The sequence below is a fragment of the Myroides sp. LJL116 genome (genome assembly GCF_054871685.1).
In genome coordinates, this window is sequence record NZ_JBTXLR010000008.1 from 57,672 (window position 1) to 115,342 (window position 57,671).

The window sequence follows — 57,671 nt, forward strand, 5'->3', positions numbered from 1 at the left end:
TTTTCATTAAAATAGCGGTAACCTAATGTTACTTCTTTTGTACCACCTTTTCCATCAGTAACGTTCCCCTTCACAGGTAACATAAAGGTTTCTGTCTCCGTTCCTTTGATAATATCTTCTAAAGTAATTTCCTTTAAGGTATAAGTGATTTTCTTATCTGTACCTACTGTAGGAACCAAGTAGCTAAACTTTCCTTTACTTGGATCATCTGTAGAAGGAGTAAAGGCAACTAAATAGCTAAGGTCAGTTCCTGATCCAGGAATTTTTGTGATTTTCTCAATCTCTTCGTAGATTTCTTTTCTTAAATTCTCTATAATGGTATTTAATCTACTTTCTGAAGTAATCAATTCCCATTGTGCAGTAGTAGCACCAGACCAATAGTAAAATCCACTTGGAATTTCTTTAGTATCTAAGTTATTATAGATTAACATAGACTCCGTGTTACTACCCCCAGCTAAGCCAAAAGTTTTTAAATCTTTTAAAGCCATACGTGGAATCAACACCCCTTTATCATCTGATTTTATCTCTAAAACAGCAGAGTCGTTCACTTTCTTTGCTCCTATCCCCACTCCTGGTTTACTTTGAGCATATGTTGTATGCAATACTCCAAAACTAAGTGCAAGAGTCATTGCGGCAATAATATTTTTCTTCATGATTTTCTTGGTTTTTGAATACTAATTAGACTTTTCTTGTTTTAAGGAGTTGTTGCTGCAAACTCAACAATAATCTCATAATTTCCAGGTTTTAATGGAAGTATGGTTTGACCATTTCCAAAAACAAAACTTAGTTTCCCTGCATTTAACTCTATATCTCTAGCTGTATTTAATACAACGGAACCATTTTGATTCAAAAGCTGTATACTTAGTACTTTGGTTGCATTACTACCTAAATCTACAGGAGCACTTAATACATTATTATAAGGAGTGTTAGCATTAGCTGCCGTTACAGCAACTGTTTTTAGAAGACGGTACACCTCTACATTGTTTAGACTTGTATTAATAGAAACTACTTTGGACTCCTCTAATTCTATCCTAGTTACTTTCTTAATTGTATTTTTAACCTCTGTATTATTGGTGATCTCATTGATGATATTCTGTGAAATATCTATTGGAGTACGCTTTCCTGCTTTATCTACACTAAAAAGAATATCTTTTGCAGTAGTATCTTTAGGATCTATTTTTCCATAGTAAACATTGGCCCCTCCTTCTAAAAAGTTATTCACGATATTGGTAATTTCTTCTTTAAGTTGTTCGTTATTATTGATAGTAGTGATTAAATCTTGGGTTAGATTGATATAATTTAACTCTTCCCCATTTTTACCTTCTGTTACATATTCATAGAAAATCTCCCCTTTTTTAATCTTTGTTGGGTCTGGAGCTGTAGTGTTGGCAGCAAAACTAGGTGCTATACCATCTGCAGTAACTTCTCCTGTTTTTAACTTTGTCTTAAACTCCATTTCGTTAAAATAGGTAGTAGTAGTGGTTTTATCTGGGTTTTTCGATACAAAATAATACTTCCCATCTACATCCTTATGTAAAGTAACATTTCCTTCTATATTAATAAAAGTATTTTCTATAAACTCTTTATTCTGAGTAAGGTGCTCTATAAAAGTATCTCCAGCAATACTTGCAACATCAATAAAGAAACCTAATGCTGGATCAATAGTTTCTATCGCAGCTGTTGGATTTTGAACTCTCCAATCTTTAATTACTTTTTCATTAAAATAACGGTAACCTAATGTTACTTCTTTTGTACCGCCTTTCCCATCATTAACGTTACCCTTCACTGGCAACATAAAAGTTTCTGTTTCGGTTCCTTTGATAATATCTTCTAAAGTAATTTCCTTTAAGGTATAAGTGATTTTATTGTCGGTACCTACAGTTGGAACCAAATAACTAAACTTACCTTTACTTGGATCATCTACAGAAGGAGTAAAAGCAACTAGGTAGCTTAGATCGGTACCTTGACCAAATTTGGTTATCTTCTCAATTTCCTCGTAGATTTCCTTTCTTAAATTTTCGATAATAGTATTCAAGCGACTTTCTGAAGTAATCAATTCCCATTTTCCAGCTGTATTAGTACCAGTCCAATAGTAAAACCCTTTTGGAATATCTGTACCTGCTAAAGTGTTATAAATTAAAACGGATTCTGTGCCACTTTTTCCAGCTAATTCAAAAGTGTCTAGTTTCTTTAATTCCATACGTGGAATCAATACCCCTTTATCAGAGGCATTCACATCTAAAATAGCACTCGCATCAGGAAGACCCTTCCCAATACCAAGACCTGGGTCCTGTGCATAGGTAGTTGCTGCAGCAGCCACTAAAAACAACATAGTAATTTTTTTCTTCATATTAAAAGCTTATTGATTTTACAATTTTTAATTTTCCTAACATTTTATTTAAAAAGCTTTAAACTATAAGGATCACATAAAACATAATATACATGCTTTACTTTCCCAAAAGCTTAAAACAAATCTACGACTTTAATTAATAAAAATGTTAATATTGTTAATTTAAAGAGGTATACCTTATAAATTATATAAATAGTAAAGTAATCTCTTTATTTTTAGCACAAATTAACGTTATTTTCAATATATATGATGATTTATTGTAATTTAGTTAAAGAAAAAAATAATTAAGCTTGAGTTGACTAAAAAAAATCAAAGTACTATTTAATTTATTTATTGTCTTTTTTACAAATTGCAATTTTATTTGTGTTAAAAAAACTAAAATCATAAGATTTTTAAGTTAAAATAATCAAATAGACTATGTTAAAATCAAATAAATTTCTAAACTGAAAATAAAAAAAACGAGCTTAAAATATTTTGTTAATAACACCATATCTTAAGGCCGTTTTTCTAAATTAAAAAAGGGGATATAAAAAGGGGGAGGTTGCTAGTGCTAAAAAATATCAATTCACACTATAAACAACCAGTTGTTTTTCACCAACACAGTGAAAAAACAAGGTGATTAAGTATCACCTTATAATAAGGTCGTTTTAAAGCCAGGTTGTCTTAGGCAAAAACTAAAGTCTTTTTCATTATCACACACACAATACAAACGTAGAGTATGTCCGTCAATTTTTTTAAATATTGCTTTAATACCCTTAGGAAGGATAGAGCAGCATTGATTAGAACTCTCTCCTGCATACTTGGGATCAATATCTACGGTGATTAGCACCACGAATTCATTGGATTTTAATTCTATAGGCAACTTCATAATTATCTTGTTTTTATTGGTTATTGTCCTAATTTAGAAAAAAAAACACACTTTGCAATCTTTTTTTGAAAAAAAATCTACATCTGATTGCATATATTTCACTACTTAGATTTACTTTTTCACAAACTACTAACCTTAATTCAAGGTGAATATTCATATTAAATAATTCTACCCCAATATTTTTTTTGAAAAAACATTTTACCCCCACAAATCTTGCTAATGTTTTAATATTTATTTAGCAATTATTTTTTATACCTTTGTCCTTTAAATATTCAAAGTAAGCATAAATAACAATTAGAAAATGCAAAACATTCCTAGTGTTGACTTACGTGATTTCCTATCGGATGACCCGGTACGTAAACAAAAGTTTGTAAATGAAATCGGAAAAGCCTACGAAGAAATTGGATTCGTAGCATTAAAAGGACACTTTTTAGACGACCAACTTGTTGAGAGTCTTTATAAAGAGGTTCAAAACTTCTTTCAACTTCCATTGGAAGTAAAAGAAAAATACGAAATCCCTGGTATTGGAGGACAAAGAGGTTATGTTTCTTTTGGAAAAGAACATGCTAAAGGTCGTCAAGAAGGAGATTTAAAAGAATTCTGGCATTTTGGACAATACGTACAAGATGATCCTGCCTTAGAGGCATCTTACCCAAAAAACGTTACTGTTAATGAATTAGCGAATTTCAATCCAGTAGGAGAGCAAACATATAAAATGCTTGAAAAAACAGGTGTTTATGTATTAAGAGCTCTAGCTATATATTTGGATTTAGATGAGTTTTACTTTGACGCCTATTTAAAAAATGGTAATAGTATCTTACGACCAATTCACTACCCTCCTATTACAAGCGAACCTAAAAATGCAGTACGTGCAGCAGCTCACGGAGACATTAACTTAATTACCTTATTAATGGGGGCTCAAGGAAAAGGTTTACAAGTGCAAAACCACCAAGGACAATGGATTGATGCTATTGCTAAGGAGGATGAATTAGTAATTAACGTTGGAGACATGTTATCAAGACACTCTAACAACAGATTAAAATCAACTATTCACCAAGTGGTTAATCCACCAAGAGAATTATGGGGCACTTCTCGTTACTCTATTCCTTTTTTCATGCATCCAATAAGCTCAATGCCTTTGGACTGTTTGCCAAATTGTGTAGATCAAGATAACCCTAAGAAATACGATGATATTACTGCTGGAGAGTTTTTACACCAACGACTAGTAGAACTAGGATTAATTAAAGAATAGATATTCTTTTTATTATACATACAATCAAAGGGACTCAAATTAACATTGAGTCCCTTTTTTATTAGGATAAATCACTAGGAAAAAGCCCCACTATACCCAACAATTTTGTATATTTGAGTCTAGTGGACTCCACTATAGTAAAGCGAATTTTCACACAATAACTATGAGTAAGAAAAAACTTAGTTTGGAAGATTTAGGAGGATTTGTGTTTTCAACCAATGAAGATTTTGAATTTTCTACCCCTGAACCAATCGAAACTTTAGCCCCTAAAGACCAAAGATTAGAGGCGCATTTAGACAAAAAAAATAGAGCAGGTAAAATAGCTACCATCATTAAAGGATTCCAAGGGGACCCAGAGGATTTAAAAATCCTTGCAAAACAACTAAAAACCTTATGTGGTGTTGGAGGTAGTACAAAAGACCAGGAGATTATCATCCAGGGTAACTTCCGAGACAAAATCATGGAATTTTTAACCAAACAAGGCTACAAGGTAAAACGAGTAGGCGCATAAAAATAAATCATTATGGAAATAAAGTCTTCAGAACTAATCTTAAATCCGGATGGAAGTATCTATCACCTTAATTTAAGACCGGAGAATATTGCACCAGATATCCTATTTGTTGGTGATCAAGATCGCGTAGATAGAATATCTTCTCATTTTGACTCCATTGAATTTAAAACCCAAAAAAGGGAGTTTAAAACCCATACAGGAACCTACAAAGGAAAACGTTTATCAGTGATATCCACTGGAATAGGTCCGGATAATATTGACATTGTTGTCAATGAAATCGATGCCTTATTTAATATAGATTTCCAAACAAGGACTGTAAAAGAGCAATTAACTAGCGTAAATATAGTAAGAGTTGGAACATCTGGCTCTTTACAAAAAGACATTGAGGTAGATAGTTTTGTTTTATCACAAAGCGGATTGGGATTGGATAATTTAATGCGCTCCTATATTATTAGAGACATTAGCCAAGATCAAATGGAAGATGCTTTTATAGAGCATACAAATTGGGATCTAGCAAAAGGAAGACCTTATATTATTAAAAACAGTAGCGCTTTACAACAGCGCCTGCAAAGTGAACAAACCCATTTAGGAGTAACCGCTACAGCAGGAGGTTTTTATGGACCTCAAGGAAGAGTGTTGCGTTTACCTATAGCTGACCCTTTATTAAATAGTAAAATCGATAGCTTTTTTTACCATGGCCAGCGTATTACTAATTTTGAAATGGAGACTGCAGCTATTTATGGTCTTTGTAAACTATTAGGTCACCATGCTGTATCATTAAATACTATAATCGCTAATAGAGCTGATGGTACATTCTCAAAAGATCCATATAAAGCAGTTGATCGCTTAATAAAATATACCTTAGATCAGTTAACTAAATAACTTTTCTTCTTTCGAAGTACACTCTACCCTAAAAATGACAAAACACCAATCATTTTTAGGGTATTTTTTTATATATATATAAGGAGTACTGCTACCGCTACTCTTTTATATATAGTTTTTCAAAAATATCTTCCCACTATTACAGGTGAAAACTCAAGCATTTTGGGACTTGTATTTAGCCTAGATTAAAATAGCTATTTTACCTATTTAAAAGGCTCAGTTCACTTGAAAATATAAAATTTCACCCAGAATTAGTATAATATTTAACATAAATAAACACTACATACCCCTTTAGTATTACCATATTGAAAATATTTACTATGCTTACATAGTAGTTTACACAATTAATTGTAAAAAAACTGACATAGCAATAGGCTTTTATCTTAAAGAGTGCGTTTTATCACATAAATAACCACATATGGCTTTTTATTAATGATATATTAATATATATACCTACATTTAGGTGCTTAAAATTTTTATTTGAAATGATACAAGAACTTACAAATGTGCAAAGAATAAAATATGCCCCATATTTAGAGCGTATTATTACAGCGGAGCAAGCAGCTCAAATGATCCATGACAAAGCAGTAGTTGGAGCCAGTGGTTTTACAAAAGCTGGAGATAGTAAATCAGTATTACCTGCTTTTGCAGAACGTGCAGCCAATGAAAATGTAGCCATTACTTTGTTAACTGGTGCTTCTTTGGGACAAACTACCGATGCAGACTTAGCTGCAAATAATGCCGTAATTAGAAGAATGCCTTTCCAGGCAGACTCTATTATGAGACACTCCATCAATGATGGCCAAATTAAATATGTGGATCAACATTTAAGTGAGACCATAGAACACCTACAAGAAGGGCATATTCCACAAGTGGAAATTGCTATTATTGAAGCAGCTTATATCGATGAGCAAGGATTTATTATTCCTACAACTTCTATTGGAAACTCTGCATATTTTGCAAGTGTAGCACAAAAAATAATTATTGAGATAAATTCTGCTATGCCTTTAAGTATTGAAGGTATACATGATAATAGTGTTCCAGGTAAATACCCTAATAGAAAGTCTATTGACATTTTAGATGTGAAAGACCGCGTTGGAGAAACCTTTATTCGCATTGATCCCTCTAAAGTAGTAGGGGTTGTTTTTACAGATATTTTAGACTCTCCAGCAGTACTTCCTGAACCAGATACTAAAACAATTGCTATTTCTAAGCACTTATTAAAATTCTTCGAGCAAGAAGTGAAAAAAGGAAATATGGATTATTCCCTACTTCCACTACAAGCAGGTATTGGAAAAGTTGCCAATGCTGTACTTACAGGATTTATCGATGGTCCATTTAGCAATCTTACTATGTATTCTGAAGTACTTCAAGACAGTACATTTGATTTAATTGACGCTGGTAAAATGACCTTTGCATCGGGTTCATCCATCACAGTGACCCAACAATGGTATGATAAGCTAATCAATAACTTAGATAAATACAAAGAACATCTTGTTTTACGTCCACAGAACGTTTCTAACGCTCCTGAGGTAATCCGAAGACTTGGTATTATCGCCATTAATACTGCCATAGAATTTGACATTTATGGAAACGTAAACTCTACGCATATTGGCGGAAATAAAATGATGAATGGAATTGGTGGTTCTGGAGACTTTGCTCGAAATGCCTACTTGAGTATTTTTGTTACCCAATCTGCATCTAAAGACAATAAAATATCTCATGTTTTACCAATGGTATCCCATGTGGACCATACAGAACATGATGTAGATATCTTAGTTACTGACCAAGGTCTAGCTGATTTAAGAGGTCTTTCTCCTAGAGAGCGTGCTGAGGTGATTATTGAGAATTGTGTACACCCAGAATATAAAGAAGAAATAAGAGATTACTACAATAGAGCTAAAGAATTAGGTGGGCATACTCCTCATATTTTAGAGGAAGCTTTTTCTATGCATACTAGATTTAAAAATACAGGCTCAATGAAAGCTTAATTCATGGATAATAAAGGATAAACTAGCATTTAATTTTACTCCCTTTATTTATACCAAACCTATAACGCTTACCAAGGACTATTAAGTGCTTTGTAGGCGTTATTTGCTTTATAACCTCCCCAAAAAGCATCTATTACTCTCCCATTTATGTTAAATACGCATTAATATCTAGGGTAATTAGTGCAATTATTACACTGTTCCCTTGGAGGTTTCACTAAAAAACACACCAAGAGAAATACTTTTAAAGTGATACTTCAAAAATCGTGGTAATTATTTCACAAATTCCAATAATAAAAGCTCTGAAATCAGGTGAAAAAACCAAAAACACTTCCATTGATTTCTCTTATTTAATCAATCCTTTTAGTATATTAGCAAAGCAATGTTAATGAATAAAAAATGACAAAAGTTGAAATTATAGGAGTGCCAGAGCATTTTAATTTGCCTTGGCTAATGTGTATTGAGAATGAAGATTTTACAGACAAAAACATCGATTTAAGATGGAAAGATATCCCTCAAGGAACAGGTAAAATGTGCCAAATGCTTAGGGATAAGCAAGCTGACCTTGCCATTATTCTTTCCGAAGGAATTATAAAGGATATCAGCCAAGGTAACCCATGTGTTATTATCCAAGAATATATTAGTAGTGCACTAATTTGGGGAATCCACGTTGCCCATAATTCTAATTACCAAACTATAGAGGATCTAAAAGGCAAAACCATTGCTATTAGTAGATATGGATCTGGTTCCCATTTAATGGCTATTGTGCACGCTAAACAAATGGGTTGGAATACAGAGGATCTAAAGTTTTTAGTAGTAGATACTCTTGAGGGTGCAATTAGCGCTTTACAAGCTGGAATGGCAGATTACTTTATGTGGGAAAGGTTTATGACACAACCCATTGTTGACCAGGGAATATTTAGAAGAATTGATCAATGTCCTACACCCTGGCCTTCCTTCTTATTAGTTGGTAATAAAGATTTTGTAGAACAAAATCCAACTGTAATTCATGATATTTTACAGGTCATTAACACCACTACAGAGGAATTTAAACACATTCCTAGTATTGATAAAACATTAGCATTAAAATACGATCAAAAAATAGAAGACATACAACAATGGTTAAGCCTAACTACATGGTCTCAAAATCAATTAAGTCAAAAACACTTTGATTTAATCCAAAATCAATTGAAAGATTTAGACCTTATTGAAAAAACCATTTCCTACAAAACCACCGTATTATAAGGTATTTAAACCCTAGTAAAATAAGCTATGCCAAAAGTGCAATCAAATCAATGGTACAAAGGCCTAAGGATTCCAAATCCTTGGGCCAATAGCATTATTTTACTTTTGAATATTTTACTTACCATTCCTTTATTTATCCTAGTACACCAAAATATTACCGATCCACAATGGCCTTGGCACTTAGATAGGGTTTTGCTGTTTTTGGCTATTATAGGTATTTTACAATTTATACTACACAAACTTAAAACTCTACTTTTTTTGGTAGTACTTTTTTATTTGTTAGTGTTTTCTTGGGCTAGCATTTTTGGGGGATATGGTTTTTCGGCAGTTTATGAAGACTATCGAATAATGATCTACAACATGATGCAAACAAGCACTCCCCAAGACATTATCATCAATAAACTATTGCCTTTCCCTAATAAATCAAAAATCACTAAAGCAGTAGAATTTGATAAACCACAAGTCAGAAACTTTGCCTTATTAGCCACTACAAAGCACTTTACTAAAACACCATCTTTTCATCAAAACAGACAATTAATCCAAAGTTTCGCGGTGTTTAAAGAGATAAGAAGTAGATGGAATTATGTCAATGATCCAAGAGGAAGGGAGTATATTGCCACAGCCTCAGAATCACTTATTCACTTTTCAGGAGACTGTGAAGATTACTCGGTGTTAATGGCTGCTAGTCTAAAATCTATTGGAGCAAGTGTACGATTAATACATACCAAGGGCCATATGTATCCAGAATTACTCATTAAAAACACCCAAGAATTAGAACAAGCAATTTATCTGATTAAGGAAGAGTTATTCCCTGATCAAAGTAAGAATAAAGAACTTTTTTATCATCTTGATGACAGAGGCCAAATTTGGCTTAATTTAGACTATACCGCTTCTTATCCAGGAGGACCTTTTATGTCAGAGGAGATTTTAGGCCAACTTACCCTATATTAAGACTTGACTATATTTTTAAAATTCTACTTATCGTTCACCATAAATCCCTTAGCAATTCATTTCATAGGACTAAGGAATAAAGTACTTTTTACTTCTATTCATCTAACAATAAGCACTTTTTAAGGATAATAGTTGGTAGTATCTGTTATTTTTTACTTATATTTGTAGTTAACTATCAAAGACCGCCGAAATTTTATTTAAATAATAAGAAAAAAATTTTTCATGAGAAAAAGCTTAATTTTATTTGGCACAATGGTCCTAATAATGGCATGTAATGCAAAACACAACTTCCAAATCAGCGGAAGTATCCAAGGAATTGAACCTAATACTACGGTTTACTTAGAAAAACTCGATCCCTTTACTAAAAAGATTGTAAAAGTAGATTCTACAAAAGTCAACAATAAAGGATATTTTGAATTCAAATCAAATGTTGACAATGTAGATATGGCATTTATTGCGGTAAAACACTTGGTTCACAAAGCTCCATTTTTCATAGAGCCTGGTAATATCCACCTTACTTATGATTTAAATTCCAATGAAGTTCCACAAGCAACAGGAGCCAAATACAATGATCAATTTATTGCCTATAATGAGAAAATAACCTATTTAACAACTAAGGCAAGTGATTATCACCTTTCTACTCAAGAGGCATACAAAGAAGCGATGGCTCAAAATCAGGTCGACAAAGCAAATGACATTGTTGCTGTTTACGAATCTATAACCAAGGAATTAGCAGATTTTAAAGAGCAGTATCCCCAAGAAAACCCTGGATCAATTGTAAATCTAATTAATTTATACAATGGGCTAAAAACCCCTACACAAGATAAAGAAGTCTATCAAGACCAATGGGAGAAAATAGATATAGAGTTACAAAACACCCCGATTGGTCAAAAAATAATAGGTGATATACAAGCAATGCCAACTATCTTAAATAAAGTTGGACAAAAAGCACCCAATTTTGAAGCTTTAACACCAAAAGGTGAAAAACTATCTTTACAACAAGCCCTTGGAAAGGTAACAATTGTAGATTTCTGGGCAGCTTGGTGTGGACCTTGTCGAGAAGAAAACCCTAATTTAGTGGGTATTTATAACGACTATCACCAAAAAGGTCTAAATATCTTAGGTGTATCCTTAGACAAGGAAGAAGATAAATGGTTAAAGGCTATAAAAGACGATAAACTACCTTGGTTACAAATATCTAACTTAATGTATTTTAAAGATCCTATAGCTAAATTATATGGATTAAAGTCCATACCAGCGACTTTCATCCTAGATAAAGATGGAGTAATCATCGCAAAAGATCTTAGAGGAAAAGAATTACGAGAAAAAATAGCAGAATTATTAGATTAAACACTTTTGTCTAAACGTCCTTAAGGTACTACTAAAATTTTTAGTAGTACCTTTTTTTATAACTAACCTTTTGCTTTTTAGCACTCTACCTTCTTTATTTGTCAAAACTTTTGGATAGCTGCATTTTAAAACCACACTGCTATTCCACTTTAATTATAAAAATACTATGTTTAGTTAATTTGTATCTTTACTCTTGACACGCAATAATTTAAAATCGTATCATGGAGAACTTCAAAAGATTAGCACAAGAATATTTCGGACAACTTACCGATAAAGAACTCGAATTAATTCATGGCTATTTTACCATAGAAAAGCTGAAGAAAAACGACTTTTTCACCTCCGAAAATAAAATTTGCGATAGACTTAGCATCATAAACAAAGGAATATTACGAGTCTACACTTATTGTGAAAATAAAGAAATTACGCAGTGGATTTCTACTGAAAACTCCATAATCACAGAAGTATTAGGCTTCTTTTTCAATCAAGCTAATCGATGGAACATACAAGCATGTTGTGATACAGAGCTATTTACTATAACAAAGACAGATTATCAAAGACTTTGTAAAGAGTTTGATAAATGGAATCAAATAGAAAAAAACTTGCTTGTAAAATGTTTCGCAATGATGGAAAATAGGATTTTCTCCCATTTATGCCTAACAGCCCAAGAGCGATACCAACTGTATTTCGAACAAAATAAAGCATTATTTAACCAGGTGCCTTTACAATATATTGCCTCTATTCTAGGAATGACACCTGAAACCTTCAGTCGAATAAGAAAACAACAAAGTATAAATCCTTGATTTTTGTCAAGAATTTTACTTTTAAAGATGCTGAACTTTGCCTTTTAAAACGTAAGTACCATGAATAAACTTCTGAAGCTCGAACAATTAGGCAACTTTCTTCTTTCCATTGTATTATTTAGCAACTTAGACTACTCTTGGTGGGTATTCCCTGCATGTATCCTATTGCCTGATCTATCGATGATAGGTTATTGTTTCAATGCCAAAACAGGCGCATACCTTTATAATATTTTCCACCATAAATTACTTGCTGTTATTATCTTTAGTGCAGGATTTTACTTCGAAGATTCTGTATTGATGCTAATTGGTATTATATTATTTGGACACTGCGCTATGGATAGGGTGCTTGGCTATGGGTTAAAATACAAGGACAATTTTAAACATACCCATTTAGGTTGGATCCCTACAAAACAGTGAATACTCTCTGTTAAAAATTAAAAGTTTATATGTTATCCTTGACCCCACAAAGAGTGTGAACTTGCAGGGTCCACTCCCGCTTTACCTTGGTAAGGAAGTAGACTTGGTAGCTTTGGGTTGTAAAAAAGCTTAACAATTTAAAAGGGAATCCCTTGAGTAGGTATTTAATTGAGGCAATTACCTAGCAGGTAAAATACCTCTATCTGTTTCTTTACAGCTATATATCTGATTTCTAAAGGGAGTTAGTCATTTATTTTAGATTTATATAAAATTATAGAACATTAATACTGCACTTAGCTTAGTAAATAATTTTAAGTAAATTAGTACTTCAATTTAAACATAAAGCATGTTCGTAAAAACACTTTTTTTTACCCTATTAGGTTGCTCTTTGGGTATGAGTACCTTAGGTCAGTCCATTAACATTCGCGTTAAAACAGCAGCACCTTCTAAGAATGCATCGACTGCCTATTTGCAAATTTTAGATCCTCTTACCAATACCTATAGCATCGTTGATTCGGCTGATCCTAAACAAGGAACCTACCATTTTAAGCTCGATGACGTGCAAAAAAGCATTGCTAGCTTTACCCTAGAAGACCAAAAAAACGTTTTTGTCTTAGATAAAGAAGATGTAGAAGGTTTTGTCAACCTAGACAAACCTTGGGAAAATAACTTTTCCTCGGATAAAGAGAATAGATTACTAAGCCAATTACTTTCTAATTTGGCCAAGCAAACCAATGCTATTCAAGAGTATAGAGCTCGTAATGGGAAGCTCTTTGAAGATGCAGTACAGGAGTCAAATTATGCAAAAATAGATTCTTTGCAAAATGACTTTACCTCTACTTGGAATACATATGTTTCTAACTTAGAATCCACTATAGACCAGCAAATCACAAAATATCCCAATAGTATGGCTTCTTTATTTATTATCTACCAACAACTAGAGGCAGAAAATTTAGACCCCCAAAAAGCCAAGAATTATTACAATTCTTTATCTAAACAAGCCAAAGCAAGTCGTATGGGTATAGCCATAAATAGAATAATTGAGCAAAAAAGTGCTCCTTCCTCTAACGTAGAAACGCAAAATATTGAGCACTTGTCTGTAGAACTAACTAATAACCAACTTTGGAGTGCCAAGAATAATACTAGTGAATTAACGCTTTTCCATTTTTGGGCCTCTTGGTGTGATGCTTGTCAACAGCGCATAGAAACCTTAAAAGAGTTTCACAAAAAAAACAAGGCTAAATCCTTAAACATAATCTCTATTAGTGTTGACTTAAAAGATAGTGAACTACAAGATTACGTAGAAAAAGAAAACTATAACTGGCTACACGCTAAAGAAATAGAGAAATTAATCAATACATTTTACCCCACTGCCATACCTACTATATATGCTGTAGATAAAAATAATAACATCATAGAAATAAACCACTTGGAGCCAGAAGACATGCAGGTTTTACAAGATTATTTAGATCATAAACACTAGTAATATGCACTTTGTTTTATATAGAAGTGGAAATTACTTTTAATTATAGTGTAACATTTCCCCCCTTTATTCGTCTTATAGAATATGAATCCAGATCTAGAAAAAGAATTTGTTAACCAGTTGGATAAAAATCAAAATCTTATCCATAAAATTTGTCGTTTATATGCAAGCGATGATGCTGCGCATAAAGATTTATTCCAGGAAATTTCAATCCAGCTCTGGCATGCGTACCCCAAGTTTAGAGGTGATTCAAAGTTCTCCACTTGGGCCTATAGAGTAGGATTAAATACGGCTATTTCTTTATATAGAAAATCTACCAAACAAGTTCAAACCACAGATATAGATTCTTTTTTATTCAAATTTGAATACCAACAATATGACGAAGAAGAAGAAGAGCAATTAAAAAACATGTATAAGACTATTGCTCAATTAAATGACATTGATAAGGCTTTAATTTTCTTGTATCTAGAAGATAAAAATTACCAAGAAATAGGAGAAACCTTGGGTATTTCCCAAGTCAATGCCCGGGTAAAGATGAATAGAATTAAAAGTAAATTGAAGAAATTATTAAATCCATAAAAGAGCTATATTAAATGAAGGAGCTAGATTTATTAAAAAAGCATTGGAATCAACAAAAAGACTTCCCTAAGGTGTCTCAGGAGCAAATCTCCAAAATGATTCACAAAAAATCCTCTTCTATAGTAAAGTGGATTTTAATCATAAGTATAATAGAATTTATTGTCTTAAATATTCTTTCTCAGTTATCTTGGAGACAGGAAGATTTTAATCAAATAGACAATAAAGTTATATTTTGGATTCTAAGTAATATAGATCTCATATCAGGTGTGGTTTCCCTTGTATTTATAGGATTTTTCTATAAAAATTTTAAAGCAATATCAACCGCTTGTTCTACTAGAGTTTTAATGGAGCAGATACTGCGAACTAAACGAACAGTAAACTACTATATATACTTCAACATTGTTTTTACTTGTTGCTTCTTTTTAATAATCACCCAGCAGGTCTTGGCTAGTAAAAACTACAGCAACGAAAAATATCTTTTCGGCTTAGGAGTAACCCTTGTCACTCTAGGGGTATTTATCGGCTTTATTTGGGTTTACTACCGAATCATTTATGGTTTATTAATCAAGCGATTAATGAAGAACTATAGAGAACTACAAAAAATAGAACAATAGAGAGGTAAATGCGGCAATTTTGCCGTAAATTGTGCCTTATATCGGTTTATAAAAATGACAATTACACAATTAATATATGCTATAGCAGTAGCAGAGCATAAGAACTTTACTTTAGCTGCTGAAAAAACTTTCGTTACTCAACCTACTTTAAGTATGCAAATACAAAAATTAGAGGAGGAATTAGGAGTATTAATATTCGATAGAAGTATTAAGCCAATACAACTAACTTCTATAGGAGAAATTATTATAAAACAAGCCAAAACTATTGTTAGTGAGTCAGATCGAATCAAAGATTTGATTGATCAAGAAAAAGGTTTTGTAGGAGGAGTCTTTAAACTTGGTATCATTCCCACAGTTAGCCCTACTCTACTTCCAATGTTTTTGAAAACTTTTTTAAATAAATACCCAAAGGTTAATTTAATCATAGAAGAGTATACCACGCAAGAAATACTTGTAAAGTTGCGCAATGGTCATCTAGATGCTGCTATTGTAGCCACCCCGTTACAAGAGGCAGACATGGTAGAGAAAGTATTGTATTATGAACCTTTTGTAGGTTATATCCCTGCCGAATTCAAAAAAGATTTACCAAAGCAAATTACTCCGGAAGACTTAGATTTAGAAAACCTACTTCTATTACAAGAAGGCCACTGTTTTAGGGATGGAATTATTAATATCTGTAGTACTACTCTAGAAAAATCTTCAAGGCATTTTACCCTTGAGAGCGGAAGTTTTGAAACTTTAATCAATCTATCTAAAGAAGGTCTAGGTTATACGCTTTTACCGTATTTGCACACTATGATGCTTCCAAAAGAAGACAAAACCAATTTAATAGAGTTCAAAGACCCTAAACCCGCCAGAGAAATTAGTCTATTACATACAAAAGATGAACTAAAACTTCAGATTGTAACAGCCTTGTACGATGTTATCTTAAGTGTTATTAAAGGAGCTATCGTATTTGGAGATGTAAAGATTATCTCCCCAAAAAAGAAATAAAACAAAATATTTTGCTTTAAAATAAAAAGCCCCACCTAGAATTAGGTGGGGCTTTTCTATTTTAATATCGACTACTTAACATCTATGGTCCACTGAATACCACTAATATCAGTCAATAGTAATGTCTTAGCATTGTCTGTGACTCCATTGTCCATATGTAAATTAAGCACTGCTTTGGCTCCTAAAGGAATAATTAAACTATGGGCTCCAGGCTTAATTTTTGCCACATAAATGTTCTCTATTCTAGAAGGATCCATCGTGGAAAGCGCCTGAGTATCCCAAACCTGTATTTTCTGCCCCTGCTCATCTAAAAGAGCTATCTCAAATAAAAACGAACCATACACGTCGGCTCCTTGGGTACGATACACTTGGAAGTAAAGTTGTTCATTATCTACCCTAACATGAGATAACTCTAATTTTGGTCGTACACTTTTATTATGTAAAGTTCCATAAACTCCACCGTGAAAAACTTGATTGGTGTAAAGAGTTAAAAATAAAATGGCAAAAGAACCTACAAAAACAACTGTTTTTAGATGCCTAATAGGTAGAACTCCCGAACCAATTATACCAAATAATTTATTTTGAGTGAAAGTCGCTTTTTTACTTTCGAAATAATGATCCAAAGAACCATACCCCCCTCCACTTAAAAATAGAATGAATCCAGTAGCAACCCCTAAGGACCCTATTTGCCATTCATCCAGGCATGTAGTACCAATCCATCCTGAGCCCAATAAAATACCCATTGCTAGGCACATTACTCCAACAGACATTAAACGGGTAAATAGACCAAGCATAATAAATAAGCCCACTACAGCCTCTACAATAGTAAAAATAGCCATAGCCCACCATAACTGCTCGGGATGGGTTACCAAATGTTCTATAAGAGGTTTTATAAACAGTGCATTAGGCAAAAAGTGATTAAACTTCTCCCCAATATATCCCATTTCTGTTTCTATTAGTTTATTATCTAAGACAAGACGCCTCCAAAAAGCGGAAAAATAAGTCCACCCTACTACTAAACGAATAGCTAGGGTAAAAAATCCAGCAGCCGTATAGGACTGCTTATTAAAGTACTGCATGAGTAAAAATTAAAAGGTATATATTCAAATTGTATTATAAATAGAGAGTTATAATACGATACAGAGCTTTAATTTTTGAAATAACACATATAAGGGAGGTTTATTATCTACTATAAAAGTACGATAAAATAAGCCAGCTGCTACTATAGCAAAAGGATAGGCTACTACCTTGGTTGGTTTACTTCCTAAGGAATTTCCACTATTAAGTCTTATACTATTTGTAGTAGAACTTAAAGAACCATTTTCTAAATAACTTATACAACTTGTTCTTTGGTTATTAAGAGAAAGAGCTTTACTTCCACTTAATGGTTTATCTACAGAAGAAAAACTAGAAAACACGAGATTCATTTTAGCAGAACAGCCAATGGTAGAAAACACAATAAGTACTATCCATAAATAGCACTGTATTTTCTTATAATGGGAACTCTGTAAAAATCGCTGGTTTAACAATGGTTTTGTTTTTGAATACCACAAACATATCCCTTTTTAAAGCCTTAACCTGCTTAAAAATGCTAATAAAACTTTAAAATTACAATTGCAAAACTATTAGAAAACCTTGCCACATCTAGTTTAATGCAAAACTATCCATCACATAACAAGTATAAGTTTAAAATAACATACAATTTCATATCTTATATTTATTTTTATTCTATATTTGTAGAACAACAACTACAAACATAGATATGAAAACATTTAGATTTATTTTTTTTAGTATAGTTGTACTCTTTTTACAAAGCTGTGCTATTAATCAAAAAGATGGCATCCAAAAAAAAGGAAAGTGGGTTTACCAAAGTACCTTAAGTCCTGATTTAAGCGAAATTATAAAAGGAAGATATGACAAAAAGGGAGAACAAAAAGGCACTTGGAAGACAAAGCATAATAATAAGCTAGTTAAAAAAGAGCGCTTTATAAAAAACAAAGTCCTCATCTATTATTATCACCCCAATGGAAAAATAGAACGCAAAGGTCAAGGGTTTTTTAGCCATATTGGCCCCCAATCCAGGTTTTACTACCAGGGAATATGGTTCCTTTATAATACTAAAGGAGAATTAATACAAACCAACTATTATAAACAAGGCAAATTAGAACAACAAAATATAGTACATAATGATCAAGTTACCACCAAGTGAAGAACAACTAATGCAATACATATGGGAGTTAAAAACTGCTTACACCAAAGACATTGTAAGTAAATATCCAAACCCTAAACCAGCCCCAACCACTATATCTACCCTACTTAAGCGATTAAATGAAAAAGGTTTTATCACCTATATTACCAATGGTACATCTAGGGAGTATACCCCTTTAATTAAAAAAGAGGATTACTTTGAAGTGCATTTAAGCCAACTAGTTAAAAACCACTTTAAAGATTCGTTCTTAAACTTAGCGAGTTTTTTTACAAAAAAAAATAAACTTAGTACCCAAGAGCTCCAAGAGTTGGAAAAAATCATACAGCAACAACTTAAAGATCAAAAGCCATGATTGTATATTGGATAAAGTCAACCCTACTACTTTTAGTATTTTTAGTAATGTACTACCTGTTTTTAGAAAATAAACCAATACATACCTTCAAAAGGTATTATTTGTTAAGCTCCCTTGTTATAGCCTTAATTGGCCCATGGTTTATTATCCCTTTACAAATAAATACTCCCCTTTCTAGTGAAGTATTACAAGAGATAACCTACCTTAGTTTGACACCTTTAAGCACTAGGCAAACTGCTAGTTTCCCTTTAGATAGTATTGTACTATGGGGATATGTACTTATAAGTGCTATTTTACTTTGTAATTTAGCATATCAGATCTATCATTTAATCCAACTCTCTAATAAGAGTACCATCGTCTACTTAAAAGGTCAACGATTTGCAATATCCAATCAAATTCAGAGCCCATTTAGCTTTTACTCCACAATTTATCTCCCACTAGATATTGAACTTAACTGGAATAATCCAATTATACAACATGAGCTAGAGCATGTTAAGCAAAAACACACTGTTGATATCATAATAATAAACCTATTAAAGGCTTTATTTTGGTTAAACCCACTTTTTTATTTATACCAAAGAGCAATTACTTTAAATCATGAGTTTTTAGCCGATGCTCCATTTAGCAAGGATAAGCAATTGACCCAGCAATATCTTGAGCTATTATTACAACAAAGCTCGACAAATAGACATAGCCAATTGTGTAGCTCCTTTTACTTCCGATTAACCAAAAAACGCATAAATATGATCTTTAATAACAAAAAGCCGTTTAAAGGCAAATGGCTAATTACTTTAGCCTTTGCAATTGCTATGCCACTAACTTGCTTAAGTATACTAGCTCAACCTAGCCCAGAATTAGTTATTCCAACCCTTAATCAAGGTGATCAAAATCCTAGTTTTCCTGGTGGAATGCAAGAGTTTCGTAATTTACTTATGCAAAACATAGAGTATGATCTAAAGAATGGTCCCCAGAGAATAATACTAAAATTTACTGTAGAAGCAAATGGAGAGGTAACTAATATTTCTAGTATAAACCCTACAAATGATGCCTTAGCTTCACAAGCTATACAAAGTTTGAAACAAATGCCTAACTGGAATCCGAAAATTGAAAATGGACAAGCAGTAGCTAGCGAATTCTTTTTACCTATCGCATTTAGAGCTACAGAATAAAAATAAGTCCTTTATTATACCGCTGTTTTCAAGATATACTAATTAAAAAACGCTTATAAGTTTAACTTATAAGCGTTTTCTCTATTGTTTAGATAACTTCTTTGCTCCTATTTTAAGCAAAGCAATTTATATCTGTCTATCTTTTAAAGAAAGAATTATTTTAATTCTTCTTTATCTTTTACCACTAAACGGAATCCTTCACCGTGAATGTTTAAAATCTCAACACTCTCGTCTTGTTTAAGGTACTTTCTTAATTTAGCGATGTAAACGTCCATACTACGAGAAGTAAAGTAGTTATCATCTCTCCAAATCTTAGTTAAAGCTACCTCACGTGGCATTAAGTCATTCTCGTAAATAGCTAACATTTTTAATAATTCGTTTTCTTTTGGAGAAAGTTTAATTGGCTCGTCATTCTCAAAAGTTAAGAATCTAAGTTTTGAATTTAAATGGAATTTTCCAATTTGGAATTCAAATTTAGTGTTATCTGTTTTAATTTCTGAAGATTTTCTATGAATGATGGCTTTAATTTTCATAAGTAATACTTCAGAGTCAAACGGTTTATTTAGATAATCATCCGCTCCTACTTTATATCCTTTTAAAACGTCCTCTTTCATTGACTTGGCTGTCAAGAAAATAATAGGCACTTCCTTATTTTTATCACGGATCTCCTTGGCTAGAGTAAACCCATCTTTATAAGGCATCATTACGTCTAAAATACATAAGTTGTAAGTATCGCGTTTGAATTTCTCAAACCCTTCCATACCGTTCTTTGCTAAAGTAACCTCAAAATCATTAATGGCTAAATAATCTTTTAAGATAGCTCCGAAGTTTGGATCATCCTCAACTAATAGAATTTTTTTGTTGTTTGTTGTTTCCATGTTATATATAATTAATTTATTAATGGCATTTTAATGATGAAAGTACTTCCTTTTCCTTTTTCACTCTCTACGTAAACTTGAGAATTCAGTACCTCAACAATTTGCTGCACATAAGCTAGACCTAAACCATGTCCTTTCACATTGTGTAAATCTCCTGTATGCTCGCGATAGAATTTATCAAAAATTCTCTTTTGTGCATTTTTGCTCATTCCCACCCCGTTATCTTTGATTTTAATTAATATAAAATCTTTGACATTTTCCGTACTTACTTCAATAACTGGATGTTCTGAAGAGTACTTAATTGCATTATCTAGTATATTAACTATAACGCTTGTTAGGTGGAAGTTATTGCCTAGAACATCGGTTCTTCTTGCATCTAAATGAAGATTTATTTCTCCTCCTCTATCCTGCACTATTAACCCTACATGATCTACTGCATTTTCTATAATCTCATGAACATCCACTGGCTCTTTTTCTACATCAAACTCTCTTCTTTCTAATTTAGAAATCTGCAAGACGTTTTCAACCTGGGCATGCATTCGTTTATTTTCTTCTCTTATCATGCGTAGATATCTCTCCACTTTTTCTGGATCACCTATGACTTTTGGGTTTCGTATGGCATCTAAAGCTAAATTAATTGTAGCAATAGGTGTCTTAAACTCATGGGTCATATTGTTGATGAAATCCGTTTTAATTTCTGAAATAGCTTTTTGAGTAATAAGCTGATTAATAGCACTTAAATAAGCTGCAATAATCACTACCGTAAACAAGATAGATAAGAAGGTGATTCCAATTAAAGAAGAGAAAAGATATTTACTTTTCTCAGGAAAAGTAATATACAATTGATATTTACTTTTTCCTTGGTTATCCATTAGAATTGGTACTCCATAGGAGGAACCTTCTTCATAAACAAAGTCTTCTGACTTTATTTTTGTTGCTAAACCTTTATTGTAAACACCAAATTCAAATTTCGCATTCACTCCATATTGATGTAATTCATTTTGTAACAACTCTTGCAAGAGTTCTTTTGAAATCCTTTCATCTATACTTCTAAGGGCAACTATATCTTTAAAATAAATCTCAAACTGAGCTTTATCTAAAATATCTAAATTTCCTGTTTGCTCGGTAATCTCATCAGGATAGTTTTGCTGTAAGGAATTTTGGTCGAAACCATCTCCTTTATAAATCTCTGTTTTTCGTTTAGAAACCAGATTTTTAATTTTCAAACTATCCGAAGCCTTTTTATCAAAAAGCGAGCTCTTTATATTATAATCCTCTAAAATTAGAGTATTTGAATAAAAGACCTGCTCATTGGTAGCCGGATTCCTCTCCACAATCAAGTATTGTTTTAACTCACTTTGCTTGGGAGCTGTTCCAATACTATCTTTTAGTTCGTTATATAGCTTATAGAATTCAGTAGCCTCATTTTGCTGAATGGTATTGGCCACATTTCCTATAACCTGTTGAACATGGTATTTAAACTGTTCTTCATTGTTATTATAGGAGCTTATGATCCAATATAGCTGAACTACTATAATACCTATCAAGGAAAAACTCATGATAGCTACTAACAAACGAAACTTTATCTTATTCATCAAACTTCAAAATTAACATTAAAATAAATATCTAATATATCAATTAACATAAAATTAACCAATCAAAATGAAACATCTTCATTTTTAATACGATTTACAATACATTTTACTTGTTCTTTTACTAAATTTATATCAACATTCTCAATAATATAATCACTTAATGGGATTTTACTCACATCTTCTAACTGATTATTCATAATTTGTCGAATATTGTCACTAGAGACTTTGTCCCTTTTCATAACTCTTTGAATACGTACTTCTTCGGGTGCAACCACTAAAATTACCATATCACAATCCTTATGTAATTGCTTCTCAAACAAAATTGCAGACTCCTTCAAGACAAAACTTTGATCTTTATGAGAGTCCACCCATTTTAAAAAATCTTCTTTTACTAAAGGATGTACAATATTATTTAACTTTTCTAGTAAAACCTTATCCTCAAATACCAAATTACGGATAATTTGGCGGTCTAATTTACCGTTGTCGTCTAATACGTTTTGCTCAAAGGCTTCTTGTACCAAAGTAGCAACCGTACTAGACTCCATTATATCCTTAGCTCTATCATCTGAAATATAGACTGGTACCCCATGATCCATAAAAAGCTTAGCAACCGTGGTCTTACCACTACCTATTCCTCCAGTTAATCCTACTATTTTAGTTTTCATTCTCTTTTATTTAAAAAACATCTCTGGCATGGCAATCTCTGGCTTCTTTTTAAGAATAAAAATCTTATAATATCCTATAGCAAAACCCTTGGCATAACCATAAAATTGCACTAGTGTAGCTAAAACGGCCAAAAAGCCTATTCCTAGGTTTTTTTCCTTTATGCTTGCGCTGATAAAAATAAGCAATAAATAAAGTACATAACACAAAATGGGGAAATAAAATCCTAAAAACATAGAAAATAAACTACAAATTAGCCCAAATGTGAATACAAGTGGAAACCAATAGGTAATTTTGTCATATAAAGGATAACGTTTATTCAAAATTGGACGTGCTTTTCCGAATTTATTTACCTGGATATAAAATTTAGACCAATCAATTCTTCGTTTATGGTATACAAAGGCTTTGGGAAACAACTCAGATTCAAATCCCAAGTTCCACAAACGAATCGCTAAATCTGGGTCTTCCCCTGGATGGATTTTTCCAAAACCATTACTTCTCAGGAAAGCTTTTTTAGAAATACCCATATTAAAACTCCTTGGTTGAAATTTACCAATTCTCTGACTAGCACCTCGAATACCACCTGTAGTAAGAATAGAAGTCATACTGAAATTAATAGCCTTTTGTACGTTTGAAAAACTAGACAAGGCTGCATCTGGTCCACCAAAGCAATCCACGTATTTCTGCTGCAAGTACCCTTGAACTTCCTCCAAATAATTTTCCGGTATAATACAATCCGAATCTAGTATAATGAAATAATCTCCTTTGGCTTTTTGCATACCATAATTTCTAGAATCACCAGGTCCAGAATTGGCTTTATAATAATAGCTTATATCTAATTTTTCGGCATATTTTTTCACCACTTCTTCTGATGAAATTTTAGAACCATCCTCTACAATTACTACTTCAAATTCTCCTTTAAAGTTTTGCTGGGTTAAGCTATGTAAAAGCTCATCGATCTCTAAAGGGCGGTTATAAACCGGCACTATAAAGGAATAATACATTTTTAGTTTTTTTACAATACGATAACAAAAATATCGTTAAGTATTGTAATACGAAAATACATTGTTATATTTATAACTACTTATTTTTATAAACATGTTATTTTTGACTAAAAAATAAGCTAATCTACAAAAGCATGAGTAAAATTAACATCCTATGGGTGGATGACGAAATAGACTTACTAAAACCTCACATATTATTTTTAGAAAAGAAAAACTATCTTGTAACTACCTCAACCAATGGACAAGACGCTATCGAACTATTTAAAAACAACTCCTATGACATTGTTTTTTTAGATGAGAATATGCCTGGTTTATCGGGACTTGAAACATTAGCGGAGATAAAAAGCATAAAAAACACCACTCCTATTATAATGATCACTAAAAGTGAAGAAGAATCTATTATGGAGGAGGCTATTGGTGCAAAAATATCCGATTACCTTATAAAACCGGTAAATCCACACCAAATCCTTCTAAGTTTGAAAAAAAATTTAGAGGATTCGCGATTGATTTCAGAGAAGTCAACGGTGAGTTACCAAAGAGAGTTTCGAAATATTTCCTTAGACCTAATGGAAGCTAGGTCCTATCAAGATTGGATTTCTATTTATAAGAAATTGCTTTTTTGGGAACAAAAACTTGAAGATATTGAGGATCAGAATCTAGTAGATATATTAGAAGGCCAACGTCAAGAGGCCAATAACCTATTTGGTAAATTTGTAGAGAAAAACTATGCTCATTGGATAAACAATCCAGATGATAGCCCTGTATTTTCTCATCAAATCTTTAGAAAATGGGTTGCACCAGAACTAAAAAAACAGGATTCCAAAGTACTATTTATGGTCATTGACAATCTACGCTATGACCAGTGGCTAGCTTTTGAACCTATAGTGAACAATCATTATAAAACCCAAGAACAACATAGCTTTTTTTCGATTTTACCTTCTGCTACACAATATGCTAGGAATGCTATCTTCTCAGGCTTAACCCCCTTACAAATGAGCGAGCAATTACCTCAATATTGGAAGAACGATACAGATGAAGGCGGAAAAAATCTATTTGAAGAAGAATTCCTTCAAGAACAACTAAAAAGGTTACGTCTTGATATCAAAAACCAATACTATAAAATTACCAATCATAAAGATGGAAAAAAATTAGCGGATAGCTTAAAAAGTCTAAAAGACAACAAATTAATTACAATTGTATATAATTTCGTAGATATGCTTTCCCATGCTAAAACGGAAATGGAAGTAATTAAAGAACTGGCCTCTAATGATAAGGCTTACCGTTCCTTAACATTGAGTTGGTTTAAAAACTCTCCTCTATTGGAGATTATCCAACAAGCGCAACATGCCGGTTACAAATTGATTATCACCACCGATCATGGTACAATCAATTGCAAAAACCCTTCAAAGGTTATTGGAGATAAAAACACTAGTTTAAATTTAAGATATAAGACAGGAAAATCCCTATCCTATGACTCCAAAGATGTTTATGCGGTAAAAAATCCTAAAAATATCCAACTACCTAGTATTAATTTAAGCAGTTCCTTTATTTTTGCAAAAAGCGATTACTTTTTAGCATACCAAAATAATTTTAATTATTATGCTTCCTATTTTAAAAACACCTATCAACATGGTGGGATTTCTTTAGAAGAATTAATCGTGCCCTTTATTATTTTAAACCCTAAATAAAATGGAAATTATCTTTAATTTACAAGATATTGAACAAACTGCTCGTGAAGTACTACAAAACTTAGAGCACAAAATAGTAATTTTCGACGCACCAATGGGAGCAGGAAAAACAACCTTTATTAAAGCTTTATGTAAAGAATTAGGAGTAACGGAACCTACTAGTAGCCCAACTTTTTCTATTGTAAACCAATACCATAGTCAAGATAAATCCAATACCATATATCACTTTGATTTATATAGATTAGAACAAGAAGAAGAAGCTTATGATATGGGTATGGAAGAGTACCTAGATTCTGGAGCATGGTGTTTTATTGAATGGCCTGAGAAAACTCCTACCATAATTCCAGAGAAACATGCTAGAATTCAGCTAAGCCTAACACCAGAAGGCTCAAGAAAACTATTGCTTGAAAATTTTTAAATAAATATCCCTATGTCTGTAACTACCCCTTTTTCTAAAAGAGATCTAATTCCACAGGAAGAACGTCTTTTCATACATAAATCACAAAGTGAATTACTTATAGGCATTCCTAAAGAACAACTTTCCAAGGATAAAAGAGTATGTATCACCCCTGAGGCAGTACAAACTCTTGTTAACCATGGTCATAGTATCATAGTAGAGTCTCAAGCAGGCATAGGGGCAAATTACTCCGATTTAGAATACAGTAAAGCCGGCGCTGAAATTACTCAAGATAGTAAAAAGGTATTAGCATGCCCTACTTTAGTAATGGTAACCCCGCCGACTTTAGAACAAATTAAACACATTGCACCAAATACCACTATTTGGTCTTCTATACAATTAAAAACACTAGACACCTCCTATTTTCAAGCATTAGCAAAGAAGAAAATATCGGCTATCGCTTTGGATTTCATTCAAGATAACAATGGTACCTATATTGCCTCGTCTTCTCTTAGTGAAATAGCGGGAGTGTCCTCTGTTCTTATTGCTTCTGAATTAATGACAACTACCAATAATGGTAAAGGTCTTTTATTTGGTAATATTACAGGAGTTTTCCCAACGGAAGTAGTCATTCTAGGAGCAGGTATAGTAGCAGAGTTTGCTGCAAAAACAGCACTTGGACTAGGAGCAAATGTCAAAGTATTTGACAACTCATTACAACGTCTAAGGCGTTTACAAAACAACCTACCTAGTTTAATTACCACCTCTACTTTACACGACAAGCTCCTTTTAAAGGCACTTATGCGTTGTGATGTAGCTATTGGAGCAATCAGAGGCACTAACCGATCGCCAATTGTGGTAAATAAAACCATGGTAGAAAACATGAAACAAGGCTCGGTGATTATTGATGTTTCTATTGATAATGGTGGGTGTTTTGAAACCTCAGAACTAACCACTCATGAAAACCCTATTGTGGTGAAAAATGGAGTAATCCATTATGGAGTGCCCAATATTACTTCTAGATATAGTAAAACTGCCTCACAAGCAATGAGTAATATTCTAACCCCTTTATTAATAGAATATGCTCAAAATGGGGAAATAAAAGGTGCTTTACATAACAACTCTCCTATTAAAACAGGTATCTACTGCTATAAAGGACTAATTACTAATCAAAGTGTAGCTAAGTGGTTTAATCTAGAATACAAAGACCTATTGCTCTTCAGCTTTTAAAATTTTGATAAATGATTAGTTTTACACTTTTCATTTAGTATTTTTGCACAAAATACAATCGAAATGAAATTTACCCAACGTTTAGCATATTACCTTTTTGGTATCTTAATAGGCTGTATGTTTTTATTCTTTTTCTTTGGACAAAAGAAAACAGAATTTTGCTACTTTCCCAATTGTCGTGTTTTAAAAGACATTAGAAACAAACCTATTACTTATTCAGAAGAAGCAGAAGTTATTTTAGCCCAAGGCTGGATGAATGAAGAAGATGTTAGACGTACTCTAACCTATGGAAAAGTAGATTTTTCTAATAGCAAACATAAGTTTGAAAATGGTGTAGTGTATATAATTAAAGGAAAAAACACTAATAATGAACCTTTGATTTTAGAAATGGTAAACTACCAAGATAAAGCTCTTTTAAAAAATATAACAAAAGTGAACCAATAGTTCTATTTTGCTAATCCATATTATAAAAGCCCTTGCTAAAAGCAGGGGCTTTTGTTTTAAGGTCAAATTGCTATAAATTATAGCAAACAATATAAAGACCTACTTTCCCCATTTAATCAATCACTTAGCATTGTATATAAAACACCCTTCTCTTTAGAAGTAGTAATTATGACCCCTAGCCTATTTTATTATACTATAAAAATATTATCTTAGTGGTGTCATATACAAAATTAACATGCACAATAATCCTTTAGATACCCCAATTGAATACCTCAAAGGCGTTGGACCTCAACGCGCTGAGCTACTAAAAAAAGAATTGGGAATATTTACCTATAGTGACCTATTGAGTCTTTACCCTAATCGCTATATTGATCGATCGAGATTTTATACCATTAATGAACTCTCTACCACAAATGGAGAGATACAAATAATTGGTAGAATTACCCATATTAAAATAGTAGAGCAAGGTAAAAGAAAACGACTTGTAGCCACCTTTAGGGATGACACTGGACAAATGGAACTTATTTGGTTCCAAGGTTATAAATGGATACAAGACTCCTTAGAGTTAAATACTCCTTATGTTATTTTTGGAAAAGTTACCAGTTTTAACTTTAGTTTTTCTATGGCCCATCCAGAGATGGAACTATTAGCAGACTTTCAAAAATCTAGTGTAAAATCCATGGTCGGTATTTATCCATCTACAGAAAAGCTTGGAGCTAGAATCTCCAATAAGGCTATTTTAAAAATGATGGATAACCTTTTACAACAAACTCATACCTATTTAAAAGACTCTCTACCTATTGAACTTAGTCATAAGTTAGGACTGATGCCTTTAGATCAAGCTTTAATACAAATCCATTTTCCAAAAGATATGGATCACTTATATAAAGCGCAATTTCGCTTGAAGTTTGAGGAGCTCTTTTATATACAAATGCAGCTTTTAATTAAAAACATAGCTCGAAAAGGCAAAATTCAAGGCTACCCCTTCTCCAAAGTTGGAGAGAACTTTTTAGATTTTTTCCATCATCATTTACCTTTCCCGTTAACAGGGGCTCAAAAAAGAGTAATCAAGGAAATTAGACAGGACATGGGCCAGCAAGCTCAAATGAATCGATTATTACAAGGAGATGTTGGTTCTGGAAAAACTATTGTAGCTTTTATGAGTTGCTTATTGGCAATTGATAATAATTTCCAAGCCTGTATAGTAGCACCAACTGAAATATTAGCCACACAACACTATGTGGGTATATGCGAATTAGCTAAACCACTAGGTTTAAATATTCAGCTTTTAACAGGTTCCACCAAAGCAGCCCAAAGAAGAGAGCTACACAAGGAATTAGAATCCGGAGAGATAGATATCTTAATTGGTACACATGCTTTGTTTGAGGACAAAGTGATTTTTAAAAACCTAGGTCTTGCAATAATTGACGAACAACATAGGTTCGGAGTAGAGCAGCGCTCAAAATTATGGTTAAAAAACACCTTACCGCCTCATATATTAGTAATGACAGCTACCCCTATTCCTCGTACTTTAGCTATGACACTATATGGGGATTTAGATGTATCTGTAATAGATGAACTACCTCCAGGAAGAAAACCTATTCAAACCAACCATTATTATGAAAATAAACGCTTAGCATTATGGCAATTTCTTCGCCAAGAAATTGCCAAAGGTAGGCAAGTCTATATTGTATATCCTTTAATTGAGGAGAGTGAATCCTTGGATTATAAAAACCTTATGGAAGGTTTTGAAGGAATCTCTAGAGACTTTCCTTTACCAGAGTATAGTGTAAGTATAGTGCATGGTCAAATGACACCTCAGGAAAAAGAAACCGAGATGCAGCGATTTGCCCAAGGAAAAACAAATATAATGGTAGCCACTACAGTAATTGAGGTGGGAGTTAACGTACCTAATGCCTCTGTAATGGTTATTGAAAGCGCGGAGAGATTTGGCCTTTCACAACTGCATCAATTAAGAGGTCGAGTTGGTCGAGGTGCAGAACAAAGCTATTGTATATTAATGACAGGCGACAAATTGAGTAATGACTCCAAAATTAGAATGCAAACCATGTGCGATAGCAACGATGGTTTTGTCATATCGGAAGTTGACCTAAAACTTCGAGGTCCTGGAAACTTAATGGGAAAACAACAAAGTGGTACCACTCCACTAAGGATAGCAGATTTAGTAAAAGATCAAGAGATTTTACAATATGCTAGAGAGCAAGCAATTTCCATTCTAACCCAAGACCCTACTTTAGAGAATCCACAACATAAAGGAATAAAAAATAAACTTAACCATCTAGATAAAAAAACAACCATCTGGAATTACATTAGCTAAACCATGAGAAAATTAGTATTTGCCTCGAATAATCAAAATAAAATTAAAGAGATTAAAAAACTTTTACCCAATGATATTGAAATCCTGAGTCTTCGCGATATTGGCTGTGAAGTAGATATTCCTGAAACTGCTGATACCATTGAAGGTAACGCACTTTTAAAGGCTAACTTTATCAAAAGACATTACGGATACGATTGCTTTGCAGATGATTCAGGACTGGAAATTGATTATTTAGACAAACAACCTGGTGTATATTCGGCTAGATATGCAGGTGAACCAAAGAATGATGATAACAATATGGATAAGGTATTAACCAATATGCAGGGTGCTACCAATAGAAAGGCCAACTTTAAAACAGTTATCACTTTACATTATAAGGGAGAAACCCATCATTTCACAGGTATAATTGAGGGAGAAATCACCCAAGAAAAAACTGGTGACCAAGGCTTTGGATATGACCCTATTTTCAAGCCAGAGGGATACGACAAAACATTTGCTCAAATGGACATGGAGCTTAAAAACACAATCTCTCATCGTGCTAAAGCTGTAGAAAAACTACTTAGTTTTTTAGAAAATTGCTAATAAAATCATAAATTTATGATTTTTCGAATATTTTATTTCATTAAATTAGAGGGTTAACTATTTTAGTTGTACATTTGTGGCTATTTTAAAATATATATGAACAATTTCGAACAATTAGGATTAAACGAATCACTTTTATCAGCGATTAATGATTTAGGGTTTACAAGTCCATCAGAAATCCAGCAAAAGGCGATTCCTTTACTATTAGAAAAAAACACCGATATTGTTGCGTTAGCCCAAACGGGGACTGGGAAAACTGCAGCTTTTGGTTTTCCTTTGATCCAGAAGATAGACGTGAGTAAAAAACATACTCAAGGTCTTATCTTATCGCCAACTAGAGAGTTATGTTTGCAAATCGCAAACGAATTGAAACAGTACTCTAAGTACGTAAAAGGCCTACACACTGTTGCTGTTTATGGAGGTGCAAGCATCTCAGAACAAGCAAGAGAAATAAAACGCGGAGCTCATATCATTGTTGCTACTCCAGGTAGAATGCAAGATATGATTAACAGAGGTATGGTTAATATTAAACATATCGAATTCTGTGTTTTAGATGAGGCAGATGAAATGCTTAACATGGGCTTCTATGACGATATCAGAAACATTTTAGCTGATACACCAGAAGAAAAAAACACATGGTTGTTTTCTGCAACAATGCCTGCTGAAGTAGCAAGTATTGCTAAGGAATTCATGAATCAACCAGAGGAAATTACAGTAGGACACAAAAACCAAGGGTCTACTACTATTACGCACGAGTATTACTTAGTTGGTGGAAGAGACCGCTATTTAGCTCTTAAGCGTTTAGCAGATGTGAACCCAGATATCTTTTCTGTAGTTTTCTGTAGAACAAAAAGAGACACCCAAGCAATTGCTGAAAAACTAATCGAAGATGGTTACAACGCAGCTGCTTTGCACGGAGACTTATCTCAAGCTCAACGTGATGGTGTAATGAAATCATTTAGAAACAAACAAATTCAAATGCTTGTTGCTACTGACGTAGCAGCACGTGGTATTGACGTTGATGATATTACTCACGTAATTAACTACCAATTACCAGATGAAATTGAAACTTATACTCACCGAAGCGGTCGTACAGGTCGTGCTGGTAAAAAAGGAGTTTCTCTTGTAATTGCAACAAAAAGTGAGCAAAGAAAAATCCAACAAATCGAACGCATTATCAAACAAAAGTTTGAGCAAAAAACTATTCCTACAGGAATTGAGATTTGTGAGATTCAATTATACCACTTAGCTAACAAAATTAAAGAAGCAGAGGTAAATCCAGAAATCGAACAATACGTTCCGGCAATTATGGAGCAACTTTCTTCTTTTGACAAAGAAGAAATCATTAAAAAAGTGATTTCTGTAGAGTTCAACAAATTCTTAGAATACTACCAAAAACCTTCTAATAATTTAACAGCTGTTTCTGCAGGTCGTTCAACTTCAACAAATGAACTACCTTCTGATGGAGCAGTACGTTTCTTTATTAACTTAGGTGCTAAAGATAACCTAGACTGGATGAGCCTTAAGGATTACTTAAGAGAAACATTAGAATTAGGACGTGACGACTTATTCAAAGTAGATGTTAAAGACGGATTCTCTTTCTTTAATATTGAGGCAGAACATGCTGAAAAAGTAGTTAATATCTTAAACAACGAAACTTACGAAGGAAGAAGAGTAAATGTTGAGATCTCTAACAATGATGGTGGAAGAAACAATTCTCGTCGTGATCATAATGGTCGCAGAAGTGGTGGTTTCAACAGAAACGATCGCGGTGGAGAAAGAAGAGGTTCATTCGCTGGAGAAAGAAAACGTTTTGACAGAGATAGAAATAGCTTTGACCGTGGAAGATCATCAGATAGAGAAAGATCTCCTCGTAATGAGAGAAGCTCTGAGAGAAGAAGTAGCGAAGCAGGACCATCTAGAAGACCTAGAAGAAACTAATTTGTTAATTTTTCCGAAATAATATGAAAAACTGTAAAATATCCTTTATTTTTAAGCAATCTTAAAAGTATGAGAAATTTTACAGTTTTTTTGTTTTTAATTTGTTCCGCTTTTCACCTACAAGCCCAGCAAATTAATAAAGTACAAGGTACAGTTGTTAATGACAAGTCTTTTCTACCAGTGGATGATGTTAATATTATAAACGTCACAAAGGTAAAGGGAACTATTAGCAAAAGGGATGGTACATTTGCCTTAGAGGCAGATATCAATGATTCTATCCACGTATCTTATCCAGGCTATATTCCTATTAAGCTAAAAGTTACCAATGACTGGCTTAATAACGAATTCCTAAAGGTATATTTAACAGAGCAAAGTACGGAGTTAGAGGAAATCTATATTCAAAAATATACCCTTACAGGTTATTTAGAAGTAGACACTAAATTAATTGCCTTAAACGATAAAATGGAGTTTAACTTCTATAGAAGAAACCAAACTCCTTATTATGGTACTGCAATTGGAACCTTCTTCTCCCCTGTTGATGCTGTGTATAATTTGTTTAAATCTAGAGCCTCTAAGCTTAAAAAGATTGAAACAATAAAAGAAGATACCAATATGGTTACTTTGATGCAATCTAGATATGACCGTGAGATAGTTTGTGGTTTATTAGATATAACAAGGGAAGATATAGTGACTTCTTTACAGAATTGTAATTACACAGATAAATTTATTTATACAGCTACAGATTTTCAAATCTACCAAGCCTTAAATGATTGCTTTAGCAATTCTCAAATTATAGTTGATAACAAAAGGAATACATCCCATTAAAAGGATGTATTTTTTTTACATATTACTAGGGCAAAGACTTTTTATTATTTTAAAATAAAAGTATTTTTGCACTACATAACAACACATCTTAATTTAAAATTATTCTGCACCGATGAATATCCTTTTAAAGTCTGCAAAAGTGGTAGATCCACAAAGCCCATTTAACAATCAGATCGTAGATATTAAAATTGAAAATGGAACGATATCTTCTATCGCCACTTCCATTACCCCTAGTGAAACAGATACAGTGATCGAGCTAGAGAATTTACATATTTCTCAAGGTTGGTTTGATTCTTCTGTATGTTTTGCAGAGCCAGGTTATGAGGAAAGAGAAACCATTGAACATGGTCTACAAGTAGCCGCTAAAAGTGGTTTTACCCAAGTTGCACTTGAGCCAAACAACAACCCTATTACCCAAAACAAGGCAATGGTTAACTTTGTAAAAAACCAAGCTTTAGGTAGTGTTTGCGAACTCTTCCCTATTGGTGCATTAACTATTAATAGCCAAGGAAGTGATCTTACAGAGTTATTTGACATGAAAAATGCAGGGGCTATAGCTTTTGGAGATTACAAAAAATCCATCTCCAATGCTAATGTTTTAAAACTTGCCCTTCAATATACCCAAGACTTTGATGCTTTAGTTATTGCTTTTTGCCAAGATAATAATATAGCAGGAAAAGGAGTGGCTAACGAAGGAGTACAAGCTACACAATTGGGTTTAAAACCAATTGCCAAATTAGCAGAAGAAATTCATGTAGCTAGAAACCTTTACCTTTTACAGTATACAGGTGGTAGATTACACTTACCTACTATTTCTACTATAGAGTCTTTAGAATTAATTCGTCAAGCTAAAGCTAAAGGACTTCAAGTTACTTGTAGTGTTGCTGCCCATCACTTAGTATTAGATGATAGCGCATTAGAACAATTCGATACATGCTTTAAGGTATTACCTCCTTTAAGAGACAAAGCAACTACACAGGCTTTGATTCAAGGTGTATTAGACAATACTATTGATTGTATCACAAGTGATCATAATCCTTTAGATATTGAACATAAAAAATTAGAGTTTGATGCAGCTTCTTTTGGAACTATAGGTCTTGAGTCTACTTTCGGCGCCTTGGCCACTGTTCTTCCAATAGAGGTTATAGTAGATAAGCTAACAAAAGCTAGAGACATCTTTACTCTACAGGCCCAGCCTATTGCTATAGGAGAAAAAGCCAACCTAACTTTATTCACTCCTGATGGACAATGGGTGTTTACAAAACACGATATCCTATCTAAGAGTAAGAATGCTATCTTTTTAAATGCTCCAATGCAAGGTAAAGTATATGGAGTTATTAACGGTAACAATACTAATCTTTAGGTCTAAAGACTTATTAAATTCTATATAAAATGCTAAAAACCTTTAGTCATAAGGAAATTGAATCAGGTAAAAAAATAGCTATTGCGGCTCATTTAACCATTATTGGTTGTATTATTGCTATCTTTATGAATATGGATCCCAAAAACAAATATGCCGGATTTTATATCAAGCAAGCTTTTGGCCTTCATCTTATCTTTTTTATGTTCTCTTATACCATTGGAAACATAAACTCATGGATGGTGACTATACCTTTTTGGCTTTGCTTTTTTATAATGTGGATATATAGTTTTACGGGAGCTGTAAATGGAGAGATTAATGTAGTACCAAAACTGGGACTATACTTTCAAAAATGGTTTGACAAATTATCCGCTTAAAAATTATTATGGAAACATCTTTATCAATTCCTTACTTAGTTCAAAAACCTGAGGTAATTAAGGACGAAAACCCGCTAATCTTACTTCTACATGGTTATGGAAGTAATGAACAGGATTTATTTTCTTTTGCTCAAGAATTGCCAAAAGAGTATTTTATTGTATCGGCTCAAGCCCCTTACCCTGTGCCTCCATATGGACATGCATGGTATGCAATTCACTTTGACCAAGATGCCAATAAATTCTCTGATGACCAGCAAGCTATTACCTCTAGAGACTTAATTGCTCAATTCATTGAAGAGCTTTGCATCAAATATCCTATCGATAAAAAAAGAGTTAACTTAGTTGGATTTAGCCAAGGTGCTATTTTATCCTATGCTGTTGGTCTTTCTTATCCAGAAAAAGTAAAGAATATTGTTGCATTAAGTGGTTATTTCAATGCAAACATTATTAAGAGTGGCTTTGAAAACAATGATTTCTCTAGATTAAAAGTATTTGCTTCTCATGGAAGCGTGGATCAAGTAATCCCAGTACAATGGGCACAACAAACTCCTGCGATCTTAGAGAAATTAAATATCTTTCATCAGTATAAAGAATATCCTGTAGGACACGGGGTACATCCGATGAACTTCCAAGATTTTAAAGAGTTCTTAATCAAAAATGATCACGACTTACCTTAGTGTAAACTAAGTATTTCTATAAAAAAAAAGAGTCAGTTTAAAACTGACTCTTTTTTTATACTTCTAATTTATTTTAGATAACCTCTTCTTCTTTTGCTCCATAAATGGAAGCCTCACTAGTTACAGCTGCTTTAAAAACAACTTCATCCTTATAACTTAAAACCATTGCTGGCTTAAATTCAAACTTCCACTGGTCTTTAGTATAAAGGTCTTGCTCTTGCTTATTCAAAAGAATTCCCTTTGCATGGTTGGGCAAATAAATTTCAACTTTATCCTTATTAGGACTTACTACAACAAAACAGCTAATCCCATTTTGCTCTATATCGTTTTCTTCTTCGATTTGTTCTTGGGTAACATTTCCTACTGGAGTTAATCGAAACCCAATTTCAAAAGGTCGAATACAATCCTCAAAAATTTGACTATAGCAGTAACCTTGATCAGGTGCACACTGCGTTGGATCGGCCTCTAGATTAGCCTCTAAATCCTGCTCGATTACTAAAGCATTATTCTCCATGTTATTCTCCTGTTTAAGGATAAAATCACATGAAAACAAAGACATAGCAACAAGGGGTAAAAAATAAATTATTTTTTTCATATCAAGTCGCAATTTAATAGTACCTATTTTTTGGTATACAATACACTTTGAATAGTAGAAAACTCTGTAGGTTTACCATCTTGGAAAAAATATTGGATTAATACTTCTCCTTTTTGATCTCCTGCATAAAAATCAGCAATCATCCATCGATGGTTTAAAAACTGTACCTTATTAATAATACACTTATATCCATCTATCACCCCATAAGGGACTAAAGTATTTCCTTGGGCATTATGGTTTAAAGCCAATACTTCTTGTTCTATTTTCTGTACATCACTATCTATAGTCTTATAGTTGAAGTACTCCTGGGCTACTGCATTGTTTTCTAGGGCAAAATAATTAGCTAAATCTAATTCTTTTTCTACCTGATGTAAAGAATCTCTTACAATTTCAATGCGTTTTTGAGCAATATCTATCCTTTTATCAGCACTTTTACGCATATTATTATTGCTAGCAAACAATAATACGATGATTAAAAGAGAAAACATGAAAAGATAGAAAAACACCTTATTTCTCATAGGAATATTTATAGATTAATTTTTAAATTATCAAAGGCCAAATATACATCTTTCGGCAGTACTTTTTGCACCTTTTCATGAAAACCTAGATCTTGAGAAATATGGGTCAAATAAGCCTTTTGTGGTTGTACTTTTTCAATAAACTCCAAGGCTTGTTCTAGACTAAAATGGGTTGGATGCTCACTTATACGCAAAGCATTTACCACTAAAACTTTACAGCCTCTTATTTTGTCAATACAAGCCTGGTCCACGTATTTAGCATCGGTTATATAAACCAAGTCCCCTAGAATAAATCCCAATATATCTAAATCACCATGTAAAATCGGCAAAGCAGTAATGGACTTATCCCCTATTTTAAACTCTTGAAAAGCCTCCAAGGCAATTGGTTCTACTTGTGGGGCTCCAGGATATCTATTCTCTGTAGCAAAGATATACTCATAACGTCTTTTAAGAGCATCTAAGACCCTAGGCATACCATACAATGGCATTGGCCCATGAAGGTAGCAAAGTGTTCTAATTTCGTCCAAGCCAGCTACGTGATCCGCATGCTCGTGGGTAAATAAAATAGCATCTATTTTATTGCATTTGGCCTTTAGCATTTGCTGGCGAAAATCTGGTCCACAATCAATTAAAATGGTTGTATCCTCCCATTTAATTAAAATTGAACTTCTCAAGCGCTTGTCCTTTTGATTCTTACTTCGACCAACCGGATGATCGATTCCAATAACTGGAATGCCAACAGAGGTTCCAGTACCTAAAAAATATACTTCCAACTTACTATTTTTTTTACAAAAATAAGCTTTATCTTTTTTTGTTGTACTATATTTATTAGGTTTGTTTAAAAAGCTTAAAACATGGAAAAATTTGCAGAAGATTTAGTATTACAAGGCGATAGAATTATTGAGCATCACCCTGCTATCCAGGACAAAGCATTAAGGGTTAATTTAAATAGCAATATTTATGGAACATTTGCCGAAATTGGTGCAGGTCAAGAAACAGTGCGACATTTTTTCCGTGCTGGTGGTTCTTCTAAAACTGTGGCAAAGGCAATTAGTGCTTATGACAAGGTTTTTAGTGACGCCATTTATTCCGTAGAAAAAGATGGCCGCTATGTTACAGAAAGCAGACTAGATAAGATGCTGGAGTATGAAACCCGTAAATTAGAAGAAAGATTAGTGAGACAAAGTAACCCTAATAAGGCCTTTTTCTCCTATGCCAATACAGTAGCAACTATTGATTATGCTAAAAAGAACAAAGGCCATGGTTGGATTGGAATTATGTTTCAGTCAAATGCCAATGAACCTTATAGTAAAATCATTCTACACATACAATTCAAGGAAACCGATTCTAGATTGCAACAAGAAACCTTGGGAATTCTTGGAGTAAACTTAATCTATGGAGCTTTTTATCAAAATCACGATCCTAAAAAACTAATACATAGTTTATATGACCATTTAGATAAAGATCAAATAGAAATAGATACCATTAACTTCTCTGGCCCTTTGTTTGAGAAAATAGACAATCGATTAATGAGTTTATTCTTGGTAAAAAATGGAATGACAGACGCAGTTATGTTTGGTCCTGATGGAAAGAGCCAACTCCCTGCAAATGTTTTATTTAGAAAAAACATTTTAGCACTAAGAGGTAGTTTCCGCCCAGTAACCATTGTAAACATGCATATGTATACCAATGCATTAGAAATGTTTAAACAAGAAAACGACTTAAAAGAGGATCAAACTGCAGTTATCTTCGAGATTACTTTATCCAATCTTTTAATGCAAGGACACCTAGATGAAACAGACTTTTTACATCGAGCAGATTTACTTTGTTCCTTAGGACAAACAGTAATGATTTCCAATTTCCAAGAATACTACCGTTTGCCAGAATACTTTTCCCAATATACCGATAAGCATATCGCTTTATCAATGGGAGTAAGTAGCATCTTAAATATTTTCGAACAAAAATACTATACCAACCTCTCTGGAGGTATACTAGAGGCGTTAGGAAAGCTCTTTAGAAATCAAATGAAAATTTACCTTTATCCTATGAAAAACGATCAAGGAGAAATTATTGACTCTACTAACCTAAAGGTAGATTTACCGGTGAAAGAACTGTATAAGTATTTCAAGAAGAATCAACAAATTGTAGATATCAGCAATTATGAAGCACAAACATTGGATGTTTTCTCTAGGGATATTTTAAAGCTCCTACAAGAAAACAAACCTGGATGGGAAAACAAACTACCCATTGGTATTGCACAAATGATTAAAGAAAAACAATTATTCGGCTACCGTAAATAATTGGTAGAACATACTTGAAAACTCCACAGCGAAAAATTTTGTTGTGGAGTTTTTTATCCTATCTACTACAATGCCTGCTTTTTTATTGCTTAGTTTATCTACTTTTGGGGTTTAAAGGCTATAAATTCCCCTTATCTTTATTTAAATAGTAGTACTTTTGTACTTATTTTCCTTTTTAAACAATGGCAACAATAAATAAAAAAACATTACAAGATTTAGAATTCGAAACGGTATTACAAAGCGTTTCCCATTACTGTGTTACAGAACAAGGGAAAGAAGACGCTATGTTAATTACACCTTTTAAAACCCAAGAAGATACTTTGAAGGCTTTAAAGCAAACCTCCGAGTATGTTTCTTCTTTCACCAATAATAATATTATTCCTAACCATTACTTTGACAGTATTGATTATGAACTTCAATTTCTAGCTATTGAAGATAGTTTTTTAGAAGCCTCAAGTTTTAAAAAAATATATTCTCTTGTAGAGACAACCCTAACTTTAATAGAATTTTTAAATAAATTCCAAACCTATTACCCTCATATTTATCAAGATGCAGCACCTTTGGCATTAGAAAAGCAAATTCTAAAGGCCATTGATCAAGTAATAGATAAATATGGTGAAATAAAAGACAATGCATCTGTAGATTTACAATCTATACGCAGAAACATCAATATTGTAAGAGGTAAAATAAACCAAAGCTTTGGCTTTGCACTAACCCAATATAACAACGCTGGTTATTTGGATGATATCCGAGAAACCGTAGTGGAAAATCGCCGTGTATTAGCTGTTACAGCTATGCACAGAAGAAAAGTAAAAGGAAGTGTACTTGGACAAAGTAAAACAGGTAGTATAGTTTATATTGAACCAGAGGCAACTCTTCACTTCTCTCGTGAATTAAATAATTTAGAGTACGAGGAAAGAGAAGAAATCGTTCGTATTTTAAAACACCTTACCAATACTCTACGACCTTTCTTAGAGGTATTAAAGCAGTACAAAGCATTTTTGATTCACATCGACATCACAAGTGCTAAGGCCAAGTATGCCAATAAAATAAATGCTTTACTTCCAAATATTAACAACGAAAGAGTATTGTATTTCAAAGAGGCCTTCCACCCTATCTTACTTTTGAACAATAAAGCAAAGCGCAAACCAACCTTTGCCCAGACCATACAGCTAGACGAACAGGGTAGAATCATTGTGATATCTGGACCTAATGCCGGAGGTAAGAGTATTACTTTAAAGACCATTGGTCTTTTACAATTAATGCTACAATCCGGTTTACTTATTCCAGTGGATCAAAGAAGTACTACTTTTTTATTCGATAGAATTCTTACCGACATTGGAGATAACCAAAGTATAGAGAACCATTTAAGTACCTATAGTTATCGATTAAAAAACATGAATTACTTTTTAAAGAAATGTAATGAAAACACTTTGTTTTTAATTGATGAATTTGGAACAGGTTCCGATCCCGAATTAGGAGGTGCCTTAGCCGAGGTGTTTTTGGAGGAGTTTTACCAAAGAAATGCCTTTGGAATTATCACCACTCACTATACCAATTTAAAGATTCTTGCCGATGAGCTTCCCAATGCTACCAATGCCAATATGCTCTTTGATGAAAGAACCCTTGAGCCTTTATATAAATTAAATGTTGGTCAAGCAGGTAGCTCGTTTACCTTTGAGGTAGCTCAAAAAAATGGTATTCCTTTTAGTCTCATTAATAGGGCTAAGAAAAAAGTAGAATCCGACAAAGTTCGCTTTGATAAAACTATTGCGAATCTGCAAAAGGAAAGACATAAATTAGAGAGAACCTCCAATAATTTAAAACAAGAGGAATCTAAAGCTAGAGAAGAAAGCTTAAAGATGCAGGACATTAATGGAAAGATCCAAGATAAGCTTTACCGTTATCAAGAACTCTTTGATGCCAACCAACGTTTGGTATACTTAGGCCAAAAGATCGATGACCTATCTTTAAAATACTTTAATAATAAAAGCAAGAAATCTCTTTTCTCTGAAATTTTAAAAGTAGTTGAAATTGAAAACTCAAAGCGAAAACAACAAACTGTAAAAGAGCAGAAACAAAAACAAATAGAACAAAAAACAATACAAGCCGAGGTAGACAAGAAGATTGAAAAAATCCGAGAGCAGAAAAAACAAGAAAAAATCCTGAAGGTTCAACAAGATCAAAACAAACCTAAGTTTCCTTTAAAAGTTGGAGATAGAGTTAGAATGATAGACGGAAGAGCTGTTGGAAGTATAGATAATATTGAAAAAAATACAGCAACAGTAAACTACGGTATCTTCACCTCAAAGGTTTCTTTAGATCAACTTGAAATGGTAGAAAGAAAAAAATAACCATGGAATTACCACAAGACAAAAGTATAATACTCTTTGATGGGGTTTGCAATTTATGTGATAGTGTTGTACAGCGCATTATAAAGGCTGATAAAAAGGATCAATTTCGATTTATAGCCTTACAAAGCAACAAAGGTAAAACACTATTGACACAATTAGGTATTAATCCTTTAGCTATGGATAGCATTGTCTTTTACCAACCAGGCAAAGGACATTGGATAAAATCCCAGGCAGTTGTACATATAGCAGCCCAATTAAAAGGAATATACCGTATTGTTTGTCTTGCTAATTTATTTCCACAATCCTGGATGGACAGACTTTATGAGGTAGTAGCAAACAATAGATACCGCCTTTTTGGTAAAAAATCATCCTGCTTATTGCCTGATAAAAAAACGCTAGATAAATTTTTGTAATTTTTTCTTGCTCAGATAGATAAAATACACATAAATCTTCGCTTTTTATTTCCCTTAAACTATCGCAATGCTTATATTTGCGTACTCAAAAAAATTATTCGAATGCATATTTCATACAATTGGTTAAAACAATTCATAAAATTAGACATTACACCAGAACAAACTTCAGAAATCTTAACAGACTTAGGTCTTGAAGTTGAGGGTATTACTCATTACGAGAGCCTAAAAGGTGGTTTAAAAGGAGTTGTTGTTGGACACGTATTGTCATGTACCAAACATCCTAACGCTGATAAATTAAATGTAACTAAAGTTGATTTAGGTACGGGCGAGCCAGTACAAATAGTTTGTGGTGCTCCAAATGTAGCTCAAGGACAAAAAGTCCCTGTAGCAACCATTGGTACAGAGCTATTTGATCAAGATGGCAACGCATTTCAAATTAAAAAAGGAAAAATTCGCTCTGAAGAAAGCTTTGGAATGATTTGTTCTGAGGTGGAACTAGGTGTAGGAAAAGATTCCTCTGGAATTATGGTTTTAGACCCAAGTCTTGCTCCTGGAACTCCAATGGCTAAAGTATTCAACATTGCCACAGATGAAGTATTCGAAATTGGGTTAACACCAAACCGCTCTGACGCTATGAGTCACTGGGGAGTTGCTCGTGATTTACGTGCTGGTCTTTTACAAAACGCCAATAACGAAATTCAACACCAAGAATTAATTACTCCTTCTGTAAGTAAATTCAAAGTAGAACAACGTACCTTAAAAATTGATGTTACCGTAGAGGATTACAAAAAAGTACCTCGTTACTGTGGAGTTACTATCTCAGGTATTGAGGTAAAAGAATCTCCAGAGTGGCTACAAAATAGATTAAAAGCAATTGGAATTACGCCAAAAAACAATATTGTGGATGTTACCAACTATGTACTTCACGATTTAGGCCAACCTCTACATGCTTTTGATGCAGCAAAAATCAAAGGAGGAAAAATCCAAGTTAAAACATTACCACAAGGAACTAAGTTCATCACTTTAGATGGTGTGGAACGTACCTTAGACCAAAATGACTTAATGATCTGTGATGAGAATGGTCCAATGTGTCTTGCTGGAGTGTTCGGTGGTTTAAAATCTTCTGTTTCAGAGAATACTACCTCTATCTTTTTAGAAAGTGCTTACTTCGACCCAGTTGTAGTAAGAAAAGCTGCTAAAAGACATGGATTAAATACAGATTCATCTTTCCGTTTTGAAAGAGGAATTGACCCATCTATTACAGAATATGCTTTAAAACATGCTGCTTTATTGATTCAAAAAGTAGCAGGTGGAGAGATTACTTCTGATATTATAGATCTTTATCCAAAGAAAATCGAGGACCACTCTGTTTTCTTAAACTTTAATAACATTAATAGAATCTTAGGAGAAGAAATCTCTAAAGAGACTATTAAAAAGATCTTAGTTACTTTAGATATTAAAGTACATAGCATGAGCGATCTAGGATTAGGTATTACTGTACCTGCTTATAGAGCAGATGTAACTAGAGAAATTGACGTAATTGAAGAAATTTTACGTGTATATGGATTCAATAACATCAAGATTTCTTCTAAATTAAACGCTACTATTTCTAATAGCTCTAGAACAGAAGACCATAAAATTCAAAATATTGTATCTAATTTATTAGTAGCTCAAGGTTTCCATGAAATCATGAACAACTCTTTGACTACTCCTGCTTACAATGAATTAACGGAATCTGTAAAGGAAAGCTTCCAAGTAGACATCTTAAACCCTTTAAGTTCAGACTTAAGTGTAATGAGACAAACTCTACTTTTCGGTGGATTAGAAGCAATCTCTTATAATATCAACCGCAAAAGATCGGATTTAAAGTTATTTGAATTTGGTAAAATTTACCAAAAGAAACTAACTACTTACGAAGAGCATAAAAACTTTAGCTTATTTGCTACTGGAAATACAGTGAAAGCGTCATGGAATACCCAACAAAGAAGCTTAGACTTTTTTGACTTTAAAGGATACATCAACGCACTTTTATCTCGTCTAGGTTTAAATAAAATTCAAACCACTCCTATTGAGAGCGATATCTTTTCAGAAGGAATTGCTTATACTTTAGGAAAAGAGACTATTGTAGAGTTTGGTATCTTGAAAAAGAGTATTACTAAAGCTTTCGATATCAAACAAGAGGTATTCTACGCTGATTTCCAATGGGAAAATATCATAAAAGTATTAAGCAATAAAATCAAATTTACAGAAATCAATAAATACCCTTCTGTAAAAAGAGATTACGCTTTACTAATTGACGAAGCAGTAACCTTTGAACAAATCCACACTCTTGTTAAACAAGTGGATAAAAACATCATTAAAGACGTTACTTTATTTGACTTCTACCAAGGAGATAAAATAGAACAAGGTAAAAAATCTTATGCTATTTCTATCTTAATGCAAGATGCAAGTAAAACACTAACAGATAACCAAGTAGAGAAAATAATGGGTAAAATTAAATACCAATTAGAAAACAACCTTGGTGCTCAATTAAGATAACAACAAAAGGGATATTCCAATATGGAGTATCCCTTTTTTTATTACAAAACACACTCTTTAGCTAAAAATAAGCTTATTTAAAAGTGTTTAATAAAATTACACACCTTGGCTATGATTTTTTAATATAGAAGCTTAAAAAGCGATATATGAGCGTATTACCTACCCCCTATCACCTACTTGTTTTCATTCTCTTGACAGCAATGCCTTATTTGTTTATTTCTGACTTTTAAGTAGATATGTTTGGCTTGCTTTGGTAAAGATTCATCTAATAGACTTTCTTTGGTCTCTACTAATTTATAAGCGGTACATATCCTATCAAGCCAAGCCTATGCCATAATCCTACACATCTATAGGCAAAAGTATATATTACTATAACTAGAGTATTACAAAACTATAGCTCTTAGATCTAGATGGCAACCAACCAACTCTCTTCAAAAAAATAAACACGCTTATTTTTCAAATAAATCCCAATTATACAGCAATAAAAAAAAGGCTATTCCACTTGGGAATAGCCTTTTTTATGATAGATAGAAAAAGTTAGGGATTATCCTAAAACTTCTTTTACTTTTAATCCAATTTCAGCTGGTGAATCAACAACGTGGATACCACATTCTCTCATGATTCGTTTTTTAGCAGCAGCAGTATCATCGCTTCCACCTACAATAGCACCTGCGTGACCCATTGTTCTTCCAACTGGAGCAGTTTCTCCTGCGATGAATCCGATAACAGGTTTTCTGTTTCCGTCTTCTTTAATCCAACGAGCAGCATCAGCTTCTAATTGACCTCCAATTTCACCAATCATAATGATTGCTTCAGTCTCAGGGTCATTCATTAATAATTGAACTGCTTCTTTAGTTGAAGTTCCAATGATTGGGTCTCCACCAATTCCGATTGCAGTTGTAACACCTAAACCTTGTTTAACAACTTGGTCAGCTGCTTCATACGTTAAAGTTCCTGATTTAGAAACGATTCCAACAGTACCTTTCTTAAATACAAAACCTGGCATAATACCAACTTTAGCTTCACCTGGTGTGATTACACCTGGACAGTTAGGTCCAACTAAACGACAGTCTCTATCTTGGATGTAAGCATAAGCTTTAATCATATCAGCAACAGGAATTCCTTCTGTAATACAAATAATAACTTTGATTCCAGCATCAGCAGCTTCCATAATAGCATCAGCAGCAAACGCTGGTGGTACGAAGATAATAGAAGTATCAGCTCCTGCTTTCTCTACTGCATCAGCAACAGTGTTAAACACTGGACGATCTAAATGAGTGCTTCCTCCTTTACCTGGAGTAACTCCACCTACAACATTTGTCCCGTATTCAATCATTTGAGAAGCGTGGAAAGTACCTTCACTTCCAGTAAACCCTTGAACGATTACCTTTGAATTTTTATTTACTAAAACACTCATGATTTTGTTTTTAATTATTTAAACATAGTTATACAAAAATAAACAATTCTACGCTAGAATAAAATTTTTTGTTGCTTAACTATATCTGGTTTGACTAATAATTGTTTGACTTGCTATAAAAACACCATTTAAAAGGCCTTTTGGCCATTTATCAAGGGTTATATAGACTTTACTTTTTCTAAAATCGATGGGATTCTCTTAATGTTAGCTAATTGCTTCAACATATCTCGAGACTCCTGAGCTGGATAACCAAAGTAAACTTTACCTCCAGCTAGAGATTTAGAAATTCCAGATTGAGCTAAAATTACCGCCTTAGAACCAATTGTTATACCACTAGTGGTACCAACTTGTCCCCAAAGAGTAACTTCATCTTCTATAATTACACAGCCTGCAATTCCACATTGAGCAGCAATTAAACAACGCTTACCTACTGTAGTATCGTGACCAATGTGTACTTGGTTGTCGATCTTTGCTCCTTCTTGTATAAGAGTATCTCCGGTAACACCTCTGTCAATAGTACATAAAGCACCTATTCCAACGTTATCTTCAATAACAACTCGTCCACAAGAAATCAAAGGATCAAATCCTTCTGGTCTTTTCTTATAGTAGAAGGCGTCTGCACCTAAAATAGTTCCAGCACCAATTACCACGTTATTACCAATAACGGCACCATCGTGAATAACTACATTTGGATGAATAACACAGTTTTTACCGATAACCACATTGTGCCCTATAAACACATTAGGTTGTACAACGGTACCTTCCCCTATTACTGCATCCTTTGCTTGCAAGATTTCTGCTGGTTTGAAAGGGTTGAAAAAAGTAGATAACTTATTGAAGTCTCTCCATGGATCCTCGGATACAAGCAACGCCTTACCCTGTGGGCATGGTACATCTTTATTGATTAAAATAATAGTGGCATTAGATTCTAAGGCCTTATCATAATACTTAGGATGATCCACAAAAACTATTTCTCCCTCTTGTACAACGTGAATTTCGTTAATACCATAAACTGGAAAATCTGGCTCACCTACAAACTCACACCCAATAATTTGAGCGATAGTTTGCAAGTCTTGAACTTTTTCAAAACGCATAACCTAACTATACTAAAAAGTGAATTATTCTTTAATACGCTCCATGTAAGAACCTGAAGCTGTATCTACTTTAATTTTATCTCCCTCATTGATAAATAAAGGAACGTTGATGCTAGCACCAGTTTCAACAGTAGCAGGTTTAGTTGCGTTTGTTGCAGTATTTCCTTTTACCCCTGGCTCTGTATAAGTAACTTCTAAAATAACAGAAGCTGGCATATCAACAGCTAAAGGAAGGTCTGTATCCGTGTTGATTTGAACCATTACCATTTCTCCTTCTTTTAATAATTCTGGAGCATCTAAAATATCTTTTAATAAAGTAATTTGTTCGTAGTTCTCCACATTCATAAAGTGAAACTGGTCTCCTTCTGGGTATAAATATTGGAATTTATGTGTTTCTACACGAACTTCGTCAATTTTATGTCCTGCAGAGAAAGTATTTTCTAATACTTTTCCGTTTGTTAAACTTTTCATTTTAGTTCTAACAAAAGCAGGTCCCTTTCCAGGTTTTACGTGTAAAAATTCAACAATCTTATAAATATCGTTATTGTATTTTATACATAAACCATTTCTAATATCAGCTGTAGTTGCCATTTTCTAAATTATTTTTATTTATTAATACATTCCTGAATATCCTTTCATAATTCCTCTTGAAGAATTACGGATAAACATGATTATTTCATCTCTCTCTGGAGTTGCTTCCATTTCCGTTTCGATAATTTCTAAAGCTTGAGTCGTATTGTAATTCTTTTGATATAAAATACGGTAAATAGCTTGAATCTCACGAATCTTCTCTGGATCGAAACCTCTACGACGCAATCCAACTGAATTTATTCCAGCATAAGAAATTGGCTCTCTTGCAGCTTTAATAAATGGTGGAACGTCTTTACGAACTAAAGTTCCTCCTGTTATAAAAGAATGCGATCCAATTGTACAAAACTGGTGAACTGCAACTAGACCTGCTAAAACAACATAGTCTCCTACAGTTACGTGTCCTGCTAAAGTACTTGAGTTAGAAAATATACAGTTATCCCCCACAATACAATCGTGAGCAATATGGCTATAGGCTTGAATTAAACAATTCTTTCCTACTACTGTTCTATATCTATCCTTTGTACCTCTATTTATAGTCACACACTCGCGAATTGTAGTATTATCTCCAATTTCTACAGTAGTGATTTCTCCATCAAATTTTAAATCTTGGGGATCAGCAGAAATTACAGTCCCTGGAAAAATTTTACAGTTTTTTCCAATTCTTGCACCTTCCATGATTGTTACGTTTGATCCAATCCAAGTCCCTTCACCAATTTCAACATTATTATGAATCGTTGTAAATGGCTCAATAACAACATTTCGTGCTATCTTGGCTCCTGGATGAACATATGCTAAAGGCTGATTCATATATTATTCTATATTTGGTTTTTTTGATATTTGAGCCATTAATTCAGCCTCCGCTACTAACTTACCGTTTGCATAAGCATAAGCTTGCATATGACAAATTCCGCGGCGAATAGGTGTAATTAATTCTAATTTGAATATTAGGGTATCCCCTGGCAATACTTTGTTTTTGAATTTAACATTATCCATTTTCATGAAATACGTTAAATAGTTTTGTGGATCTGGAACTGTACTCAAAATAAGAATACCTCCAGATTGAGCCATTGCCTCACAAATCAACACTCCTGGCATAACCGGAGCACCTGGGAAATGTCCAACGAAGAACTCTTCATTCATTGTAACATTTTTAACCCCTACAACGTGAGTTGGTGACATCTCCAAAATTTTATCTACCAATAAAAATGGTGGACGGTGAGGTAAAAGTTGCATGATTTTCACCACATCCATTAAAGGCTCAGCATGTAAATCATAGCTAGGCACTTGGTTGCGTTTCTCATCACGAATAATCTTTGACATCTTTTTAGCAAATGCAGTATTTACAGCATGTCCTGGTTTATTTGCAATAATTTTACCGCGAATACGCGTTCCAATTAAAGCCAAATCCCCAATAACATCTAATAACTTATGTCTTGCTGCCTCATTAGGGTAATGCAATGTTAAGTTATCTAATACACCATTAGGCTTTACAGAAATCTGCTCTTTTCCAAAAGCTTTTTTCAAATGTCCCATTGTTTCTTCCGAGATTTCTTTATCTACGTAAACAATAGCATTATTTAAATCTCCACCTTTAATAAGTCCGTTGGCTAAAAGAGCTTCTAATTCATGTAAGAAACTAAATGTTCTTGCCTCAGAGATTTCTTCTTTAAAATCTTCTAAACTTTTTAATGTAGCATTTTGAGTTCCTAAAACCTTAGTTCCAAAGTCAACCATAGTGGTTACTTGGTAAGAATCGCTAGGCATGATAATGATTTCGCTACCAGTCTCATCGTCTACATAGGAAATTACTTCTTTAACAATATACTCTTCTCTTTGTGCATCTTGCTCTACAACACCAGCTTTTTCAACAGCTTCCACAAAGTACTTAGAGGAACCATCCATAATTGGAGGTTCTGAGGCATTAAGCTCAATGATTACGTTATCTAAATCACATCCAACAAAAGCAGCTAAAACGTGCTCTGTGGTTTGTACGCGAACTCCTTTTTTCTCTAAGTTAGTCCCACGTTGCGTATTAACTACATAATTAGCATCCGCTTCAATTATAGGATGACCTTCTAAATCCACTCTAACAAAGGTAAAACCATTATTTACTGGAGCTGGCTTTAGTGTCATCGTTACCTCTTGACCTGTATGAAGACCTACCCCTTTTAAGGTTACTTCGTTTTGGATGGTTTTTTGTTTAACCATAATTAATTTCCTTTACTATTTATAATAGATTCTTTTAAATACTCACTTAAATTTTCTTTTTCAACTCTTTTAAATCCTCTACAATTTGTGGTAGATTTTTAAAGTGTATAAAAGAGCGTAAAAATTCATTACTTGGAATAGCTGGAGTTCCTTGAACTACACCATTAGCAGGCACACTTCTAGTTACACCAGTTTGAGCTTGGATCTTCACATTATCTCCGATAGAAATATGTCCAACAATACCTACTTGTCCTCCAAACATACAGTTTTTACCAACTTTGGTAGACCCTGCAATACCTGTCTGAGACGCAATTACAGTATTCTCACCTATTTCAACATTATGGGCAATTTGAATTTGGTTATCCAATTTAACCCCTTTACGTATAATAGTAGAACCAAGAGTAGCTCTATCAATAGTTGTAGAGGCACCAATTTCAACATCATCTTCAATGATAACATTTCCAATTTGTGGCACTTTAGAATAACTACCATCCTCGTTTGGTGCAAAACCAAAACCATCTGAACCAATAATACTGCCAGAGTGGATAGTACAGTTACTTCCTATTTGAGTTTCTGAATAAATTCGTACTCCTGCAAATAACACTACGTTATCTCCAATAACTACGTTATCTCCAATAAAAGAATTTGGGTAAATTTTTACATTTTCCCCTATTTTCGTATTTTTTCCTATATAAGAAAAACTCCCCAGGTATAATCCATCTCCATGGGTACTACCCTCTGAAATAACAGAAGGTTGCTCTATACCAGATTTACTTAATTTCACCTCGTTATAGAACTGTAATAATTTGGAAAATGACTTATAGGCATCCTCTACTTTAATTAAAGTAGCTTTAATAGGACGCTCTGGTTCAAATGTTTTATTTACAATCACCACAGAAGCCTCTGTAGTGTAAATATGCTGTATATATTTAGGGTTAGCTAAGAAACTTAACGAACCTTCCTTTCCTTCTTCAATTTTAGATAAAGAACTAACTTCAATAGTAGGATCCCCTACTATCTCTCCTTCTAAAACTGATGCGATTTGTTCTGCTGCTATTTTCATTAGGGCAAAAATATAAAATATAATTGAAATTTATGGCTCTAAAGTGCTTTTTGGGTAACAAAGCAAATACTTTGTCACAGGTTTACTTAGGGCTTTTAGATTTAAATGATCGGAAACCGTTAGAATATCCCTGATACTTCCATTTTTTTTCAAGATCATAATCGGCTGTTGCTCTCTACTATAGGCACTATTTTTGACCTTTCCCTTGAATACAAAATACTTTAAAGCTTCTTTACTCAAGCTCGTCTCTAACGCGATTTTATTTGTTTTATTTTCTAGCTTTTCAGCCAATTCTTGCTTATCACTAATCACCTCTACTTGCAACAAATCGCGATTAACAATCATATTACTCAATTTTGACAAGATAAAATCGTCATGAAACTGCCATGACTTCAAAGCTCCCATGATATCTGAATCATCTAAAAGGGCAAATTTATCAAGTGCTCTTTGATCAAAATCTTGGGCGTCTACTTGATTTTCCAAGAAGAAAAGTAGCGCTTCACTAGCCCATAATCTAACTCCTTTTTGGGCTAATTCTTTTGCTCTTTTTAATACTCTTACTAGAATCATTTCAGCACAAACACTAGTCTTGTGCAAATAAGCTTGCCAATACATTAGGCGTCTTGCTACTAAAAACATTTCCACGGAATAAATTCCCTTTTGCTCCACCACTAAAGTATCCTCGACCACATTTAACATCTGAATCAAACGTTCGGAATTGATATTACCCTCGGCAACACCAGAATAAAAACTATCTCTTTTAAGATAATCCATCCTATCCATATCTAGTTGACTACTGATCAATTGAAGCATGAATTTACGATGGTACTCTCCTTTAAAGATTTTAATGGCTAAATCCAGTTGCCCATCAAATTCAACATTCAAACGATTCATAAAATACAATGAAATATCCTCGTGAACCACTTGCTCAACAATACTGTGCTCCATTGCATGAGAGAAAGGACCATGTCCAATATCATGCAATAAAATAGCTACATACAAAGCCGTTTCTTCCTCTGGCGAAATGTCTACATTTTTAAAACGCAGCACTTGCACTGCCTTTTGCATTAAATGCATACAACCAATAGCATGATGAAAACGCGTATGATGTGCCCCTGGATAAACCAAATAGGAAACTCCCATTTGAGAAATCCGTCTTAGACGCTGAAAATAAGGATGTTCAATCAAATCATATACCAAGGAGTTAGGTATAGAGATAAACCCATAAATTGGGTCATTTAGAATCTTTAATTTATTGATGGGTCTCAAATATATTTCTTTTTAAATCGTGGAACACAAATATAACAATATATAAAAAAAACTGCACTTTATTACTAAAATAAAGTGCAGTTTATAGTATATTTTTAATTTTCTATATCAATTTGAAAAGAATCCAAAAATCCAATGGTCTTTTCGATATCATAATGTAACACGCGATCTTTTTCAACAAAATCAACTTCTTCTCGGTAAGCTGCTATAAAAGACTCTATAAATACACTCGATTTAAGAGGTCTTCTAAACTCTAAAGCTTGTGCTGCATTTAATAATTCTATAGCTAAAATGCGCTCCAAATTATCCACGATGCGCAATGCTTTAGTTGCAGCATTAGCCCCCATACTAACGTGATCCTCTTGTCCATTACTAGAAACAATACTATCTACACTACTAGGTGTAGCTAATTGCTTATTCTGACTTGCAATACTAGCAGCAGTATACTGAGGAATCATAAGTCCGGAATTCAATCCTGGATTAGATACTAAAAAGGCAGGAAGCCCTCTTGTTCCACTTATTAGTTGGTAGGTACGTCTTTCTGAGATACTTCCTAACTCTGCTAAAGCTATAGATAGGAAATCTAAGGAGATAGCTAAAGGTTGTCCATGGAAATTACCTCCAGAGACAATAATATCTTCTTTATAAAAAATATTAGGATTATCTGTTACCGAATTTATTTCTGTTTTAAAAACTCTATCTACATAATCAATGGCGTCTTTAGATGCACCGTGCACTTGAGGTATACAACGGAAAGAGTATGGATCTTGCACGTGTTTTTTCTCCTGAGCGATTAATTCAGACCCTTGTAAAACATCATTAAAAAACTGAGCTGTTACAATTTGCCCTTTATGTGGTCTAACATAATGGATAAGCTCATTGAAAGGCTCAATTCTACCGTCAAATCCCTCTAGAGAAACCGCAGCAATAAGATCCGATAAATAAGAAAGCTTTTTAGTTTTACTAAGGATATAGCAACCATAAGCGCTCATAAACTGGGTTCCATTTAAAAGAGCTAAGCCCTCTTTGCTTTGCAATTTAATTGGTTCCCAACCAAAACGCTCCAACACCTTACTAGCAGGTTGTCTAAAGCCATCTACATATACTTCTCCTTTTCCAATTAGTGGTAAAGCTAAATGTGCTAAGGGCGATAAATCTCCTGAAGCACCTAAGGATCCTTGGTCGTACACTACAGGTAAAACGTCGTTATTGAAAAAATCCATTAAACGCTCTACTGTTTGCAACTGAACCCCAGAGTTACCATAACTCAAAGATTTGATTTTCAAAACAAGCATCATTCTCACGATTTGTTCCGGAACTAATTCTCCAGTACCACAAGCATGAGACATTACTAGGTTTTCTTGTAACTCAGAAAGCTGATCCGAAGGGATCTTCACATCACATAAGGAACCAAATCCAGTGTTAATTCCATAAATAGGCGCTTGTTGCTCTTTGAGTTTATTATCCAAATACTCCCTACAATTTACAATATTGGCCCTAGCCTCTTCCGATAAATCAATTTTACCATAAGCTAAAATCTCTTGTAACTTTTCAATTGTAAGCACATTTGAACTAATATAATGTATTTCTTCCATAATTAATTTGGTGGTTATTATTGGTAATAGTGGTTGTTTTTTTGGGTGGGTAAGCTGCCTAATTGAATAGGAATTTTTATCTAGTAAAAACTAAAAGGTCTCCTTTAGATAATTCCTCACTTAAAACATAGTTATCTACATTAAAGTTTTTCAATCCTTCTAGGTCTTCAATATTATTTTCAAGGATATAACGCACCATTTGTCCTCTAGCTTTTTTAGCATAAAAACTAATGGTCTTTAATTTACCTTGGCGTAATTCTTTAAATTCCGGTGTCACAAGTCTGGTATGTAAGGCCTTTTTATCAATAGCTGAAAAGTATTCCTTACTAGCTAGATTAACAAGTAACTCTCCTGGTTTTGTTTGCTCATTCAATTTCTGAGCCAAAATAGGCTTCCAAAAAGCATATAAATCTTTATAAGGTCCAATTGGCAGTTTTGTCCCCATCTCCAAACGATATGGTTCAATTAAATCAAAAGGCTTCAAAAACCCATATAATCCAGATAAAATACGTAGTTTATCTTGCATTATCTCCCATTTACTTTGATCTAAAGTATATGCATCTAAACCTCCGTACACATCGCCATTAAAAGCAAAGACAGCTTGACGAAATTCCTGTTGATTTTCAGGATCAACAACAAAGGATCTACTTTGGTTTCTATCCCAATTTAGTTTTGCTAGTGCATCGGAAATCTTCATTAACTCTTGAATTTGAGCTACAGATAATTCTTGTAAAACACCTTGTATTTCTTTAGCTTGCTCCAAAAACGTAATAGAAGAACTATTGGTTGTTGGAACTGGGCTTGTATAATCTAAACTCTTAGCCGGAGAAATTAAAATCTTCATAATACTGTTTTTTTATTGCTATCCAAATATAGCTTAACTATTTAAAATAGCCTATTATTTATTATCGACCTTGTATCCTAATCCACAATTTTTGCAGCATTTTAACACCTTCTGACCTATCTTTAACTACCTCAGTAATGATCAAGTCACCCTTTTGGTCTTTATTTAAAGCATAACTAAAACCAAATTGCGGATCTAAAGGATCGTTTTTCAAAAGACCAAAACGCAAATCGTGAAAAAATAAAGTATCACCACTTTGGCTTAAAACATAATCCCCCTCACTTAAGCGAACTAAACGCTGAAAATCTTCTTCCTCCTTAATTGAATCCGCCAAATAATGGTTTTTAGCATAATAGGTAAACAAAGGTCTTGAAGTATCAAAAAAAGAATAATCCGACACATAAAACCCATCTTTACTTTGAATAATAGCATTCCATAAAATAGTATTTAAAGCAGAGGGCTTAACAGAAATATTCTCATAGGCAATTTCACTGTGAGCTAACTCCTTTTTAAACTTAGAGTAAACAACCGCTTTTAAGCCAAGTGCAATCAATAAATAAGCGCTACTTACCACTAGAGCTAATGTATTGAAATACCTTCTTTTAGGCCAATTATTTTTACATAAAGCCGATCGCACCAAAAAGTACAAAAAGGGTAAGGTATATAAAGGATCGATGACAAATATACTTTTAAAGGCAAAATAATAAGGTAAAGGCCAAAAAAGAGCTGTACCCCAAGTGGTAAAGATATCTAACAAAGAATGAGTAAATAGCCCTAGAAACACTAACCAGTAGGCTCTAGAGAAGGATAGATCTCGCTTTTTTTCCAATAAAAACAGAATATAGCCCAGAAAAAAAGAGGCTATAAAGGCAAAGAAAACCGAGTGAGTAAGGGTCCGGTGAAATTCCACCCCAGTTAAATGATCCGTAAAAAAAAGTGCTAAAACATCTAAATCGGGTATAGTTCCTACTATAGCTCCATACAAAAGAGCCCGATTGCCAATTTGCTTACCTGCAACAGCATTAGCAACAGCAGCTCCTAATACAATTTGTGAAAGAGAATCCATAATTTATCTAACTTTTAGGCATAAAAAAAACTGCCCTAGAGCAGTTTTTATATTTTATTGTATGTAATGCACTCTTATAATTCTTTGAAAATAGTGTGCATTAAACGTTTTTTATCATTGATGCTCTCTTCTAAAGAAATCATTGATTCCGTTCTGTAAACTCCTTCAATATCATCAATCATATAGATTACCTCTTTTGCGTGACGAGTGTTTTTTGCTCTAATTTTACAGAAAACGTTGAATTTTCCTGTAGTCACGTGGGCAACCGTTACAAATGGTATTTCATTAATTCTCTCTAAAACGAATTTAGTTTGAGAAGTATTATGCAAGAAAATTCCTATATAAGCAATAAATGCATATCCTAATTTCTCATAATCTAAAGTTAAAGAAGAACCTTGTATAATTCCTGCATCTTCCATTTTCTTAACACGTACGTGAACTGTACCGGCAGAAATCAAAAGTTTTTTAGCAATATCTGTAAAAGGAACTCTCGTATTATCAATCAACATATCTAAGATTTGGTGATCGATTTCATCTAAACGAAATTTACTCATAAATCAATTTTATTTATCTTATTCTAAATCTATAATTCTGTACAATAATACTAAATTAAAATTTCATTTGTTTAAGAAATCACAAATTTTATTATTTTTTTAGTATAATATTAACCTTTTGCGGCGTAATCCTTATTACTTCCTCAAGGTTTTTATTTAAAATTTCCTGTTTATCTATATATTCTTTCCTAAAAACATAACGCTCTTGCTCACATAGATGCGCAAATTTACTTCCTTTTTTATTAATATCCACAACAATAGGACAGAAATTAACTTTTTTATCTGCAAATTGCTCTAAATATTGAGCTTTTACAATAAAAACCTCCCCACTACCTTGTTCTAACACATTTGCAAAGATAATATCAGTGAAGTTTTTTTGATTCTCAGGTATAGACAAGTACTCCTTTATATCTTTTTCTAAATGTTCTTCCTTATATATTGTATTTAAAGCAATACATAAACTTTTAAAAACAATAGCTCTACTTTTCTCTCTTTGGTAATCCTTTGGGTAATGACCTGCTTCAAATAAAACAGTGATCCAATTTTGGCTTTGACAATAATCCCCAATACAATTGATATTAAAAGCATCGTCAAACCTTCCTACATGCCCCTTTATATCTTTTTGTAATTCGTGGTTAATACAACTAATTAACTGCATTGCTAAAATGCGATTTTCTCTAAGAGATAATTCCGAATCATAGGCAGGTGCCAAAAAAGAAATGATCGCATTTTTTCCCGTATCACCCACTCCAAAAATACTACGCTGATCATGCAAATTAAAGGCATAATGTGGATTGAAATCTTCCAGGAAATTTCTTAGGACTTTACTCTCTTTTTGACTCAGTAGAATACTATCGCGATTAAGATCTACTTGATTGGCATTATTACGGGTATAAGCCCTTGCTCCATCGGGATTCAAAATCACAATGATTTGCAAGGTAAAAAAACTCCTCCATTTGTGCACTATAGGATCTTGGGAATTATTTAGAAAATATAGCAAATCTAAAACCGCCTTTGTAGTGGTTGATTCGTTGCCATGCATTTGAGACCACATAGCAATCTTTACAGGACCATGTCCCCAAGTTACCTTTTTAATAGGCAGACTTTCTTGGCTGTAACCAATCACCTCAACCTTAAAGTAAAGCTTTAAGTCATTTAAGCTATCCTCTATGTGCTCATTGGTAATCCATCTTCCTTCTACTTTGCCATCTTTATAGCTTTTTACAATATCTTGATATTC

At 33.4% G+C, this 57,671-nt stretch carries 55 protein-coding genes (2 of these 55 cut by a window edge); 31 read left to right on the forward strand and 24 right to left on the reverse strand.

Annotated elements, in window-relative coordinates:
• The 3 genes from ACYSNM_RS07470 to ACYSNM_RS07480 all read right to left on the reverse strand — a co-directional run.
• Positions 1-653, reverse strand: partial view of a hypothetical protein gene (locus ACYSNM_RS07470; protein ID WP_461756318.1) — the 5' portion only. The gene continues 1,054 nt to the left of window position 1, outside the view; 653 of the gene's 1,707 nt are visible here — the first part of the coding sequence; its start codon is at positions 651-653; its stop codon lies beyond the left edge, outside the window.
• Positions 654-694: 41 nt separating this feature from the next.
• Positions 695-2,350 carry a hypothetical protein gene (locus ACYSNM_RS07475; protein WP_461756319.1) on the reverse strand — a complete coding sequence of 552 codons (1,656 nt, stop codon included), beginning with the start codon at positions 2,348-2,350 and terminating at the stop codon, positions 695-697.
• Between the two features lie 631 nt (positions 2,351-2,981).
• On the reverse strand, positions 2,982-3,218 hold the full coding sequence (locus ACYSNM_RS07480; RefSeq protein WP_461756320.1) for a hypothetical protein: 237 nt from the start codon (positions 3,216-3,218) through the stop codon (positions 2,982-2,984).
• 301 nt (positions 3,219-3,519) lie between these two features.
• On the opposite strand from ACYSNM_RS07480, the gene ACYSNM_RS07485 reads away from it, so the two are divergent.
• From ACYSNM_RS07485 to ACYSNM_RS07545, 13 genes are all read left to right on the forward strand, one after another.
• Positions 3,520-4,470, forward strand: a complete 951-nt coding sequence (locus ACYSNM_RS07485) for an isopenicillin N synthase family dioxygenase (RefSeq protein ID WP_461756321.1) — start codon at positions 3,520-3,522, stop codon at positions 4,468-4,470.
• A gap of 163 nt (positions 4,471-4,633) precedes the next feature.
• On the forward strand, positions 4,634-4,981 hold the full coding sequence (locus ACYSNM_RS07490) for a translation initiation factor (RefSeq protein ID WP_461756322.1): 348 nt from the start codon (positions 4,634-4,636) through the stop codon (positions 4,979-4,981).
• Between the two features lie 12 nt (positions 4,982-4,993).
• The gene (locus ACYSNM_RS07495) at positions 4,994-5,863 is read left to right on the forward strand and encodes a nucleoside phosphorylase (RefSeq protein WP_461756323.1); all 870 of its coding nucleotides are present in this window, start codon (positions 4,994-4,996) and stop codon (positions 5,861-5,863) included.
• Between the two features lie 485 nt (positions 5,864-6,348).
• Positions 6,349-7,854 carry a succinate CoA transferase gene (locus ACYSNM_RS07500; protein ID WP_461756324.1) on the forward strand — a complete coding sequence of 502 codons (1,506 nt, stop codon included), beginning with the start codon at positions 6,349-6,351 and terminating at the stop codon, positions 7,852-7,854.
• 396 nt (positions 7,855-8,250) lie between these two features.
• Entirely contained in the window at positions 8,251-9,096 is an 846-nt protein-coding gene (locus ACYSNM_RS07505; RefSeq protein ID WP_461756325.1) for a substrate-binding domain-containing protein, read from the forward strand.
• 27 nt (positions 9,097-9,123) lie between these two features.
• Entirely contained in the window at positions 9,124-10,047 is a 924-nt protein-coding gene (locus ACYSNM_RS07510) for a transglutaminase-like domain-containing protein (protein ID WP_461756326.1), read from the forward strand.
• A gap of 222 nt (positions 10,048-10,269) precedes the next feature.
• Positions 10,270-11,397 carry a redoxin domain-containing protein gene (locus tag ACYSNM_RS07515; RefSeq protein WP_461756327.1) on the forward strand — a complete coding sequence of 376 codons (1,128 nt, stop codon included), beginning with the start codon at positions 10,270-10,272 and terminating at the stop codon, positions 11,395-11,397.
• Positions 11,398-11,618: 221 nt separating this feature from the next.
• Entirely contained in the window at positions 11,619-12,197 is a 579-nt protein-coding gene (locus ACYSNM_RS07520; protein ID WP_461756328.1) for a Crp/Fnr family transcriptional regulator, read from the forward strand.
• A 60-nt stretch (positions 12,198-12,257) separates the two neighbouring features.
• Positions 12,258-12,614: a DUF4260 domain-containing protein gene (locus tag ACYSNM_RS07525; protein ID WP_461756329.1), complete on the forward strand. Its 357-nt coding sequence runs from the start codon at positions 12,258-12,260 to the stop codon at positions 12,612-12,614.
• A 346-nt stretch (positions 12,615-12,960) separates the two neighbouring features.
• Positions 12,961-14,097, forward strand: coding sequence for a thioredoxin family protein (locus ACYSNM_RS07530; RefSeq protein WP_461756330.1), 1,137 nt, complete (start codon positions 12,961-12,963; stop codon positions 14,095-14,097).
• Between the two features lie 84 nt (positions 14,098-14,181).
• The gene (locus ACYSNM_RS07535; protein WP_461756331.1) at positions 14,182-14,676 is read left to right on the forward strand and encodes an RNA polymerase sigma factor; all 495 of its coding nucleotides are present in this window, start codon (positions 14,182-14,184) and stop codon (positions 14,674-14,676) included.
• A 14-nt stretch (positions 14,677-14,690) separates the two neighbouring features.
• Positions 14,691-15,290 carry a hypothetical protein gene (locus tag ACYSNM_RS07540; protein ID WP_461756332.1) on the forward strand — a complete coding sequence of 200 codons (600 nt, stop codon included), beginning with the start codon at positions 14,691-14,693 and terminating at the stop codon, positions 15,288-15,290.
• 54 nt (positions 15,291-15,344) lie between these two features.
• Positions 15,345-16,283: a LysR family transcriptional regulator gene (locus tag ACYSNM_RS07545; protein ID WP_461756333.1), complete on the forward strand. Its 939-nt coding sequence runs from the start codon at positions 15,345-15,347 to the stop codon at positions 16,281-16,283.
• A 71-nt stretch (positions 16,284-16,354) separates the two neighbouring features.
• Here the strand turns inward: ACYSNM_RS07545 and ACYSNM_RS07550 are convergent, their stop codons facing one another.
• Both ACYSNM_RS07550 and ACYSNM_RS07555 read right to left on the reverse strand, forming a co-directional pair.
• Positions 16,355-17,362 carry a TQO small subunit DoxD gene (locus ACYSNM_RS07550; RefSeq protein ID WP_461756334.1) on the reverse strand — a complete coding sequence of 336 codons (1,008 nt, stop codon included), beginning with the start codon at positions 17,360-17,362 and terminating at the stop codon, positions 16,355-16,357.
• A 48-nt stretch (positions 17,363-17,410) separates the two neighbouring features.
• Entirely contained in the window at positions 17,411-17,836 is a 426-nt protein-coding gene (locus tag ACYSNM_RS07555; RefSeq protein WP_461756335.1) for a hypothetical protein, read from the reverse strand.
• A gap of 209 nt (positions 17,837-18,045) precedes the next feature.
• On the opposite strand from ACYSNM_RS07555, the gene ACYSNM_RS07560 reads away from it, so the two are divergent.
• Genes ACYSNM_RS07560 through ACYSNM_RS07570 form a run of 3 tightly spaced genes read left to right on the forward strand, consistent with a single transcriptional unit; the run spans position 18,046 to position 20,013 of the window.
• Positions 18,046-18,492, forward strand: a complete 447-nt coding sequence (locus tag ACYSNM_RS07560) for a hypothetical protein (protein ID WP_461756336.1) — start codon at positions 18,046-18,048, stop codon at positions 18,490-18,492.
• Entirely contained in the window at positions 18,470-18,844 is a 375-nt protein-coding gene (locus ACYSNM_RS07565) for a BlaI/MecI/CopY family transcriptional regulator (protein ID WP_461756337.1), read from the forward strand. The genes ACYSNM_RS07560 and ACYSNM_RS07565 overlap by 23 nt, the downstream gene beginning before the upstream one ends.
• Positions 18,841-20,013 (forward strand): M56 family metallopeptidase, encoded by a 1,173-nt coding sequence (locus tag ACYSNM_RS07570; RefSeq protein WP_461756338.1) that lies wholly within the window; start codon positions 18,841-18,843, stop codon positions 20,011-20,013. Before ACYSNM_RS07565 ends, ACYSNM_RS07570 begins: the two co-directional genes overlap by 4 nt.
• Positions 20,014-20,168: 155 nt before the next feature.
• Here ACYSNM_RS07570 and ACYSNM_RS07575 read toward each other — a convergent pair whose 3' ends face one another.
• The 4 genes from ACYSNM_RS07575 to ACYSNM_RS07590 form a co-directional block, all read right to left on the reverse strand.
• Positions 20,169-20,891, reverse strand: coding sequence for a response regulator transcription factor (locus tag ACYSNM_RS07575; RefSeq protein WP_461754669.1), 723 nt, complete (start codon positions 20,889-20,891; stop codon positions 20,169-20,171).
• 11 nt (positions 20,892-20,902) lie between these two features.
• The gene (locus ACYSNM_RS07580; protein ID WP_461754668.1) at positions 20,903-22,486 is read right to left on the reverse strand and encodes a sensor histidine kinase; all 1,584 of its coding nucleotides are present in this window, start codon (positions 22,484-22,486) and stop codon (positions 20,903-20,905) included.
• A 62-nt stretch (positions 22,487-22,548) separates the two neighbouring features.
• The gene (gene coaE / locus ACYSNM_RS07585; RefSeq protein WP_461756339.1) at positions 22,549-23,151 is read right to left on the reverse strand and encodes a dephospho-CoA kinase; all 603 of its coding nucleotides are present in this window, start codon (positions 23,149-23,151) and stop codon (positions 22,549-22,551) included.
• Between the two features lie 6 nt (positions 23,152-23,157).
• On the reverse strand, positions 23,158-24,153 hold the full coding sequence (locus tag ACYSNM_RS07590; protein ID WP_461756340.1) for a glycosyltransferase family 2 protein: 996 nt from the start codon (positions 24,151-24,153) through the stop codon (positions 23,158-23,160).
• Positions 24,154-24,287: 134 nt separating this feature from the next.
• Between ACYSNM_RS07590 and porX the strand changes: the two genes are divergently transcribed.
• The 11 genes from porX (at position 24,288) to ACYSNM_RS07645 (ending at position 36,012) form a co-directional block, all read left to right on the forward strand.
• A complete protein-coding gene (gene porX / locus ACYSNM_RS07595; RefSeq protein ID WP_461756341.1) occupies positions 24,288-25,841 on the forward strand; it encodes a T9SS response regulator signal transducer PorX in 1,554 nt (517 codons plus the stop codon).
• 1 nt (position 25,842) lies between these two features.
• Positions 25,843-26,259 carry a tRNA (adenosine(37)-N6)-threonylcarbamoyltransferase complex ATPase subunit type 1 TsaE gene (gene tsaE, locus ACYSNM_RS07600; RefSeq protein WP_461756342.1) on the forward strand — a complete coding sequence of 139 codons (417 nt, stop codon included), beginning with the start codon at positions 25,843-25,845 and terminating at the stop codon, positions 26,257-26,259.
• A 12-nt stretch (positions 26,260-26,271) separates the two neighbouring features.
• On the forward strand, positions 26,272-27,468 hold the full coding sequence (locus ACYSNM_RS07605) for an alanine dehydrogenase (RefSeq protein ID WP_461756343.1): 1,197 nt from the start codon (positions 26,272-26,274) through the stop codon (positions 27,466-27,468).
• A 63-nt stretch (positions 27,469-27,531) separates the two neighbouring features.
• Positions 27,532-27,912 carry a DUF4258 domain-containing protein gene (locus tag ACYSNM_RS07610; protein WP_461754662.1) on the forward strand — a complete coding sequence of 127 codons (381 nt, stop codon included), beginning with the start codon at positions 27,532-27,534 and terminating at the stop codon, positions 27,910-27,912.
• A gap of 235 nt (positions 27,913-28,147) precedes the next feature.
• A complete protein-coding gene (recG, locus tag ACYSNM_RS07615; RefSeq protein WP_461756344.1) occupies positions 28,148-30,250 on the forward strand; it encodes an ATP-dependent DNA helicase RecG in 2,103 nt (700 codons plus the stop codon).
• A gap of 3 nt (positions 30,251-30,253) precedes the next feature.
• Positions 30,254-30,832, forward strand: a complete 579-nt coding sequence (locus ACYSNM_RS07620; RefSeq protein ID WP_461756345.1) for a non-canonical purine NTP diphosphatase — start codon at positions 30,254-30,256, stop codon at positions 30,830-30,832.
• Positions 30,833-30,928: 96 nt separating this feature from the next.
• A complete protein-coding gene (locus tag ACYSNM_RS07625) occupies positions 30,929-32,773 on the forward strand; it encodes a DEAD/DEAH box helicase (RefSeq protein WP_461756346.1) in 1,845 nt (614 codons plus the stop codon).
• A gap of 69 nt (positions 32,774-32,842) precedes the next feature.
• A complete protein-coding gene (locus ACYSNM_RS07630) occupies positions 32,843-33,598 on the forward strand; it encodes a carboxypeptidase-like regulatory domain-containing protein (protein WP_461756347.1) in 756 nt (251 codons plus the stop codon).
• 112 nt (positions 33,599-33,710) lie between these two features.
• Positions 33,711-34,961, forward strand: coding sequence for a dihydroorotase (locus tag ACYSNM_RS07635; RefSeq protein WP_461756348.1), 1,251 nt, complete (start codon positions 33,711-33,713; stop codon positions 34,959-34,961).
• Positions 34,962-34,990: 29 nt separating this feature from the next.
• Entirely contained in the window at positions 34,991-35,335 is a 345-nt protein-coding gene (locus ACYSNM_RS07640) for a hypothetical protein (protein WP_461754656.1), read from the forward strand.
• A gap of 8 nt (positions 35,336-35,343) precedes the next feature.
• Positions 35,344-36,012 (forward strand): alpha/beta hydrolase, encoded by a 669-nt coding sequence (locus ACYSNM_RS07645; RefSeq protein ID WP_461756349.1) that lies wholly within the window; start codon positions 35,344-35,346, stop codon positions 36,010-36,012.
• Between the two features lie 73 nt (positions 36,013-36,085).
• Here ACYSNM_RS07645 and ACYSNM_RS07650 read toward each other — a convergent pair whose 3' ends face one another.
• Genes ACYSNM_RS07650 through ACYSNM_RS07660 form a run of 3 tightly spaced genes read right to left on the reverse strand, consistent with a single transcriptional unit; the run spans position 36,086 to position 37,898 of the window.
• Positions 36,086-36,607, reverse strand: a complete 522-nt coding sequence (locus tag ACYSNM_RS07650) for a hypothetical protein (RefSeq protein WP_461756350.1) — start codon at positions 36,605-36,607, stop codon at positions 36,086-36,088.
• 23 nt (positions 36,608-36,630) lie between these two features.
• Positions 36,631-37,125 carry a hydrolase gene (locus ACYSNM_RS07655; protein ID WP_461756351.1) on the reverse strand — a complete coding sequence of 165 codons (495 nt, stop codon included), beginning with the start codon at positions 37,123-37,125 and terminating at the stop codon, positions 36,631-36,633.
• Between the two features lie 8 nt (positions 37,126-37,133).
• A complete protein-coding gene (locus ACYSNM_RS07660; protein WP_461756352.1) occupies positions 37,134-37,898 on the reverse strand; it encodes an MBL fold metallo-hydrolase in 765 nt (254 codons plus the stop codon).
• A gap of 81 nt (positions 37,899-37,979) precedes the next feature.
• On the opposite strand from ACYSNM_RS07660, the gene ACYSNM_RS07665 reads away from it, so the two are divergent.
• From ACYSNM_RS07665 to pheT, 4 genes are all read left to right on the forward strand, one after another.
• On the forward strand, positions 37,980-39,425 hold the full coding sequence (locus ACYSNM_RS07665) for a TonB-dependent receptor (RefSeq protein ID WP_461756353.1): 1,446 nt from the start codon (positions 37,980-37,982) through the stop codon (positions 39,423-39,425).
• A 182-nt stretch (positions 39,426-39,607) separates the two neighbouring features.
• Entirely contained in the window at positions 39,608-41,779 is a 2,172-nt protein-coding gene (locus tag ACYSNM_RS07670) for an endonuclease MutS2 (protein ID WP_461756354.1), read from the forward strand.
• Positions 41,780-41,781: 2 nt separating this feature from the next.
• Positions 41,782-42,192 carry a thiol-disulfide oxidoreductase DCC family protein gene (locus tag ACYSNM_RS07675; RefSeq protein ID WP_461756355.1) on the forward strand — a complete coding sequence of 137 codons (411 nt, stop codon included), beginning with the start codon at positions 41,782-41,784 and terminating at the stop codon, positions 42,190-42,192.
• Positions 42,193-42,294: 102 nt separating this feature from the next.
• Positions 42,295-44,730: a phenylalanine--tRNA ligase subunit beta gene (pheT, locus tag ACYSNM_RS07680; RefSeq protein WP_461756356.1), complete on the forward strand. Its 2,436-nt coding sequence runs from the start codon at positions 42,295-42,297 to the stop codon at positions 44,728-44,730.
• A 544-nt stretch (positions 44,731-45,274) separates the two neighbouring features.
• Here the strand turns inward: pheT and sucD are convergent.
• From sucD to ACYSNM_RS07740, 12 genes are all read right to left on the reverse strand, one after another.
• On the reverse strand, positions 45,275-46,147 hold the full coding sequence (gene sucD, locus ACYSNM_RS07685) for a succinate--CoA ligase subunit alpha (protein ID WP_461753777.1): 873 nt from the start codon (positions 46,145-46,147) through the stop codon (positions 45,275-45,277).
• Between the two features lie 158 nt (positions 46,148-46,305).
• On the reverse strand, positions 46,306-47,241 hold the full coding sequence (locus tag ACYSNM_RS07690; protein WP_461756357.1) for a UDP-3-O-(3-hydroxymyristoyl)glucosamine N-acyltransferase: 936 nt from the start codon (positions 47,239-47,241) through the stop codon (positions 46,306-46,308).
• 24 nt (positions 47,242-47,265) lie between these two features.
• On the reverse strand, positions 47,266-47,832 hold the full coding sequence (gene efp, locus ACYSNM_RS07695) for an elongation factor P (RefSeq protein ID WP_461756358.1): 567 nt from the start codon (positions 47,830-47,832) through the stop codon (positions 47,266-47,268).
• Between the two features lie 21 nt (positions 47,833-47,853).
• A complete protein-coding gene (gene lpxA / locus ACYSNM_RS07700; protein ID WP_461756359.1) occupies positions 47,854-48,639 on the reverse strand; it encodes an acyl-ACP--UDP-N-acetylglucosamine O-acyltransferase in 786 nt (261 codons plus the stop codon).
• A 3-nt stretch (positions 48,640-48,642) separates the two neighbouring features.
• Complete coding sequence (locus tag ACYSNM_RS07705) at positions 48,643-50,040, reverse strand: bifunctional UDP-3-O-[3-hydroxymyristoyl] N-acetylglucosamine deacetylase/3-hydroxyacyl-ACP dehydratase (RefSeq protein ID WP_461756360.1); 1,398 nt, start codon at positions 50,038-50,040, stop codon at positions 48,643-48,645.
• 46 nt (positions 50,041-50,086) lie between these two features.
• Positions 50,087-51,103 (reverse strand): UDP-3-O-(3-hydroxymyristoyl)glucosamine N-acyltransferase, encoded by a 1,017-nt coding sequence (gene lpxD / locus ACYSNM_RS07710; RefSeq protein WP_461756361.1) that lies wholly within the window; start codon positions 51,101-51,103, stop codon positions 50,087-50,089.
• Positions 51,104-51,133: 30 nt separating this feature from the next.
• On the reverse strand, positions 51,134-52,372 hold the full coding sequence (locus tag ACYSNM_RS07715; RefSeq protein WP_461756362.1) for an HD domain-containing protein: 1,239 nt from the start codon (positions 52,370-52,372) through the stop codon (positions 51,134-51,136).
• 95 nt (positions 52,373-52,467) lie between these two features.
• Positions 52,468-53,967 (reverse strand): histidine ammonia-lyase, encoded by a 1,500-nt coding sequence (gene hutH / locus ACYSNM_RS07720; protein WP_461756363.1) that lies wholly within the window; start codon positions 53,965-53,967, stop codon positions 52,468-52,470.
• 76 nt (positions 53,968-54,043) lie between these two features.
• Entirely contained in the window at positions 54,044-54,811 is a 768-nt protein-coding gene (gene yaaA / locus ACYSNM_RS07725; protein WP_461756364.1) for a peroxide stress protein YaaA, read from the reverse strand.
• 61 nt (positions 54,812-54,872) lie between these two features.
• A complete protein-coding gene (locus ACYSNM_RS07730) occupies positions 54,873-55,877 on the reverse strand; it encodes a metal-dependent hydrolase (RefSeq protein ID WP_461756365.1) in 1,005 nt (334 codons plus the stop codon).
• A gap of 74 nt (positions 55,878-55,951) precedes the next feature.
• A complete protein-coding gene (locus tag ACYSNM_RS07735) occupies positions 55,952-56,431 on the reverse strand; it encodes an Lrp/AsnC family transcriptional regulator (protein ID WP_006258948.1) in 480 nt (159 codons plus the stop codon).
• 91 nt (positions 56,432-56,522) lie between these two features.
• Positions 56,523-57,671, reverse strand: partial view of a M14 family zinc carboxypeptidase gene (locus ACYSNM_RS07740; protein ID WP_461756366.1) — the 3' portion only. The gene runs 3 nt beyond the window's last position; only the last 1,149 of its 1,152 coding nucleotides appear in the window; its start codon lies off the right edge, out of view; its stop codon occupies positions 56,523-56,525.

What these genes read in the sequence shown, in the direction of transcription:
- ACYSNM_RS07605 (WP_461756343.1), top strand. Translation starts at nt 26,272, where the DNA reads ATGTCTGTAACTACCCCTTTTTCTAAAAGAGATCTAATTCCACAGGAA.
- ACYSNM_RS07665 (WP_461756353.1), top strand. Translation starts at nt 37,980, where the DNA reads ATGGAAAAATTTGCAGAAGATTTAGTATTACAAGGCGATAGAATTATT.
- ACYSNM_RS07485 (WP_461756321.1), top strand. Translation starts at nt 3,520, where the DNA reads ATGCAAAACATTCCTAGTGTTGACTTACGTGATTTCCTATCGGATGAC.
- ACYSNM_RS07495 (WP_461756323.1), top strand. Translation starts at nt 4,994, where the DNA reads ATGGAAATAAAGTCTTCAGAACTAATCTTAAATCCGGATGGAAGTATC.
- ACYSNM_RS07675 (WP_461756355.1), top strand. Translation starts at nt 41,782, where the DNA reads ATGGAATTACCACAAGACAAAAGTATAATACTCTTTGATGGGGTTTGC.
- ACYSNM_RS07635 (WP_461756348.1), top strand. Translation starts at nt 33,711, where the DNA reads ATGAATATCCTTTTAAAGTCTGCAAAAGTGGTAGATCCACAAAGCCCA.
- ACYSNM_RS07625 (WP_461756346.1), top strand. Translation starts at nt 30,929, where the DNA reads ATGAACAATTTCGAACAATTAGGATTAAACGAATCACTTTTATCAGCG.
- ACYSNM_RS07520 (WP_461756328.1), top strand. Translation starts at nt 11,619, where the DNA reads ATGGAGAACTTCAAAAGATTAGCACAAGAATATTTCGGACAACTTACC.
- ACYSNM_RS07580 (WP_461754668.1), bottom strand. Translation starts at nt 22,486, where the DNA reads ATGAATAAGATAAAGTTTCGTTTGTTAGTAGCTATCATGAGTTTTTCC.
- lpxD (WP_461756361.1), bottom strand. Translation starts at nt 51,103, where the DNA reads ATGAAAATAGCAGCAGAACAAATCGCATCAGTTTTAGAAGGAGAGATA.
- ACYSNM_RS07560 (WP_461756336.1), top strand. Translation starts at nt 18,046, where the DNA reads ATGAAAACATTTAGATTTATTTTTTTTAGTATAGTTGTACTCTTTTTA.
- yaaA (WP_461756364.1), bottom strand. Translation starts at nt 54,811, where the DNA reads ATGAAGATTTTAATTTCTCCGGCTAAGAGTTTAGATTATACAAGCCCA.
- recG (WP_461756344.1), top strand. Translation starts at nt 28,148, where the DNA reads ATGCACAATAATCCTTTAGATACCCCAATTGAATACCTCAAAGGCGTT.
- ACYSNM_RS07530 (WP_461756330.1), top strand. Translation starts at nt 12,961, where the DNA reads ATGTTCGTAAAAACACTTTTTTTTACCCTATTAGGTTGCTCTTTGGGT.
- ACYSNM_RS07505 (WP_461756325.1), top strand. Translation starts at nt 8,251, where the DNA reads ATGACAAAAGTTGAAATTATAGGAGTGCCAGAGCATTTTAATTTGCCT.
- efp (WP_461756358.1), bottom strand. Translation starts at nt 47,832, where the DNA reads ATGGCAACTACAGCTGATATTAGAAATGGTTTATGTATAAAATACAAT.
- ACYSNM_RS07545 (WP_461756333.1), top strand. Translation starts at nt 15,345, where the DNA reads ATGACAATTACACAATTAATATATGCTATAGCAGTAGCAGAGCATAAG.
- ACYSNM_RS07655 (WP_461756351.1), bottom strand. Translation starts at nt 37,125, where the DNA reads ATGAGAAATAAGGTGTTTTTCTATCTTTTCATGTTTTCTCTTTTAATC.
- ACYSNM_RS07575 (WP_461754669.1), bottom strand. Translation starts at nt 20,891, where the DNA reads ATGGAAACAACAAACAACAAAAAAATTCTATTAGTTGAGGATGATCCA.
- ACYSNM_RS07630 (WP_461756347.1), top strand. Translation starts at nt 32,843, where the DNA reads ATGAGAAATTTTACAGTTTTTTTGTTTTTAATTTGTTCCGCTTTTCAC.
- ACYSNM_RS07645 (WP_461756349.1), top strand. Translation starts at nt 35,344, where the DNA reads ATGGAAACATCTTTATCAATTCCTTACTTAGTTCAAAAACCTGAGGTA.
- ACYSNM_RS07510 (WP_461756326.1), top strand. Translation starts at nt 9,124, where the DNA reads ATGCCAAAAGTGCAATCAAATCAATGGTACAAAGGCCTAAGGATTCCA.
- ACYSNM_RS07480 (WP_461756320.1), bottom strand. Translation starts at nt 3,218, where the DNA reads ATGAAGTTGCCTATAGAATTAAAATCCAATGAATTCGTGGTGCTAATC.
- ACYSNM_RS07565 (WP_461756337.1), top strand. Translation starts at nt 18,470, where the DNA reads ATGATCAAGTTACCACCAAGTGAAGAACAACTAATGCAATACATATGG.
- ACYSNM_RS07525 (WP_461756329.1), top strand. Translation starts at nt 12,258, where the DNA reads ATGAATAAACTTCTGAAGCTCGAACAATTAGGCAACTTTCTTCTTTCC.
- sucD (WP_461753777.1), bottom strand. Translation starts at nt 46,147, where the DNA reads ATGAGTGTTTTAGTAAATAAAAATTCAAAGGTAATCGTTCAAGGGTTT.
- ACYSNM_RS07690 (WP_461756357.1), bottom strand. Translation starts at nt 47,241, where the DNA reads ATGCGTTTTGAAAAAGTTCAAGACTTGCAAACTATCGCTCAAATTATT.
- ACYSNM_RS07670 (WP_461756354.1), top strand. Translation starts at nt 39,608, where the DNA reads ATGGCAACAATAAATAAAAAAACATTACAAGATTTAGAATTCGAAACG.
- ACYSNM_RS07475 (WP_461756319.1), bottom strand. Translation starts at nt 2,350, where the DNA reads ATGAAGAAAAAAATTACTATGTTGTTTTTAGTGGCTGCTGCAGCAACT.
- ACYSNM_RS07705 (WP_461756360.1), bottom strand. Translation starts at nt 50,040, where the DNA reads ATGGTTAAACAAAAAACCATCCAAAACGAAGTAACCTTAAAAGGGGTA.
- ACYSNM_RS07650 (WP_461756350.1), bottom strand. Translation starts at nt 36,607, where the DNA reads ATGAAAAAAATAATTTATTTTTTACCCCTTGTTGCTATGTCTTTGTTT.
- ACYSNM_RS07640 (WP_461754656.1), top strand. Translation starts at nt 34,991, where the DNA reads ATGCTAAAAACCTTTAGTCATAAGGAAATTGAATCAGGTAAAAAAATA.
- porX (WP_461756341.1), top strand. Translation starts at nt 24,288, where the DNA reads ATGAGTAAAATTAACATCCTATGGGTGGATGACGAAATAGACTTACTA.
- pheT (WP_461756356.1), top strand. Translation starts at nt 42,295, where the DNA reads ATGCATATTTCATACAATTGGTTAAAACAATTCATAAAATTAGACATT.
- tsaE (WP_461756342.1), top strand. Translation starts at nt 25,843, where the DNA reads ATGGAAATTATCTTTAATTTACAAGATATTGAACAAACTGCTCGTGAA.
- ACYSNM_RS07730 (WP_461756365.1), bottom strand. Translation starts at nt 55,877, where the DNA reads ATGGATTCTCTTTCACAAATTGTATTAGGAGCTGCTGTTGCTAATGCT.
- ACYSNM_RS07570 (WP_461756338.1), top strand. Translation starts at nt 18,841, where the DNA reads ATGATTGTATATTGGATAAAGTCAACCCTACTACTTTTAGTATTTTTA.
- ACYSNM_RS07515 (WP_461756327.1), top strand. Translation starts at nt 10,270, where the DNA reads ATGAGAAAAAGCTTAATTTTATTTGGCACAATGGTCCTAATAATGGCA.
- coaE (WP_461756339.1), bottom strand. Translation starts at nt 23,151, where the DNA reads ATGAAAACTAAAATAGTAGGATTAACTGGAGGAATAGGTAGTGGTAAG.
- ACYSNM_RS07610 (WP_461754662.1), top strand. Translation starts at nt 27,532, where the DNA reads ATGAAATTTACCCAACGTTTAGCATATTACCTTTTTGGTATCTTAATA.
- lpxA (WP_461756359.1), bottom strand. Translation starts at nt 48,639, where the DNA reads ATGAATCAGCCTTTAGCATATGTTCATCCAGGAGCCAAGATAGCACGA.
- ACYSNM_RS07535 (WP_461756331.1), top strand. Translation starts at nt 14,182, where the DNA reads ATGAATCCAGATCTAGAAAAAGAATTTGTTAACCAGTTGGATAAAAAT.
- ACYSNM_RS07490 (WP_461756322.1), top strand. Translation starts at nt 4,634, where the DNA reads ATGAGTAAGAAAAAACTTAGTTTGGAAGATTTAGGAGGATTTGTGTTT.
- ACYSNM_RS07735 (WP_006258948.1), bottom strand. Translation starts at nt 56,431, where the DNA reads ATGAGTAAATTTCGTTTAGATGAAATCGATCACCAAATCTTAGATATG.
- ACYSNM_RS07500 (WP_461756324.1), top strand. Translation starts at nt 6,349, where the DNA reads ATGATACAAGAACTTACAAATGTGCAAAGAATAAAATATGCCCCATAT.
- ACYSNM_RS07620 (WP_461756345.1), top strand. Translation starts at nt 30,254, where the DNA reads ATGAGAAAATTAGTATTTGCCTCGAATAATCAAAATAAAATTAAAGAG.
- ACYSNM_RS07540 (WP_461756332.1), top strand. Translation starts at nt 14,691, where the DNA reads ATGAAGGAGCTAGATTTATTAAAAAAGCATTGGAATCAACAAAAAGAC.
- ACYSNM_RS07550 (WP_461756334.1), bottom strand. Translation starts at nt 17,362, where the DNA reads ATGCAGTACTTTAATAAGCAGTCCTATACGGCTGCTGGATTTTTTACC.
- hutH (WP_461756363.1), bottom strand. Translation starts at nt 53,967, where the DNA reads ATGGAAGAAATACATTATATTAGTTCAAATGTGCTTACAATTGAAAAG.
- ACYSNM_RS07590 (WP_461756340.1), bottom strand. Translation starts at nt 24,153, where the DNA reads ATGTATTATTCCTTTATAGTGCCGGTTTATAACCGCCCTTTAGAGATC.